Source organism: Peribacillus simplex (assembly GCF_001578185.1).
Classification (GTDB): domain Bacteria; phylum Bacillota; class Bacilli; order Bacillales; family DSM-1321; genus Peribacillus; species Peribacillus simplex_A.
On record NZ_CP011008.1, the window covers coordinates 5,104,819 to 5,162,489 of the forward strand.

Sequence of the window (57,671 nt, forward strand, 5' to 3'; positions counted from 1 at the left end):
GACATTTTCTTGATAGGGACGAAATAGCTGGGCTTTACCCATGATTGTTTTAATTTCTGATTCACTTCGTCGGTGGACATATTGAGGATTCCAGCGACCTTTTTAACCGTTTCGGATACGTTGGCCATTTTCTCTGGCACAATTCCTACTTCCGATACCGTTCCATTCATGGCAAGACCACGTTCATGTCGATCGACAATTTCCCCGCGTATGGCTGGATACGATTCGACCGATATCTTTTCACCGGCTTCCAACTGAGGGAATATATAGCTTTCATCCCACTTTATGTACCAATTCTCTTCCTCACCTTCCCCTTCCTTGACAAGGGTCGCTTTATGGTCAGAGCTGACAGCCCCCGCCATAGTGGACATATTTACGGTATAATCAAGGTTTACCTTTTCTCCATCTTTATGATCTTTTTCTTCTTTTGGCTGTTTATAATCCACCTTTAATTGGTTGACTTCTATGCCCTTATAGATTTTTTCATAACGCTTCGCAAATTCATCCGCACTGATTTCTTTCTTTGTCTCAGGTGACAGATACTCGTACATTTTCTTAAAATCCTGTTTATTCCAAAGCTTCGTATATGCCGCAAAGCGATCTTCTGGACTTGGCTCATCCGAGCATCCGGCCAGGAACAATACGCTAATCAACAATAAGCTGGAAACTAAAACTAGTTTCTTCATGATTTCCTCCCAATGAATAGTTAGAATGGTATACATATAGTTTATCAAAATATTAGGGGAATGGGGGAATTTGTATGACCAATTTCTTCATTTTGCTAATTTACCATGTTTTTTCTAAAGCAAAAGTCCTGTACATAGTGTACAGGACTCTTTACTAAAGCATTCTTTTTTTTCGGCTTTTCTTCTCTTGCAACCATTTTTTCAAAAAGAAAAAACCCATGACGCCCGAAATGATGAGACCGCTTGTCGTTACAATGACAGCTATCCATTCGTATAAGGTGTAATCCATATATGCTTTCCAAGGTAATTTCCCTTTCCAATCTTCAATATATAGATTCATTCCGAATATCCCGGAGATAACCGTATAAATCGTTAGTATTTGCAAAAGATAATTACTGCTTTTCCCAGCCAGTTTATCCTGATTTTGATAAAGGTAGGAAAGGGTCTCCTTCACTTCTTTGTAGAGTGGAGCTATCCTGAAGGTTTCATCCGTTTTTTTGAATAGCTCTTTACCGATAGCCGTACTATTGACTTCAGTAAATAAATATTTTGCAGAAAACTCAGTGATCATGAAAATCAGCATTTCCGTATCCGACTGATCTTTTTCTACATCTATCTGGGAATTCTCATGAGCCAATTTGAGCAGCACGATCTTATAATAGAAGAAAAGCAACACTGTATAAAAGTGCTGGCCATACATTTCGCTTGCCAGTTCCTGTTCCAGTTTACTTGCTGCTTTCGTGACACACGCAAAATGATACATGCTTGTTACATAATAGGTTTCCTTGCCCCACCTGTCATATACTCTTTCTTGATAATACTTTTCAATATAATCAGGGTTTAGTGCCCCTATATATGGGGCTCCATCATTGTCATATCCGTTCAGCTCGCTGATCCGGAATAAGTCATTTTTAGATATATCACGATTCTCAGGGAATGCAATATAACTGATTACGTACATTCTTTCATCGATGAAGAAGGGTAAACTGCCAAAATAGGTCGGGTCCGCCTGATCTTCATCCATATATTTTTCCATTGGCGGCAATAGTTCATTAAAGATGAAATCCTTCACCTGTTCATACTGATTTTCCCGACAGCCGACTTTCGTTTTCTCTTCGTCATCAGCAATCGGTTCGAGGATTCGGAATGTATCGCCAAAATAGAGCACATCATTATAGGAAAGTCCTTCAGGTAACGTAACACGAAGATTCATCATGCCAATATGAAATGGGCATATAAAAATATCTATAGAGTTAATAATAAATGGGGTATTTAGATAGGGAGATTCGAAGGTACATTCAATATCCAGTTTTTTCGTAAAACGGCGCAAGCCTTCCTTCTGTTGTGCGTTACCTGGAAATAATATCGGCTCGATGTAAGGCATAAAATACTTTTCCAATTTACGGTGTGAAACTTTATGGCCACCGTAAAATTGATTTTGTTGTTCCATATCTTTCAAGTTCAAAAAAACGAAATTGTCCTCAAACAACTTTTCGACAAACTTTTCAATCATATTTCCTTCAAGGGTAAACGGAAAGATGTATTGCTGGAAAGTTCGCTTCGTGGAATCATTCTTATTTACTTTCACATCCATAAAATATATTCCTCCGATTAAACTGGGATAAATCCAGGTTTAATTCATCTTGTTTCTTATATTTACCCATGTATATATAAACAAAACGAAACATATTATAGAAATAAAGTGGACATATTATCCAAGAAAAAAAGATCCCCCAAGCAAGCGCTTGGGGGCCATCGAAAAGAGTTCTCCAACTCTCTTCACTTTAGGGTACTAGAAACTGATGTTTCTAATGAAAAATCCGATATTCGGACCATTTTAGCATTTATTTTCAGTATGATAAAACACGGAATCCCTTCATATTTGGACTTTACGGCTTATTATTCACCTATTAATCCGGATATACAGTCGTTAACACATGAAAATATAACTATAGGAATAAACACAAGATCTCCTTACCGTTTAATCCATCCTTTTATCATGAAAATCACGTTTTAAATAATGGAAAAAGGGTAAATAAAAAAAAGAAAAGGGGAGACATCATGAAAATCGATAGCAATAAGCAACACTTTAAATTTTTCGAGAGAACAAATAACTCTAAACCAAGCGAAAGAAAACAAATGAGCGATTTCGTCAAAAAAATGAAAATGAATGCTCAAAACTCTCATTTAAATGGTAAAAACTCATGACATATGGGATGTCATGAGTTTTTATCGTTTAAAGTGCGATTTCATTTCCCTGAAGGTTATGCCTCACACATTTTTTGATACCGATTACATTCAAAAAATGTTGGATTTTCTTCATGGAGGTTGCCTGATATTCATCTAAAATGGCAAACTCTTTAATATAAGCGATTTTTTCTTGTACATCTGTATCTATATGATCATGGCTGTATTCTTTTTCATTCGATTTTTTGCATGTGTACACCACGGCTTCACCAATTTTCCTGGTTGCCTCATCAAAGTAAAAAGAAAACACAATGGCACATTCTTCATCGTAAAAAGAGGGTTGAACTTTCATATTAATATCAATCATTAACCTTACACCTCTCCCCGTTTTGTTATTTACACTATAACAAAATTAATAAAAGGAAATAGGCGTTCCAAACTACCCTCACGCTTCTTCCACACCTACCAAATGGACCTTACACTCCCAATGCATAGATAATTATAACTACAGGAATATGCGCAAAAGAATAATCCATTGATAAGAAAAAAAAAACATCTTCAAATGAAGATGCTGAATGAGTGATTGGAAGCTTCATTACTTATTTATATAAACCTGGAAGTTCTGCGTAAAGGCCTGGTAATTCGCTTGGGACAATAACGAAAGCAGCGATGATAAGAAAAGATACGACTAATGCTTTAGTACTTTTTTTCATAGGTCATTCCTCCTTTTCTTCAAAAAAATATTGGTTAAAATAGAAATTAATTCTATAGTTATATTTAACCACATTTCTTTTAACCATATATTTCTACTAAAGAATCTATTTAATCAGTTAAGGACATGTACATACAGCTTTCACCGATTTTTCATAACAAAATATAACTCTAGGCATATTTCAAGGAGAATCAAAATGGATTTTTTTGCAGTTGGACAAAAGATCAAAGAGCTACGTAAACAAATCGGACTTTCCCAGGAAGAGTTGGCATCCGGCATTTGTACACAAGCCCAGATCAGTAAGATCGAAAAAGGCGATGTCTATCCATATGCATCCACTCTCTACTTAATTTCTCAACGTTTAGGCGTTGATGTAAACTATTTTTTCGATATTGGAATGACCCCTAGGCTGGATTATGTGGAAGAAGTGATTTATCAATTAAAAATAGCCAGAAGAACCCGAAATTATGAGGAAATGCAGCAAATTGTAAAGGCTGAGGAGAACAGTCCTCTCTTTCTTCAGAATAAAAAGAATCATCAATTGATACTTTGGCACAAGGGGATATACGAATACGAAAAAAATAAAGATTTAGATAAAGCCATTGAATTTATTAATCAGGCCATCGCCATCACTCATACGACTGATAAAATTTATTCAGAACGGGAACTTGAAATCTTGAGTAGCCTAGGTGTAATGTATGTTGCCGAAGAACAATACGAAAATGCATTTGCCTTGTTAAGGAAAGCTTTAGATCACTTGAAAGCCCTGCCCTTTTTGACGGATAAAACGCTGAAGACACGTTTGTCCTATAATTTTGGCAGAGTGTTAACACGCCTGGTCCGATATGAGGAGTCCATTACCTGCTGCCAAGATGCCATAAAGTGGTGCCTCCAACATGATCAATTATATGCTTTAGCGGATTTACATTACCATTTAGGTTATAATCTTGAACTCGTAGGTAACTTTGATGAGGCAAAAGAGTACTTGGAAAAGTCAGCATTTCTCTTCACATTACAAAAAAATCATACCTTTGCTACATTCATCAACAAAAAGTTGGACAGTTGGAAGAATGAAATGAAAATAAACTAATTCCATATATTAAAGCCATTCCCCACGGGAATGGCTATTCCCATTCACAAGAATATGTAGAATCTATCACATATCAATTCCAAAACCTCTATTCTACATTTCAAATTCCAAGCCAAAATGAAGTATAATAAAGAGATGCTTCAAAAACCCACTTTTAAAAAAGGGTTCCGGCCCCTCATCACATGGTTTCGTGAGTGTGAAGAGGATGAAGGATTCGTGGCATCGTTATCTTGAAGGCCAGTTATTCCTGTTTGGAAGGCTATATATCCGAACTGCTTATATTCATGAGGGTTTTTGACGATATTGACTTTTACAGGGTTTAAATGAATATACGGCTTGTGGCATTGATGATTTGTTCGAATAAATGGATGAAGATGCAAAGTGAACGGCCATGAAATAAGTCCAGCATGATGCATATGATGGCTAAAAAAAGGCATTGCGGCAATTGCTCGGGATGTAATATACACGTCAAATCCTCGGTTAACCGAGGCAATAATATGGTTATTAAAGTACTGATAGTTCATGATATACAAAATATAATTTTGGTTAACAGGGATTGACCCTGAAGGAGGAGAGTATGGAGCGGGAGTTGTTGTTAGTTGGGGAAAGGCTGGCGGAATTTTTGGAGGTCGGGAATCCGGAAGATTCGGACGTGGTGAATCAAGGGCTCCAGTTATACCGTCAGGGGCTTGTTGATATTAAAGAAGAAGCGGTAGATACGATTGTGGCCGAGGTACAGGATGAGACTCGCTTTAAGTCCAGGTTGAATCTTCTCTTCCCTCAGGATGGAAGCTGTACATGTGATTCAAGGTTCATTTGCCGGCATCAAATGGCCGTTTTCTTTTCTGCGTATTCAGAAAACGCTAGTGTTTCCGATTGGCTGAGTGAATGGAAAGCACCAAAAGATACCTCAACCGCCCAAGCACTGCAGCAAGTAAAACGGGCGAGTGAATTACTTAAACAAGCGGGGGAGAAATCCCCCATCTTAGATAAAAACTATCCTTCATGGAAGCAATTCGTGAATGCAACCTTTGCGGAACATGTCGAGCCCCATATAGGCGAGCCTACTTATATAATTGAAAACCATATACAAACATACTTTAAACGCCTTAGCTCTAAAGCTCCAATGGAAAGGGAATGGAAACTGCTTTATCATTTTGTTACGCAATTTTGCACGATGCAGCTGACACTGAGAATGATTCAGTTACATAAAAGTCAGCCGCAAACGATTCGGGTCTTTTATGCACTTGCTGTCGACCTAGCGGAAGAGCTGCATGAAACGGTGCAGCCGCTTAGCCGGCAAGCCAGGCCCTTCGCCTTTGACCCCTTCGTTTTCAGCATCAAGGAAGATGTAGCTAAATTACTTGACGGAGTAGAAGGTCTAGAATATGAAAAGATCGATCTCTACAGGGAGATTTGGAGCTTCTTATTCTCCAGTTCCTCATGGCGTAAAGAGGAACTGGAACGAATCAAGAAAGAACTTCCCGAGAAGTATATGGGCACAACTGAGAGGACGTCATACTCCCTCGCAGCCATTCACCTTTCCCTTCTGGAGAATCAAGATAAACAAGCGATTGGACTTCTCCATGAATTGAAGAAGGAAGCCTGTCCATACATTTTTTATTGGCTGAATCTCCTGTCTGAATCAGACAATCGGTCACGGGCCATTCCTTTCATTGAATTCATCATCGCTAATGTCCAGGAGTTCCTTGCCGATTTATCCGATTATTATCAGCGGGTAGATTTCGTAAGGACCTTTACGACTTTAATCAGCAGTTGCTGTTATAAATTAAAACGGAACGATTTGCTAGAGAAATTCTACAGAGCCACCCTTCCGCACAGCTATTGGAACTATGCAAATTTCCTTTTTGAACAAGGACAATATAAAAAATGGGTGGAGATGCATATTTACTCAGAAATCAGCATTGACTTAATCAGCAGTGAATCCATCAAAGAAGTGGTCTCTAAAGAACCGGAACTAATCCTGCCCCTTTATTACCATGCGGTACAGGAAAAAGTTTCCTTGAAGAACCGGCCTGCCTATAAGCAAGCTGTCCGTTATTTAAAAAGGATGCGCACCATCTATAAAAAGAGCAAAAAGGAAGACGTATTCGAACGTTATATTCTGTATGTGGCCGATTCAACCAAACGGCTTCGCGCTTTCCAAGAAGAACTAAAAAGGGGTAAGCTTATCGATGTTTAATCCAGGGAAATTAAAAATCAAAATAGCGGCTCTCGAAAACGGATCCTACGCCCTTGGTGCCGTCAATGAAGAGAATGCCTTCCTCAACACGAATTATATACGCAGGTTGCTATTCAATTGGGATGACGCAAGCTTTTATGGAACTAAAATGACTTCGGATATCATTGATGGAAATCCTGTATTCATTCTTGACGCTTGGGGACTCCTCAACTTTTTTGCGAAGGAAAGTTTCAACTCCTTCATAGAATGGGAATGGTCGGAGATATCCTCCCTTTGCCTGTCTGCTGCGCCTGTTCTTCATGAATCCATTGAAGCGGGGATCCCCGTACCGGATTTCACTAATCTTCAGTTGGACTCCATCGGCTGGAAGCTGCCGGAAGAGGTAGAGGAGGAGTTCGTCCCTTCCTTTTGGGAGGAAGAAATATCTTTAGATCTCCCTTCACCAGAAGTTGAAACCAATCGGACTTTTATCGAGAAATGGTATAACGGTGCCGCTAATATGTATTTAAAAAACTACTCACCTATGCAGCATAAATGGAGTGAAGCAGTCGGGGCATTAAAGGATTCAAGACTTTCCCCCGAAGAATTGCAGGCCTTTTTTGACAAAGACAGCTGGCAGGAATGGCTTGGGACCCAGCCCGATCCCAAACCATTCACTATAGGCCTCCGTTTGACTGAGCCTCCGGATGGGAATGGGCCCTGGGTACTTGATGTTACCCTTCGTTCCAAAAGGGATGAGAATATCATCGAAACCTATACAGGAAAAAAACTGCCGCGCGGCTGGAATAAGTATGCAAGTGAAGTGGTGCGTGCTACGAAACGCTGGCAACTCGTCGTACCATGGCTTGGAGAGAATGGACGTCTAAAAAGGGAGATTTCGGAAACGGATGCATGGGAATTCTTGACCGACGCAAGCGAAAAACTCCTGTTTCTTGGCGTCGAAATTCTCCTTCCATCCTGGTGGCTTGCCTTGAAGGAGTCCTCTTTGAAGGTGAAGGCGAAAGTAAAGAGCCAATCGAACCGCGGCCCTTCTTATGTAGGGTTAAAAGCTTTAATGGACTTTGATTGGCGGTTCTCTTTAAATGGAAAAGAGCTCACTGAGGCGGAGTTCGAGGAGCTCGTCGATGAAAAAAGGCGGCTTGTTTTCATCCGCGGCCAATGGGTCAAGCTTGACCCCGCTTTCATTAAACAAATTCAGGAGCTGATGGAAACAGCTAATGAAAAAGGAATCCAACTGACTGACTTGCTGCAGCAGGAACTGTTGAACGGCGAAAATGAAGATGACGATAGTGATTCTGAAAACGACGAAATGCTCCGAATTCAATTTGAATTGAACCAGGAGCTTCGTAAAATGGTGGGAAGACTCAGGGAAACCAAAAACATCTCCATCCTGCCCGTCCCTAATGCACTTCAAGGCGATTTACGCCCCTATCAAAAACTGGGCATGAGCTGGCTCCTTTTTTTAAGGGAGCATGGCTTTGGTGCTTGTCTAGCTGACGATATGGGGCTTGGAAAAACAGTCCAGATGATAGCCTACCTCCTTCATGTAAAAGACAAAGAAGGAGCCAGTAAAGAGCTGCCCACTGCCCATATGGACGAACAAAAGAGTGAACCGATCATTGTTGATGAGGATAGTAACGAAGAGAGCTGCGAAGAGGCTGAGGTCAATACCGCTACATGCGAATCGGTCTCTGTACAATCGTCGCTCATCGTATGCCCAACATCCGTCCTAGGCAACTGGCAAAAGGAATTGGAGAAATTCGCACCAACACTAAAAGTTCACCTTCACTACGGGTCTAATCGGGCTAAAGGTGAAGCATTTGCTAAAATAGCAGTGGATCATGATATTGTCTTAACATCATATGGCCTTACCCACCAAGATGCAGCTGAACTATCCTCCATCCATTGGAGCAGCGTGATCCTTGATGAAGCACAAAACATCAAGAATGCCCAAACAAAGCAATCCAAAGCGGTCCGCAAGCTAAATGGCAGGCATCATATTGCCTTATCGGGTACGCCTATGGAAAACCGTTTAAGTGAGCTATGGGCGATTTTCGATTTCATAAATAAAGGGTATCTTGGAACGCTAGGACAGTTTCAGGAAAAATATGTGGCAACCATTGAACGTGATGAACAGAAGGATAAAATCAAAGAATTACAGCGTTTGATACAGCCATTTTTGCTCCGCCGTACAAAACGCGATAAAGAAGTCGCCCTTAATCTGCCGGATAAGCAAGAACAAAAGGAATTCGTACCGCTTACCACCGAGCAAGCATCGTTGTATGAACAACTGATCAAAGATACATTCACTGATATCGAACAACTGTCGGCCTTCGAAAGAAAAGGCATCATCCTGCAGATGCTGAATAAGCTAAAGCAACTTTGCAATCACCCGGCTCTTTACTTAAAAGAGATGGAAAAGGAAAACATCATGAAGGCGCCTAACCGTTCTGGCAAACTCGAGAAGCTGACTGAGCTTGTCGATGCTGTCCGCGAACAGGATGAAAGCTGTCTCATTTTCACTCAATATATTGGCATGGGCAATATGATGAAGGAATTGTTGGAAAAACGGTATGGCTTTGAAGTGCCATTCCTGAACGGGAGTGCGAACAAGAAGCAGCGTGATGATATGATCACTCGATTCCAAGATGGGGAATTCCCTGTCTTTATCCTGTCGTTGAAAGCAGGCGGCACGGGACTGAATCTAACAGAAGCAAACCACGTGATTCACTATGATCGCTGGTGGAACCCAGCTGTTGAAAATCAAGCAACCGACCGTGCATATCGAATTGGACAACAGCGTTTCGTTCATGTTCATAAGCTAATTTGCACAGGGACACTGGAAGAAAAAATTGACCAGATGCTTGACAAAAAGCAGGCCCTGAACGACGAGATCATCAGCAGTGACAACTGGATCACCGAACTTTCCACAGAGGAAATCAAGGACTTGGTTGCTCTTCAATAATGTTCTAACACTCAAAAATCCGCTCTCACGATACGAAGTTGAATGAGGGCATGCTAGCTTATCAAGACATAAGAAAATAAAGGAGAATACATATTCGATATGTATTCTCCTTTTTATTCAAAAAGCACCGGTTAATGCTGCAAAAATGACCTCAGTTACTTCATTTTTCAAACTCCGAAAACCTTTCATAGCTTTCTGGACTGGTATATAACTTTCCCTGCAATGAATGGAAAGAAGATGGCAAATTGGACATGGCAAGGTCCAAAAATGGCCTAACATAGTGGGCTCGTAGAGACCCAATTCCTTAATATTGAGCAAAATTCAAAGGAATTTTCAAAAGGGTTCGGAATGTTTTAATTCCGAACCCCTTTTGTCTATAAACTGAGATTACGCAAATGGGTAATCTATTCTTTTTCCGGAGTAGTCAAGTTCGAACTCAGATGTCATTTTCTGTTTCAAAAGATCGATTTCACCATATAGAGTGCCGTAATCCAAATGATGATTGCAGAGATTTTATTTAATATTCCAAGGAATTTGCCTGATGCATCAACCTTTTTCAACAATCTTCCCGCAAAACATAATCCATGGAACCAGCACCATGACACAACGATGCATGTTCCCGTGAAAATCACTTTATCCATTCCTGAATAAACAAGTGAGCTCGAACCGATTACACCTATCGTATCCAAGATTGCATGTGGATTCAGTAATGATACTGATAAGGCAAATACAATTTGTTTTTTGGTGGACATTTGCATAGTTTGAGCGTCCGACTGTGGGTTCGCTTTGGCAGACCAAATTTGAAAACCCATATACAATAAAAAAATGACTCCGAATATGATTAATGTAAGACGCAACCAATCATATTGCATGACAATCAACGAAACACCCAAAATAGCTAACAGGATGAGCACTGTATCACAAATGGCAGCTGTGATCGTTGCAGGCAATGCTTTTTTTAAGGTCGGTTGGATTGCACCTTGATTAAAAATAAATACATTTTGCACTCCTAATGGAAGTATCAGCCCCAATGCCAATAATAATCCATGAAAAAATGGTCCCATACGAATACTTCCCTCCATTCACATTCAGTATAATGAAAAAGACAAAGGAATTGACCCTCCATTTGGTTGGTATTCAACCCAACCAATTATAATGAATTTAGAACATGAAGGGGGTGGTTTTCGTATGTTTATCGAATGGAGGCCAAACCGGCCGTCGAGCATATCACTACACCAACAAATAGTAGATTGGATGAAACAACAAATTACACAAGGGGAATGGCCGGTTGCGACCAAGCTTCCCTCACAACGCTCATTAGCCGATTCTTTTGGCGTAAACCGAAGTACCATCATTACAGCTATGGATGAATTGATTGCGGACGGATTATTAGAAACTAGGGTTGGATCTGGTACATTCGTTTCGAATAACACATGGAATGTGCTCGTCTCTAGCAAACAGCCCGACTGGAAAAACTATGTCCGCAATGGCCTTCATGAACCTAATTTAAAAACGATTCAGGACATTAATCAGCATGAAACGGACTCTGCCATCATCAGATTGGGCACCGGCGAACTTTCTCCAACTCTATTGCCTATTAAAAAAATCGAAAAGTCTTTGCAATCCACTTCTTTTGACGCCCACTCATTAGGTTATTCTGAACCCAAGGGTGATAAGAGGCTACGCCAAAGTATAAGTGTTTATTTAGAAACAAAAGGAATCAACGCTAGCCCAGGCTCCCTCATGATCGTTTCTGGCGGGCTTCAAGCACTCCAGTTGATTTCAGTTGGTTTACTTCAAAAGGGCTCAATGGTTTTACATGAATCCCCTTCCTATTTAAATTCTGTTCATCCCTTTCAATCTGCAGGGATGCACTTAGTAGGTTTATCAAAACAAGGCCGGGAAAGTATTCCGACACAAATAAAGCGCATCAATGGAAGAAAGAAAGCGTCACTGTTTTATACTGTTCCAACGTTTAACAATCCAACCAATACTACATGGACTAAAGAAGAAAGACTAAACCTCTTATCCACATGTAAAAAAGAACAGATTCCGATTATTGAAGATGACGTATATAGTGACTTGTGGTTTGAAAAGAGACCACCGCTACCTATAAAATCCCTTGATACAGATGGCCTTGTATTGCACATTGGCAGTATGTCCAAAACATTGAGCCCCGGATTGCGCATCGGATGGATTGCTGGTCCAATAACTGTGATTGAACGTTTAGCAGATATTAAAATGCAAATGGATTACGGTTCCAGTGCACTGTCTCAACACCTTGTCGCAGAATGGTTAGAAAGTGGTCAATATACAAAACATTTAGAGTGGCTAAGGCATCAGTTGATAGTACGTAGAGATTTTACATTATCTCTTCTCAATCAGTATTTTAAGGGACTTGCAGAATGGCAAATACCTCAAGGCGGATTTTATATATGGGTAAAGATATGTAAACCAATTGTGAATCAAAACCTTTTCAAGCAAGCGATAAAGGAGAATCTTCTCCTTAATCCGGGGTACATATATGAACCAAATAACAATACGCATCTACGGCTTTCATATTCATACGCCACGGAGGAACAATTAGCTTATGGTATCCAAACCCTCTCAAAGATCATTCGGCGGTTGATTTGATACATGACATCATCGTGTTGAGACATTGATGGAGCTGCCTTGGCAGCCCCATTCTTATTGAACTGAACAATCTGAGTGGGTAAAGAAGTTGTCGAATTACGTTTCACTTAACGAAAGTCACCTGCCTAAGAAAGTTAAAGAGGATATCACGGGGTAGCGGCCTTCCTTTTTACATTCCACTCTTTCGGTTGGATGATGAAAAAAGAATGGTGATTTCCATGATTGATCATAATATGATCGAGGATTGCGGTAAGCGCCTCACCCTTATTCTGCTGATATTCATCTGAACTTTCCTCAATGGTGATTTTTTCTTGGTGGGGGTCATAATTAATGGATGTTTTAGCACCCTTTTCAAAAAAGGAAAGGGTAACCTCCTGACATAGGGGATAATCCTGATAGGGTGAATCCGAGCGGGGCTCCTTTTCAAATGGAGAATTGACGTGCTGAAGTGCATCAAAAAAACTCGGTTTTGTAAGATTTGACCTGTGGTTTCCTATTTCTTCTAATTTCACTGTAATCCCACGACTATATACCTTTTTGCTCGATTTCTTCTTATAAATCATAGACACCCTCCTTTTTTCTGATTCCTTATACCTAATTCCTTTATCTTTCACCAAATACCTGCTAGATAATATAAATAATTCCCCATTAATAGATTTCCATATTAGCACAGTGAAAACACAGGAAACTACACCTAAAGAATTATACTTCAAATCCATAATCCGAAAAAAAAAGCCCTCTTGGATAAGAGGGCTCATACTGAAGACAAATTTGAATAAAGCGAGTTTGCAATCAGTTTTTTCTTTAGGCTCTTTTCGTAAAGATTGTTGTTTTTAAAACGAAACTATTTAAGGTTGATTGGAGCGGAAGTGCGAGACTCCTGCGGGAGCAGCAGGACAGGTGAGACCCCACAGGCGTTTACGTCGAGGAGGCTAACCGCCCGCCCCACGGAAAGCGAGCATCTGGAGGGGAAATCGACCACAACTCACTACCTGGTAAATAGCAACAAAGTATGTGAAAACAGCCTTTCTTTAAAAAAGTTCCAATCAACGTTCGAATTACACAAACCCTAAAAAAACTATCGGTAAAATCAATTATGTCTACAAACTGCAGCCCTCTTGGATAAGAGGGCTGTTTTCGGTCATTTTTTTGCTTTATTGATGTTAAAGGATTTCTTCGATTCATTTCCTGCAAGATCGGTCACCTTAAATTCGAACTTGTTGTTGCCTGATTTAAGCGGCAGTTCCAAATCCTCTATCTTCTTCTTATAGGCACGCATTTTATATGGTTCCTTGAATTCATTATAGAAAACTTCGCTTCCGTTTAGATAAAGGCGGATTTCATCGAAATTATCTTCTACCGTAACATCCACTTTTGGATTTTTGCCTTTGACTCCCACAGTTGCCGGTACACCTTTTACTTTTAAACCTGGTTTTGTTGCATCGACCATAATCGTCCGTTTAAAGGAAACCGTGTTATCCCATTTGTCCGTTGCTTTAACCGTAAAGTTTTGGACGCCATCTTCAAACTTCTTTTCATAAGTGAATTCATATTTATTATTCGTTTTGTTATACGTTACAGGGACCGTTTTATCATCGATTTTAAATTCTTTGATTTCCGACGCTTCTTCAATATCTCCTGTTATTTTGATTTTATTTTTATTGTTCACGCTTAAGGCCTCAGGACTTTTGATCTTTACAGCTGGTGCATGATTATCGATTGGAGCTGAATCATTAGCTAATTCAGTTTCAGCCGTTTTTTCATTACCTGCATAGTCAATTGCCACTACCTGAACCTTTTCCCCTTTTACATCAGGTAGAGTGAATTGTTTCGCATTCGCTGGAAGCGGCTCTTCCATTATGGATGCTCCATCGACTTGTACATCGTAATAGGCAAGTCCTGAACCATTCAAATTATCCTTACCTTGGATGGTTAATACCTTACCTTTTTTCGAAATCTTGACTGTTGGCTTTACCGTATCGATTTTGATAGGCATTTTAAACGTCTGCCATTTTGCACCCTCGTAATCTATCATCGCTTTGATTTCAAAATAATAGACCCCATCCTTAGCGAGTGCATTATTGATTTTACCGTCCCATTTACGGGCTGGATTAATTGTGTATGCAGACCCTTTTCCACCATCATAATAGTCCTTTCGCACATTATTCTCCGTGCGAATTTTCCGGACTGATTTGTTCTCACCATTCAATATATTGAACTCTGCCTTTTTCGCATTCCTCAAGAATGATAGGACCGGCACGAAGTCATCCTGTGCTCCATCGCCATTGGGGGAAATCGCAATATTTTTGCCATTAAATGTTTTTCCTGCAGGGTCATAGCCAAGATAAGTGAAATCTTTCCCTGCTGTCGATACTCCTCCTGCCCTGCCATAGAAAGACTCTTTATCATATATAGTGCCATCCAGGATCGGCGCCTTGTCCCATTTCCCTTTAAACCCTACATACGGTACATGCAGTTCCGGATGAGTGTCAGCTGGATCCTTCAATGATATGAACCCTTCAACAAAATATCCATTTGGGAAGACCTTGTCAATGTCTACAAGAGTCTGAAGGTCATCTCCAAGCACCTTTGCATTGGATATGTCCACTTTCACTTCGAATGTAACCGATTTTTTTGCAGGTACGGTAATCTTATTTGTATTTCTATTATTGATTTTAATTGAAGCGTCCTTAATTTCCTGTGCTTCTAACTGGTTAGCGGAATAACCCAGTTGTCCCTGGATTGCATAGTCTGTTTGGATATTTCCTTTTACATCATATTTGACTGCTTTGTTGCTGAAGTTTTCAACCTTTAAAGTAAACGCGAACTTATTGCCGATCTCCTTCATTGCAACCTTCGCTTCTTTCGTGAATGCCTCCGTCACGACAGCTGGTGTGGACAATGCGGCTTGCAGCTGCATGACTCCAGCTCCTTGCCTGCGAGGCGAGTAAGGGTTATCCCAGTCAAGGGCCTTATTTACGACACCCTGATCCGTTAATGGTTTTGAAGTATTCATCATCAGGTTCTTAGCCAAATTTGCCCGGGCAAATCCATCTAATTTAAAGTCTTTATCCACTCTTTCAAGAACCAGTGCAGAGCCGCCGGAAACATGTGGTGCAGCCATCGAAGTACCGCTCATCATACCATATTCATCATTGTTCAACGTCGAATAAATTTGTCCGCCTGGAGCAGTGATTTCCGGTTTGAAGTCCAGGTTCGGTGCGACTCCCCATGAACTGAATGAGCTCATTTTTCCTGCTTCTGGATTTACAGCTTTTGTTTTATCACCATTAAAGGTAATCTTCACCTTTTCTCCATCCATTAAGGCCGTTTTCAGCTTTGCACCATCCGATTTCAACATAAACAGCTGCGGAATGGTGATGCTTGGATCTGTAGCCATGGAGATATATCCGTCAGCATTATTGAAAATAATCACGCCAGCCGCTCCTGCTGCCTGGGCATTTTGCGCTTTTTCTATAAAAGAAAGCGTGCCGCGCTCGATGAGGGCGAATTTTCCTTTTACATCCACTTTGGAAAGCTCCCCTGGCGTCCCAAGACCTGCAGCGACCAAGTCATATGTTTTATCCTTTAATGCATTGGGATGTACGCTTGAGGCCGACATGAACGGCGCTTTTCCTGCTTGCCCGTTTATATCATATGTCGCCGCATCCAAATCCATATAGTTATTCTCGACCGATGCAACTTGTACCGAATCATAAGCAAGTCCAGGTGAACCTGAAACTCCAATATCCGGGTTCGAGGCTGACGGGTTTGCAAATCCATTTCCAAAGTGAGCCGAGTTTCCTGCTGAAATCGACATGAGAATCCCATTATCAACAGCTCTAGATACCGCCTGCTGCTCAGGATCTTCTGCTGATACAAAACCTGCAGTGGAACCAAGGCTCATATTCAGCACATCTGCCCCAAGGATGATTGCATCGTCAATTGCCTTAATATATATATCGCCCCAAGTTGTTTGCATGGCGGGATCATTTCCGAAGACCTTCAATGCTAGCAGCTGGGCTTCAGGAGCAACCCCTTTAATGCCGCCATTCTCTTCATCCCCATTGGCGCCAGCGGTTCCTGCTACATGCATTCCATGCATGGAGGCCCCTTCACCAAGGTCAAGGATTTCTTCATTTTCATCCATGTAATTGTATCCATAAGGTACCTTCGCCGTATAATAGTTGCCTAATAGATGGCTAGATTCCTTTATTCCGCTAATTTCACTTTCAGTCAGTTCTGCCTTATTCTCATCGTTTAGGACCATATCACGGTGTGATGGGTCGATTCCAGTATCGATAATCCCGACGACCATCCCTTCGCCTTTATATCCATATTCCCGCCAAGCTTCCTGGGCTTGGACAAGTTCTTTACTATAAAGCATCTCGGGTTTTTCTACAGGACGTTCATATTCATTCGCTATATGTACCTCAGCAACTTCAGGCATGGCTTCCACCTTTTTGATTTCACCATACTGAAGTTCACCACTGAACCCATTGACGACTGTCGTAAAGCTTTCAAGTTCCTTGAAAGCTATTTTTTTCGCTTTCACCTTTTTTTTCAATTTCTTCTGGTTAGCCAGCTTTTCAGACTTTAATTGTTGTTTCTTACTTTTCGATAACTGTTTAAATAGCTTACCCTCTTTGGAAGCCATTTCTATCGCAGGCGCTTCCTTCATCTCTACGATGACCCTGACCTTCTCGTTACTTTTATAATTCTTTCCCATATCGTTTTTCTTCAACTTCAGGATATTCTGCTGATTTTTCTTCCCTTCACCAGAGCCGCTCGGTGAATTCGGAAGCTGGGCAGCGGAAACGCTTGCAGTAAACACTAATAGAAAGATTGCTAGAATGGACAAGCTACGTTTAATCAATGAACTTTTCCTCCTCTAAAATAATGAATATTTGGAATTTTCTTACTGAGTATAAAAGTATCACAACTTTTGGGGTGATTTTAAGAGATAATAGTCACTATTTTCCTATTTAGAACTAGGATATTGTCATTATTTTTCATATATTAATAGATTCACAAGATAATCGACAAAAAGATGGTGATGTTAAAAATAACATCACCCATTTACTTCTAGTTTTTCATTCTTGGATCCAAAGCATCGCGCAGTCCATCACCCATTAAGTTAAAGCCGAGGACAGTTAGCATAATCGCAAGACCAGGAAACAGCACCGTCCATGGTGCCTGAATGATAAATGACCTCGAATCGGCAAGCATTTTACCCCACTCTGGTGCCGGCGGTTGAGCACCGAGACCAAGGAACCCGAGTGCTGCACACTCAATGATGGCGGTGGCAATCGCCAAAGTACCTTGAACGATGATGGGTGCAAGGCTGTTCGGAAGGACGTGGTGAAGTAGAATCCTGCCATCCCCCATTCCTATTGCCTTGGCAGCTGTTACATATTCCTCTTCTTTCACCGTTAAAACTCTCGAACGTAAAAGCCTCCCGAATATCGGGATGTTGACAATGGCAATGGCAATGAGTGCATTGCGAAGAGAAGGCCCCAAAACGGCCACTACGGCAATGGCAAGCAATATACTTGGGAATGCCAGAATGATGTCAAAGACCCTCGATATGATTGTATCTATCCACTTACCGTAATACCCGGCAATGATTCCAAAAAAAGATCCAACCACGACAGACCCTGCCACAGATAAAAAGCCGACTCCTATTGATATGCGCGCGCCATAAATGACCCTGCTCAAAATATCACGGCCAAATTCATCCGTTCCAAACCAGTGTTCCGCAGACGGTGCCAAATGTTTGTCACTTAGCTTTTGCCCCTCAAATGAATAGGGTGCTATAAGCGGCGCGAAGATGGCGATTAAGATGAAAAATAAAACAATCCCCATACCAACAAGGGCTACCTTATTTTTCTTAAAGCTTTTCCATCCTTCCTTCCAGGGAGAGATGACTTTTTCCTCTGTTTCTTTAGGAGGAAGGATTGGCGATGTATTCGTTGCAATTTCAGGCATGAGTTTCCCTCCCTATTTATACTTAATCCTAGGATCGATCGCTGCATACAACAAGTCCACAACAAGATTAATCATGACAAACAAAAAGGCGATGACCAGAATTCCGGACTGTATGACCGGATAATCCCGGGATAGTATTGCATCATAAATATATGTACCGATACCTGGCCACCCAAAAATGTTTTCCGTTAAAATGGCGCCGCCTAAAAGTAATCCTGTCTGCAGACCGATAACCGTCACCACTGGAATTAATGCATTCTTGAAGGAGTGCTTGTAAACGACCCAAAACATTCTCATTCCCTTAGCACGGGCTGTACGGATGAAATCCGACCTCATAACCTCCAGCATGGACGAACGTGTCATCCTTGCAATGATGGCCATCGGAATGGTCGCAAGCGCAATTCCTGGCAAAATGAGATGTTTGATCACTTCAAAAAACTGATCCACCCTGCCAGCAATGAGTGTATCCATCAAATACAAGCCCGTTATGGCCGCAACGGGATCCCTGATATTATCCCGCCCTGTCGTCGGAAGTAAATCCCATTGAATTGAAATGATGTATTGCTCCATTAATCCCAGCCAGAATATAGGCATGGACAACCCAATCAATGCAATCACCATGGCTACATAATCAAACCATGAGTTTTGGAACCATGCTGATATTATCCCTGCATTTACACCAATGACCACTGCGATGATCATGGCGATCAATGCAAGCTCAATAGTGGCCATTAGGTATGGCCCGATTTCTTCGGAAACCGGACTATTCGTTTTTAACGATACACCCAGGTCACCCTTTAACAGGCCAGATAAATAATCCCAAAATTGAATGAACCAAGGTTTATCCAAACCGAGTTCCTTTGTCATTGCCGCAACTGCCTCTTTTGTTGCTTGCTGTCCTAAAATTACTTGTGCTGGATTTCCAGGGATCGCCCGAATCATCATGAATACAATAAATGCCATTCCGAGTAACACTGGAATGAGAGATCCTAAACGTCGTACGGTATAGGAAAACAAAACAATCACCCGCCTTTTAAATAAGGGTCCTTCGAAGCGCCCTCGATCATTTTGAAATGCATTCCATAACAAAACCGGGCAGCATGCATAAATCCATACTCCCCGATTCGTACGGTTAATTCTCTATAGACACGTTAACTAAAGATTGAGAACCGGTTGGATGCGGAACGAATCCTTTTATTGTCTTAGTTCCAGCAAGTTGTGGTAAAGAGTGTACAAGTGGAACCCATGGTGCTTCTTCATGAATGATTTCCTGAGCTTTTCCGTATAACTCATTACGCTTGGCTTCATCAGCAGTGGACTGAGCTTCGATCAATAGCTTATGGACTTCCTCGTTTGCATAACGGGCATAGTTGTTGGAGCCGATATTATCTTTATCCAATAATGTGTAAAGAAAGTTATCCGCATCTCCATTATCGCCTGTCCAGCCTAGCATGAAAGATTGAGCTTCACCAGCCTGCACTTTCTCTAAGTATGCAGCCCATTCATACGAAACGATATTTGCTTCAATGCCTACTTGTTTTAAGCTTGCTTGAATGGCTTCAGCCACTTTTTGACCATCTGGCATATATGGACGTGGTACCGGCATTGCCCAAAGGTCCATTTTGAACCCATCTTCTAGTCCAGCCTTTTTAAGTAATTCCTTAGCTTTTTCTACATCGTAGTCATAGTCTTCAATGTTGTCATTGTAGCCAGAAACAGATGGCGGCATTGGATTCTTGGCAGGCTCTGCTGTGCCTTCGTAAAAGTTATCAATGATTTCTTTTTTGTTGATTAGGTGAGAGATGGCTTGGCGTACCTCCTTTTTGTCGAATGGTGCTTTTTCAACATTGAATGCAAAGTAGCCGACATTCATGGATGGACGTTCGAATATTTGTAGTTTGTCATCCCCTGTTACTTTGCTTATATCACTTGGATTTAACCCGTCCATTAGATCAACTTCACCTTTGATTACAGCATTTAAACGAGCGGAGTTATCTTTAATGACTTTAAACGTGATTCCATCAAGCTTTGGCAGTCCATCTTGCCAATAATCATCATTTTTCACCACTTCAATCGTATCGCCTGGTTTCCATGATTTGAATTTGAATGGACCTGTTCCAGAAGGATTCTTACCGAAATTGTCTGCATCTTTTTCAAAGCCAGTTGGACTTGCTATGGCAAATGTAGGCATCGCAATGTTTTTCAAGAATGGTGCCTGCGGACGATTTAACGTGAATTCCACTGTATTATCATCAATGGCTTTTACCTCTTTGATAACATGACCTTCATCACCTTCAAAGCCGCCAAACATAGAGGCATAGTATGCAAATTTAGCTTCATCCTTACTTTGTGCCCAGCGCTGAAAGTTTTTAACAACTGCTTCTGCATTGAAATCCGAGCCATCATGGAACTTGATGCCGGTTTTCAATTTGAATGTATATGTCTTTGCGTCATCTGAAACTTTCCATGATTCTGCAAGACCTGGCTTTATTTCCGTATTATCTTCCCCGTATTTTACAAGTGTTTCAAAAACCTGCTGTGTGACGATAAATGATTCACCATCCGTTACTATAGCGGGATCTAGTGAAACTGCATCGCCGCCTTTACCGTAAATCAATACGCCCCCTTTTGCTTCATTTGATCCCCCTTTATCATCATCTTTCTCTTTTGATGTAGACGAGGAGCATCCTGCAAGTGCAAGTGAGAGCGCCAGGATAGTAGTCAACAATAAAGCCAATGTCTTCTTCATATTCTTCCCCCTTTATTTTTTTAAAAATTTATGTGTACGTTAAATGTCAATTGTATAAATGACAAGCAACGTAGTGACCGGGTTTATGCTCATGCAAGACAGGTTTTACTGATTTGCACTCTGCCATGGCCTGCGGGCATCTCGTATGGAAGGGACAACCGCTTGGCGGGTTAGATGGGCTTGGAACATCACCCTGCAGGATTACCCTATCCCCTTTGTATTCCACATCCGGGATGGGCACGGCTGATAGTAAAGCCTGCGTATATGGATGAAGCGGATCTTCATAAAGTCCTTCACTTTCCGTCAATTCAACGATATGTCCAAGATACATGACACCGACACGGTCGGAGATATGCCTCACCACTCCAAGATCATGGGCAATGAAAAGGTAAGTCAAATCAAAATCTTCCTGCAAATCCTGCAGGAGGTTCAAAACCTGGGCCTGAATCGACACATCCAGTGCAGATACCGGCTCATCGGCAATGATCAGCTTTGGGTTTACCGCAAGTGCCCTGGCGATGCCAATACGCTGCCGCTGGCCCCCACTGAATTGATGCGGATACCTTTTAGCATGGTAACTGCTTAAGCCAACAACCTTAAGAAGTTCCTGCACACGTGCCTTACGCGCCTTTTTATCTTTAACCCCATGAACGATGAGCGGTTCCTCCAATATTTTTTCAATAGTATGCCTGGGATTGAGGGAAGCGAATGGGTCCTGGAAGACCATCTGCATTTCACGGCGCATCTTTCTCATTTCACGGGAAGATAAAGCCGTCAGGTCCTTTCCTTCGAAATAAACATTCCCTTCACTCGGCTCAAGCAATCGAAGCAATAATCTTCCCGTCGTCGACTTTCCGCAACCGCTTTCACCGACAAGACCTAAGGTTTCCCCTTTATAAATGGAAAAAGACAAACCATCAACTGCCTTGACCTCTCCGATGGTCTTTCCGAGAACCCCTCCTTTGATTGGAAAATGCTTCTTTAGGTTTTCTACCTTAACCAATGTTTGATTCATGCAAGGCAGCTCCTTTCCCATCTTCATACAGCCAGCAGCGAACATGCCTGCCCTCATCAAATTTCAATAGAGACGGGGTCTCATTTATACATTGCTCCATGGCATGGGAGCACCGGGGGGCAAACTGGCACCCGAGGTTGCTTGTCCCAGGTTTTGGCACATTGCCCGGTATCGAGTAAAGGCGATCTTTCTTTATTCGCATATCGGGAATCGACTGAAGTAAACCGACCGTATAAGGATGTTTAGGGTTTTGGAAAATCGTTTGCACATTTCCTTCCTCTATCACCTTGCCGGCATACATGACAATGACACGTTCACACATTTGCGCCACAACGCCAAGATCATGGGTAATCATCATGATTGCCGTGTCTGTTTCTTTATTTAAATTCTTCATTAACTCTAGGATTTGTGCCTGGATCGTCACATCCAAAGCCGTTGTCGGTTCATCGGCTATAAGGAGTTTCGGCTCGCAAATCATGGCCATTGCTATCATGACCCTTTGTCTCATTCCACCCGAAAGCTGATGCGGATATTCTTTGAGCAATTCCTCGGCACGGCCAAGCCCAACCAGCTTCAACATTTCCACCGCTCTATGTCGGGCCTGTTTTTTGTTCCATTTTTTATGTATCCGAAGCGTCTCAACCAACTGCTCTCCAATAGTGAACACAGGATTCAAGCTTGTCATCGGTTCCTGAAATATCATCGCTATGTCATTCCCGCGAATCTTTCTCATTTTCGCTTCAGAGGCATTTGCGATATTCTCCCCTTTAAAGAGGATTTCTCCCTCCACCTTACCAGCAGGTGAAGAAACCAGACCCATGATGGATAAAGAAGTTACGCTTTTTCCGCATCCTGATTCTCCTACAATCCCTAAAACTTCACCAGGATTGACGTGAAAATCGATTGAATTTACGACAGGAATCACCCCATCGTCAGTACGAAAGCTGGTTCGCAGCCCATTCACCTTAATAATTGGTTCTTCCATCAAATCACTTCCTATATATAACTTTTTTCCCATTACATTATTTGGTTTATTATTGCATCAAAATTAAAATTTTACAATATATTTTCTAAAAATTCTAATTTAACAGAATAATTTTTTTATTTTTTATACACTCACATTTTGGCATAAAAAAAGACTGCTTATTTGCAGTCTATGAAAGAGGGGAATCAGAAAACTTGATTCCAAATGAGGGTAAATCGGAGTTTCCAGCGAGGAAAAAGCTATATTTGCTTTGGGGAAGTAAGGGATGAAAATGAACTAATACTACAGTCAAGCTTTAAGGAAGTTTTTTCGTCATCGGAATATTTTATGCTTTGTTCAAGTGCTGAAATTCGTTGCATTAATTTTTCATTATGTTCGTATAAATACTTGTTTTGTGTTTTCAGTTGAGTAAGCATCAAATTAATCTGTACTAATTCATATTCATTATTCGAAGTTTTCACATGGGTCTTCGCCACATGACGGATCAAATCACTTATGAGTTCTTCCATCCGCTTTTTCTCATGCATTGTCTAAAAGCGAGCTTGCTCCTGCCCGGAGGCAAGCTTTATATCCTTTACTCATGCTCGACCTCCACGTAAGACTATAAGCCAATATGTTCAAAATCCTTGGGTTTAATATCGTTTTGTTTAGATGCGATGAATTGAACCCTCTCGGCGACCACTTCAGTAACATATACATTTTTACCCTCTTGATTTTCGTATCTCCTTGTCTGTATTCTGCCTGTGATACCGATTAAGGCACCCTTTTTACAGTACTGAGCAGTATTTTCAGCAGACCTTTTCCATATGATGCACTGTACAAAGTCCGCCTCATATTCACCAACAGTATTACGGAAGTTCCGGTTGACTGCTAACGTTATATTGGAAACAGCCTTGCCGTCTGGTGTATATCTTAATTCGGGATCCTTCGTAAGCCTGCCGACGAGGGTAACTTGGTTAATCATTTTTTCACTCCTTCCTCTTTAATATGCTTTTATCATACTCGTTCTACCTTCGAATAAAAAATGAAGGAAATGGCATTATTCCACCCTTTTCCTTCTTAAAAAACCGTTTGAATTGATGTAAAATCAATTTTTTTCGATTAAAATCAAGTAATAAACGCATTGTTAACAAAATTTAATATTTTGCAAATTTTTATTCTATCCTGCATAATTTAGACAATTGCTGGGTTTTCATTTCATTAAGGGACTATCTTTTAGTATGATATAATTACCTTTAAAAGGATTAATCGACATGAACCATTCCAGATAAAATAAAATTCACGTTTAAGAAGGGGCTTTTATCACTCTTCTGGCAAGAAATGGAGGAATTAGATGAAATCATTTAAATTAATTTCGTTGCAAATTGTTACTGAGAATTTACAATTGATTGATATTGTATTAACAGATGGACTAATAATAAATAAAGAAAACGATGCTAGAACATGGTTACTGGAAGCCTTTGTAGAAGAAAAGCATTTCAAAGAGCTTGAACCCTCACTCCCCAATATAGACGGAGAGGTTTATATCCAGGCCGTCATTACCAAAAAGGACAATGAACCGGCATTGTTTCACACTGTTTTACGCACCATAAGAAAAGTAGGCAACCATTATAGCCTATTATTCCTTGGTCACATCCAAAAAACGCGTAGCAAATATGCTGAACTTCTTCTTGAAGATTTAGTCCAAAAAGGTCTCGTCGGCGATGAATTAATAAATGAGTACAAGCAAAAAATCCGTTCAAAGCCTAAATTAGCTACGAATAAATAACCCCCCCCTTTATTTCCCTAATCGAATATACACAAAAAAGACTGACTTAGACGAATAAGGATGATAATCCTCTTCTTAACTAAGCCAGTCTTTTTCAATCTGTGCTAATTACTTATTGTCGTCGTGTTTCTTGTCAATCAAGTCATTTGCATCATTATTGTCATTGTCATTGTCATTATCATTATCAATCACATCATTATTATCATCATTCATGTCGTTATTATCCGTGCCGTTGTTATCCTTTACACCATTTTTATCCTTATCTATGATGTTGTTATTATCTTCTGGTGCGGGTTTGTTGTCATTATCCTTATCATTCGTTCCACATCCAGCAAGGAACATAATAGATAATAAAGATCCCCCAATTAGTGCAAAAATTCTTTTCTTCATTTTTGGCAACCTCCTTTCCTTCTTTATCATTAGTTATTTTGCCCGAACGAGAAAATAACTTGCGTCCTATTTTTAATTTTAAAAAGGAAATACACTTACCTCATATTTATTGGAATTTAATAATTAAAAAATGCCGGACATATAAAAATGTCCGGCATTCAAAGGGAGAATGGAAAGGGTCTAATTAAAAAAGCCCATGCAGTGCTCTTTAATATATACACCGCTGCACGATTCCTTAAACCACTTTTAAAAATATAGTCATATTAGTCCATTTTCTTTCCCCGAAAATGAATGCACTTCTTATTTGTCACCAAAGGCAAACATGATTTCGGCTTCACATGCTACTTCTCCGTCTACCGTTGCCACTGCTTTCCCTTTACCCATTGACCCTCTCATACGCACTATTTCCACTTCCAGGCGCAGTTGATCACCTGGTTTTACTTGCTTTTTAAAGCGGCAATTATCAATTCCAGCAAAAAATGCAAGCCGTCCTTTATATTCTTCTTGTTTCAAAACCGCTACAGCGCCAACTTGCGCTAAAGCCTCTACAATTAAAACACCAGGCATAACTGGGTAATCCGGAAAATGACCATTAAAGAATTCTTCATTAGCTGAGACATTCTTCAAACCTACCGCTCTTTTCCCTTCATCTATTTCTATGATCCGGTCCACTAATAAGAATGGGTAACGATGCGGAATAATTTCCTTTATTTGTGTGATATCAAGCATTTTTGTTCCTCCTATGATTTAAATATTTCTAACATAACGTTAACTCGCCCCTGCCATAAAGACAGAGGCGTAGTTGCTATGTAATATAAATCCGTTAACGACAGCAACTACCTCAATGGAACTACGCATCCTTGTTCACTATATCAATAATATGGGTCCATGTGGATTTTTGGAAAACATCCATTGCATGTCCTCCACCGATCACACTGTATCCTATAAGTGCCCCGGATAACACAGCAATGAAAATCAATCCGATAACAATGAGTAAACGAAGCCAAATTGGCAAAAGACGGACCTTGATTCTACGATTCGGTTTCGTCTCAACTTCCTTTATCTCTTCTTCAATTTGTTGTCTCATTACACGATTTTGTTCCATATAGAATGTGAAAGCTCCTTTTTCTAAGAAAACTCGCCGACTGATTCCCCCCATACTCCAGAAAATAGGCAGCTATGGACAAACGATTCTCTTTGATATGAATTCATTATAACCGATTTGCTATAATTCCGCAGGGAGACATTTTATTTTCCCCGATAACTTAACGGATTCCATTGATTAATCCGCTCATTTGATCAGCCATCGTTACAGCCCGGGATTGAAATTGATAAGACCGCTGAACATTGATAAGATCCGTCATTTCTTCGGAAAGATCGACATTTGAGGACTCCAGAGTTCCTTGACGGATAGCTATCTGGTTGCGGGAATCCCCTGTTAATGCGGTCATGATATCGTCATCAGTTACACCCAATTCATTGATGTTTTCGGGCAGGCCAAGTAAATTTCCGCCTAGCCGCTCAAGAAATTGCGGCTTCTTTATCGAGACGATGCCGAGCCCAAAACTCTTTTTTCCGTATTCTTCCGTATCGACCGTCAAAAAACCATTTTTCGAAATTTTAATGTCTCTAACATTTCCGTCAATAAGGATCGGGTCACCATTTTCATCAAGCACCTGATGTCCAGCAGAGGTAACGAGCACCATTTGGTCCTGATCATTCGCATTTGGAGATAAATAAAAGGCGCCATCCCTTGTAAGCCTTGTATTAACCCCTTTACCGTCCTGAACGCTTACGGTGAAGAATTGGTCTTCACTAGTGAATGCAGCATCAAGATTACGGTCCGTAGTCTTTAAGGACCCCTGTGAAAGCACCAATTGAGACTGGCTTATCTTAGCACCTGTTCCCTGCCTTATGCCAGGTGCGGTCAACCTTCCTTTTTCCTTGGTCTCACTTGGTTGATTATTGAAACTCTGGGTCAGTAAGTCATTAAAGCTCGTTTGGGTCTTTTTGTAGGCAGTCGAGTCCACATTAGAGATATTATTACTTATTTGATCGATTTTACTTTGAAGCTGGTTCAGCGTATTTGTCGCTGTCATCATGGTACGATTCATGTATATTCCCCTTACATGTCCAAATTTCCAAAGGCGGTTTTCTGCTAATGTTCAATTAAAGCCTGCCAACTTCATTGACCGCTTTATCCAAACTTTTATCATAGGCTTGGAGAACCTTCTGACTCGCTTCAAAAGAGCGGTATGCCGACATCATTTCTGTCATCGTTCTCGATTGGTCGACATTAGAGCCTTCAAGGAACCCTTGCTTAGTAGAAAAACCGACCCCTTCAGACGTGTATGCGCTAGGTAACTTCCCATCATTCACAGCCTTATAAAGGCCTTCCCCATCCTTAATGAGCTGTGATGATGGATCATCTGAATAACCGATGCCGAGACGTGCCGTTTGAACATTCCCTTCTAAAATAACACCGTTTTCCGTTACGGTGAACTGATCGCTATCAAGCTGGATTCGATTATTATTTTCATTCAATACATAATGACCGGCAGGTGAAGTCAGATAACCTTGTCCATCTAGAGTGAAACTGCCGTTGCGCGTATAACGGATGCCACCATCACCATCCTGAACAGTAAAAAACACCGACCCTCGCAGACCGGTTTCTTCATTGATCGGAAGGCTTTCATCGGCCAAGGAAATATCTGTATTAAGCTCGGTTTCCTCCAATGTACCCTGGGTAAATAAAGGATTTGCCTCCTGTACGTAAACCCCAGTACTGAGCCCCCCGACCTGGGATAATTCAGGCAAGTTCAATTTATTCTCCGCAGGAACCGTTTTGCCTTCTATGTTGCTGATAAGCATTTCCGGAAAAGACCTTACACTCATTTGATCTGCTTTATACCCTGTTGTATTCGCATTGGACATATTGTTTGTGAGCAATTCTGTGCGCCTTTGCTGTGTAAGCATCCCGGAAGCAGCTGTATAAAAACCTCTTAACATCCTCTTCACTCCTCATTCTACATAACTTATCCCGTTCAATTTCTCATATTTATCTTATCGGTCATGAACGTCAGTATCTTAAGGAAAGGACTAGCATTAGGCAGAAGAATTTATATGTATCGTAGGCTAGGTCAGATTTAAAGGAATGGTGTTAAATTCTCGACTAAAAGAAGAGGGCCTATTGCTCATCAGTACTAGAACTGCACGCACTTTCACTATGCCTCATGTTTGTCTGAACCTTAGACCCCTATCTTATGATGCAGATTTCCATCCGCTTTTTAGTTGAATTTGTGCCGTGGCAATTTATCCATATTATCAAGCATGATTCCAGTTCCAATCGCTACACAATCCATCGGGTGTTCGGCAACGAGTACTGGGACCTTAAGCTCTTCAGCGAGGAGTAAATCAATCCCGTGAAGCAACGCTCCCCCGCCTGTTAAAATGACGCCGCGATCGATGATATCAGCAGAAAGTTCAGGCGGTGTCCGCTCAAGTACGCTTTTTGCAGCTTGTACAATGATTGAAACCTGCTCACGAAGAGCTTCCTCAATTTCTTCCGAATTGACCGAAATGGTTCTAGGTAATCCTGATACCATATCTCGTCCACGAATATCGATGACTTCATTACGGGAACCAGGGAAGACTGTTGCAACCTGAATTTTAATGTTTTCCGCTGTACGTTCACCAATCAGAAGCTTATACTTCCGCTTGATATAATGTAAAATTTCATTATCGAATTTGTCACCGGCCATTTTAATGGAAGAAGATGTAACGATATCCCCCATTGAAAGGACGGCAATATCCGTTGTACCCCCGCCAATGTCCACGACCATATTGCCGCTAGGTTGAAAAATATCCATGCCGGCACCGATTGCAGCCACTTTTGGTTCTTCTTCAAGGAATACTTTCTTCCCTCCGCTTTTTTCAGCAGCTTCTTTAATCGCCTTTTGTTCGACACTTGTTATGTTCGTCGGGCAGCAGATCAAAATTCTAGGCTTTGAAAGGAAGCCTTTCACATTCAATGTATTGATAAAATGCTTAAGCATCGATTCTGTTACATCAAAATCCGCAATGACCCCGTCTTTTAATGGACGAATTGCGATGATGTTTCCTGGAGTACGGCCTACCATTTTACGAGCTTCTTCCCCGACAGCAAGAACACGGTTCGTATTCTTATCAATCGCTACTACCGAAGGCTCATTTAACACAATTCCTTTACCTTTGACATGTATAAGAACATTGGCTGTTCCAAGATCTATCCCAATATCTCTAGCAAACATTTCTTAAATCCTCCTTGAATATCCTCACATATAACCTACTTCTGTCCTAATTGTTTATTTTACCATATTGCATTGGCACAAGTAAGTATGAATTATAAATAAACACTAATACTGACTATTTTTACCTCTTTTTCCAATATGTAAAAAAATCCGATGCCTTATGTACTATCTTCGGTCTTTCCCCACAAAAAAATTCCGGCAAGGAACCGCAGTCAAGGTTAAGAAAAAAGCTGACACAATTCCATGTCTCTTTATTCATCCCCTGATTGCTGGATTCGCTTCCAAATGCCGGAATGATATCACAAAGATTATTTGACGATTTCTTCTTCTCTTTCCGATCGTTTATATTTTAACTTTGTCGCTTCTCCACCTCGAAGGTGACGAATGGATTTGTGATAATCCAATATATCCTTCACTTCGTTAGCCAAATCAGGATTAATTTCTGGCAGCCTCTCAGTTAAGTCTTTATGAACTGTGCTTTTAGAGACTCCGAACTCTTTTGCAATGACGCGGACTGTTTTTCTAGTTTCCACGATATACTTTCCTATCTTGATAGTTCTTTCTTTGATGTAATCGTGCACACCACTCGACCTCCCCAAATTGGATGTGAGAAGTGTGAAATGAGATTCGTATTTTTCGAATCGAATACCGCTGCCCTATAAACAATGAAAGATAGAATTATTCACCTATTAGATAATTTGTAATAAACGATTCCTCACCTCAAACACTCTCTTTGCATGGTTTATAACATCTTATTAGCTTGGTTAAGAATATATGCCTAATGGGACAGGAGGTTTGGATTTATTTCTGATTTTTAACTGTTTATTTTCCTTAAGAACAAATTATTTCCCGAGAAATTTGTCGCAAATTCAAATGTTTCAGCATATCGGCCAATATTTCCTCGAAAGAAAAAAAGGAAGCCGTTCAAAATGAACGGCTTCCTTTTACCAAATTTTCAGTTGTTGTCATTCGTAACGCTCAAGGTTTTTTGTTTTGATATTATTAAAAATCTTGATCTTAATTAGATTGTTTTAACGAATCTTTTAAGGAATCGCTTTCCTCAGTTGTATCTTCACCTGGGACAGAGCCTTCTTCATCTGTGCCACTCTCTAAATCAGTGCTCTCGTCAGTTTCATCAACGGCAGGCGATTCATCCGTGCCAGTTTCAGATTCTTCGATTGCAGGTGATTCTTTCTTATCCGTTTTAGGTCCTTCGACTGCAGGTGCTTCTTCTTTATCAGTCTCAGTTTCGTCAACCGCAGGTGTTTCTTCTTTTTTAGCTGAATCGTCAAGTTCGCTGCCTTCAGCTTCAGTTGCCGATTGAATGGCAGAAGCTTGTTTATCAACAAAATCAAGTGGATTTAACGCAATGTTATCTTTTCTGATTTCGAAGTGGACATGCACGCCCGCCTCTTCGTTGATTTGGCTTTTTCCAGCTGTAGCAATTGCTTGCCCTTGTTTCACTTTGTCACCGACTGCAACTTTAATGTCTTTAACAGATTGATAACGAGTAACTACACCATCTTCATGCTGTACTTCAACTAAATTTCCAAGTAACGCATCGTCTTGGACTTTCGATACATTTCCACTTAGTGAAGCTTTTACATCGAAAGATTTTCCATCTTTCATTGCAATGTCTATACCTTTGTTTTGCTCATATCTATTGTTGTAGAATACCAACGCTTCTTCTTGTGCCTTTTCATCCGCATTCACATCATAAAACTGTTTCTTAATAACCGTTTTGTCTGCATCGGCTACAGGCATCTTGATTGTCTCAAGATTACTATTAACCTCGACAGAAGGCTGACCATAGTTTTTTCCTGTTTCAGCTGATTCCTCTTTGCCATCCTTAGCTGAATCATTAAAACTATTTTGTAATAAGAAGGCCGCGGCTAAGATTATGGCTGCACTTGCGATATAGATTGCTGATAATGCCCAACGTTGTTTTAGTATACGTCGGATTGTGGAAGTTGGTTTCTTTTCTTCCTCTCTCATATTAATCACCTCAGCAATCATTCTGAACATTTTGGTAAGATTATATACATTCAGATAAAAAAATTTTTAGATTTATTTTGTGGAAATGAAACCGATTTTATTCGTAGAATGGTAAAATGTTTGGTATCTAACTATTGAAGGGTGTTTAATTCATGAAAAAAGCCTTTAAAATCGTGTTAACGTTATTGCCTTTTCTATATATGATTGCCATTTGGATAATGTCGAGCAACCCCGATGATATGATTCTTGATCTTCCATCATCCTCAATTGACCGATTTATCAAAGAGGCACTTCATCTAGTCGAATTTGCCCTTTTGTATATATTATTGGTTTCTGCTCTTGCTGCAAACCAAAAACTGAAACCTGGATTAAGCTTGTTGGCGGCCATAGCAGCATGCTTTTACGGAGTTATAGATGAATATCACCAATCATTCATCCCATACCGCTCCGCTACCTTAATAGATGTCATTAAAGATATCATTGGAGTAGCTGCTGTGTATTTTCATGTCCAATATCATTATTTCAAGCATGAACGAGGCTTTTTGACCATTATAGAAAAAATAAGCACAAAAAAATGAGAGATGGGATTCCCCATCTCTCATTTTTTTGCCGTCATCGTATTCAGCCACTTACTTGAAGACTGAACTTTAACTCCTTTATAATAATATTTTACGATGTCTTCATAGGTTTTCCCTTCCCTTGCCATTCCATTAGCACCGTATTGGCTCATTCCAACTCCGTGCCCAGATCCTTTTGTCGTGATGACAATCTGGTTGCCTTGACGCTCCCAGTTAAAATCGGATGATGTCAGACCCAGCTTTTCACGGATTTGTTTTCCTGTCATTTTCTTTCCTCCGATTTTCACCACACCTACGCGATTGCCTGATGTTCTTTCAATGACAGTTCCTATTGTTGTTCCCGATGATAGACTTACACCCAGTTTGCTTTCAAAATCTGCAGTGTTCACAACAACTTTATTATAAAACTTTGGTGATTCCTGTTTATCCCAAGGACTGGATACGCTTTTTAAATAGGGGAAATCCGCTTGCCAATAGTCCTCGGAATTCTCAGTGTAGCCATTGCTGGTCGAAAAAAAAGTCGCAGTAATCGGTTTTCCTTCATAGGTTAGAATTTGACCCGCTGTTTCCTTTATTGCTTTGTTAATTTTCTTCATCTTCCATTTATAATCAGAGCCCCACTGTTTTTTCAGCTCATCATTATTCTTATAAACTTGGTGCATGACCGTATCGCTTACATCGGCACCATCAGGCAAGCCTAATCGACTTTCGCTTAGGAGCTGATTGACAATGTAGGTTCTCGCTGTCAATGCTTGTGCCTTAAGTGCTTCTTCCTCGAAATCCGCTGGCATTTCAGCCGCTACTACACCAGCTAAATATGTTTCAATCGGCAGTTTTTCAATCTTTCTTGCAGATGTACGGTAAACAGCAACTTCAACGGAACTCATTTCATTTGCACTTACCTCTTTACCTTCATTCTTCACTTTTTTTTCTAATTGTTCGGCTAACTCTCCACTTGTCTTATCATTTGAAAATGGAAGCACAAGCACTGCTGGAATCATGATAATTACGAATGCTACTGCTATGAATAGTACAATCATCGGTTTGATTGCTTTCAAATTCCTGAGCCTCCCTACACTTGTTTTCTCTGCCGTAAATCACTATCCGGCAGGTATCTTTACATAACAAATGTATGTCGAAGGACAAGCTTTTATGAATAGAAAAACGACAACCATTTAGCTGGAGGCCATGAATGCCTGATACAAGACAAAAAAACCATTCACGTTTCAATGACTCGAACGTGAATGGTTTTATAAGCTATCTTATGCGTTTAAATCGGCAATTTTTTTTGTTTCTGCAGGTACATCTTCGTTAATACGTTCCACATCGGCACCTAGAGAAGCCAATTTACCATGGAAATTCACGTATCCTCTGTCAAGATGCTTTAATTCTGTAACACGAGTAATGCCATCTGCAACCAATCCAGTCAGGATGAGCGCTGCCGCGGCACGTAAATCTGTTGCAGCTACTTCAGCACCTTGTATGTTAGTTGGTCCATTAACGATAACAGAACGACCTTCAATTTTAATATTGGCATTCATGCGACGGAATTCCTCAACATGCATAAAACGGTTTTCGAAAACGGTCTCCGTAATCATACTTGTTCCTTCAGCACGCAATAATAATGCCATCATTTGCGATTGCATATCAGTCGGGAAACCAGGATGCGGCATTGTTTTGATATCAATGGCCTTCAAGGTTTTTGGACCGATAACGCGTAATCCATCTTCTTCTTCAAGAATTTCAACACCCATTTCTGCCATTTTAGCAATAAGGGAAGTAAGGTGTTCAGGTACAGCGCCTTGAACAAGAACATTGCCGCCAGTAAGAGCAGCAGCCGTCATAAATGTACCGGCTTCGATACGGTCAGGTATAATCGCATGTTCAGTGCCATATAATTTATCGACACCCTCGATTCTCATCGTACCAGTACCAGCACCTCTGACTTTGGCACCCATTTTATTAAGGAAATTCGCAAGATCTACAATTTCAGGCTCTTTGGCCACATTTTCAAGAACAGTTATACCTTCTGCAAGTGTTGCTGCCATCATGATGTTTTCAGTGGCACCCACACTTGGGAAGTCAAGATACACTCTTGCACCCTTAAGTCTGCCTTCTACCTCGGCATCAATGAAACCATTGCCGACCTTCACTTTTGCTCCCATCGCTTCAAAGCCCTTTAAATGCTGGTCGATAGGACGTGATCCGATGGCACAGCCACCAGGAAGAGCAACGCGGGCCCGGCCATTCCTTGCTAGTAATGAGCCCATCACTAAAACGGAAGCTCTCATTTTTCGTACATATTCAAATGGTGCTTCTTCTAATAACTCTCTTGATGCATCTACAGTTACTTGATTGTCATGAAAGGCAACATCTGCATTTAAGTTGCGCAATACTTCATTGATTGTATATACATCGGAGAGCGTAGGAACATCTTTAATGATACTTTTCCCATCACTTGCTAATAATGTTGCAGCGATAACTGGCAAAACGGCGTTTTTAGCACCTTCTACTTTAACTGTCCCGCTAAGCCTTTTTCCGCCGCGGACGATGATTTTTTCCAAAAGTATTCCCCTCCGCGTCCATTTTCTCTATATTAATATTCAAACGTTATGATTGGTGTGCCAACTACAAAGTTCGTTCGGTCACCCAATCCTTCTGTCCGTAGCCCAAACTGCAAATTTAATTTTTCTTTTGTCAAAGGTTGTTTAAACAATGTTGAATGTGCAGATATAGATGTAAAGTTTGTTTCATGCACACTCTCAATTTCCCTTGCTTGGAACATATCTAACAGGTCTTCAGTTTTAGAGTTTAAAACCGAATCCATATTATCATTGATAGACCCTTTAATACAAGAAAAAATTGAAGGAGTCCCTATAAATAGTTCATTCACCCTGTTCTGGAACGTAGTTGTAAAAAATGCCGAATTAGCTTTTTCCCACTCTTTTCCCTTCACTTCGTAAATGACATAGGTAACTTTATCAAATTTCTCTTCCGTTGTCATTATTTTGATGGACTCGGTTAGACCTGAATCGACATTGTAAGTTAACGCCTCAGCCTTCCAGCCGGAAGCATCATCTTTCCGGTGCCATTGAAATTGAGGGTATTTTCGTTTTAAAGCCGTAACTTCTCTTTCAAACTCTTGTTTAGTTGTAATCTCTTTATTTATTTCTCTAGCGAGTACAGACCAATCCCCTATGTTCAAATCCTTATCCTTTTGTAACAGTCCCACCAATTTAACTATATCTGGTTTACTTTCTGCCACAATCGTACTATTCCCAATTAAAATCACCATCAAACCAAGAAATACTATGTATGTTAACATTTTTTTGTTTAAATTATACATGTTAAATCCCTCCCCTTTTATCATTCTTTCCATAAGGAGAGAGATCATACTTCGAGTTTTCCGACAATTGGTGACACCTTCCACCTCAAATGGCAGGAAGCAAAAGCGAATACAAGAGTAGAATCATATTTTGCTATAAGAAGAGCCTTACAGCTTATCAGTCATCACTAAACATATACGGGAGTTGGTTTGCAAATCCCAGGTAGTCAAGGAAGAAATTACTCACAACTGAACCGATGGCAACCGTTAATAAAATATATAAAACCCTGGCCTTGATGACCGAATTGGATCTTAAGATTTTATCAAAGTGTAATGCCTGTAAAGCCCACCAGGTAACTGCAATGAAAAACAAGTGTGCAATTATTCCTGTTAAAGCCTGCTGTCCCATTGCTGAAAACATGTACATACCTCCTAAAAGACACCCGTCTTCTATTCTAACACAAAACCCCTTCGTATTTGGAATATAAAAGGAAGAATTGCAAAATTTCTTTTTAAAACTGTAAATAGAGGCTTGATCCAATGGAGCAAGCCTCTGATACAGGCATTATATCATTTACTCGAAATAAAGTCTGTAAATTCACCGAATTGATCATGAATAAAATCTAAGGCAATATTTGGCGCCACCCCGAAAAGTATGGTGCCTATTACGCAAATGATCAACACGGCGGATAGACCCGAACGAATTTTAATGACCTTCTCTGAATGAATGGGCCGGAAAAAGACTTGAACCAATATTCCGAAATAATACACATAGGACACAACAGTACCGGCAATCATGATTCCCGCAAGGACAAAATGTCCAGGTTCCGTAATGAATGTTCCAAGGAATATATTGAGTTTGCCAATGAATCCTGTCGTCCCGGGAATTCCTGCAAGCGATAGGATAAATACAGTAAATCCTATGGCAAGAAACGGTGATTTCCTCCCAAGTCCTGCAAGAATGCTAATGTCTTCTGATCCACTTTGGCTGGCGAGCAGCTGAATGACTGCAAATGCACCGATATTCATTAATACATAAGCCATTAGGTAAAACCAGACTGTATCGATCAGGAAATATCCCCCGCCCAATGTAGCCACCGCTACAAGGAGGTAACCCGCATGGGCAATGCTTGAATAAGCGAACAATCGTTTTAGATTATGCTGCCTTAACGCAACCACATTTCCAATGATGATTGTCAGACCTGCCAATGAAGCTATATAGATATTATTTTTTTCCAAAAAGTCGAGTGCTCCGAAGGTATCGCCGGAAGCTGTTAGGAACAACGAAAGAAAAATGCGCAGGATGATGACGAAACCCGCTATTTTCGAAATTACACTTAAGAAGGCTACAACTGGTGTCGGTGCCCCCTCATATATATCAGGTGCCCACATATGAAATGGGGCAGCAGCTATCTTGAAGGATAAACCGACAAATACCATGAAGAAAGCGAGGCCCATAATATATTGCAGCTGACCATCCGTCATCGCAGCCATCGTCCGGCTCATCTCGCCTAGATTGACAGAACCAGTCACTCCATATAAATAGCTCATCCCGAATAAAGTGATCGCCGTGGAAATACCTCCGTTTATCACATACTTCATGGACGCTTCGTTAGACTTCCGATCATGTTTACGCATTCCGACTAATATATAGGATGAAAGTGAAAGAAGTTCCAATCCAACGAACAGTGTTATCAAATCCCCGCTTGAGGACATGACCATCGCTCCAAGCAAAGCGGTCAGGAACAGATAATAAAATTCCCCCCGATGCTCTCGCAGCCCCTCTTGCGGTTCATAGCCTTCAGCCAGAAGGATGATTAGGCCCGCCCCGAATAATAGGAGTAGCTTAAATGCTTTTGCAAAAGAATCTAAACGAAACGTATCGGATAAGATACTGACTGTCTCAAAGGATAGTAAGCTAATCAGTGACAAACATGCCAAAATGATTCCGGTTAGCGCGAGCCATGCCAGTTTTCTCCGATTAAAGTGCTTCGGCCAGAATAAATCCAATATCGAAAGGATCATGGCCGTTCCAAGGATGATGAATTCCGGCATCATCGCTCCCCAATCATAAGAAAGCATCGTGTTCCACTCCATCCTTCATCGCCCCCCTAGAGCTAGCATCATGGCTTTAATCGTTCCTTGAAGAGGCCCGCCTAACAAATTTGGGTATACCCCAACGGATATTATCAAACCGAGAAGAACCGTTGCTGGTACAAGCTCCCAGCCTCTAAGGTCCCGTTTCTCTTTCTCTACCAATCTATCATTTTTCCCGAACGTCATCAACATGACCGCCCTCAGTATATAGACAGCGGTTAATACCAGCCCGATCACACCAATTGCTGCAAGCAATGGCTGACTCTTGAACAAGCCAAGAAATACCATGAATTCACTGATGAAGCCCGACATGCCAGGCAAACCGAGTGAGGCCAGCCCGCATGCTAACATGAAGCCTGAAAAAATCGGCATCGACTTGGCCAATCCCCCAAGCTTAGGAAGCATGGTGGTTCCCGTCCGCTCATACAACACAGCCACCAAGAAAAATAACAAAGCAGCAATAAGACCATGTGAGATGACTTGAAAAATTGCTCCCTGAATGCCCGCTTCATTCAAGGCTCCCAGCCCCATCATGACGATTCCCATATGTGAGATTGACGAGTATGCTAAAACAAGTTTAAAATCCGTTTGTACCAATGCTAAAAATGCACCATATAAAAAACTGAGGACCCCAAATAGGACAACGGTAAAGGCCAAGCTTTTATATTGTTCAGGAAATATCCCCATTCCAAACCGGATCATTCCATATGCCCCTATTTTCAATAGTACACCTGCATGAATCATCACTATGGATGGAGGTGCTTCTGCATGGACTCGCACCATCCAGCTGTGAAAGGGAAATACGGGCAGCTTTATCGCAAATGCAACGAGAAAGGCCAGACATAAACCAAACTTCATCGAACCGGATATTGGTGCAAAAAGAGAAACACCGCCCATTGTCATAATCTGTGTCAAAGCCGCAATATTGGTCGTACCTGTCCTGGCAAACAAAACCAAAATAGCCACCAATAAAACCGCCGAACCAATGCCATTATAAATCAGAAAACTATAAGACGCTTTCTCCCTCTCCAGAAAGCCCCATCTACCAATTAAAAAGAAAGCGGGAATCAGCGTCATTTCAAAAAATATGAAAAAAAGGATCAAATTTTCTGCCGTGAAGACACCAAGCATCCCAATCTCCAAGATTAAAAATAACAAATAATAACCTTTCCATCCTTGTTTTATATAAATGGAGGCGATTGCGGCCAATGAAGAAATGATTGTCGTCAGTAATATGAAGATAAGACTTAATCCATCCAGCCCCAACTCAAAGTCAACCGTGAAGAGCTTGGGATCATACATCTCCAAATTCCCAAATCTTATCCAATTCAACTTAATGTCAAATAAGGATAGGGCCACACCCGAATAATATTGGCTGCATAGAAAGAACGATAGGAAAAGGGGAGGCAGTGTTCCGAAAAATCCAAATTGTTTAATCGTCCTTTCCTCTTTTTTCGGCATAAGGGCAACCATCACTATGCCCAGCAGAGGTGAAAACACTAAAAGCGAGAGCAAATGGACATTCATCTTAGATACCCCCCAGTTACTGCAAAAATCACCAACAGTACCGCAAGTCCCAGAAAGGCTATCATTCCATATTGCTGTACCTGCCCCGTTTGCAATTTAGATCCTATTTTCCCCAATCCTTCTATTGAACTTGTAACAGTGGATACCAAGCCACCGACAATGAATCTTTCGAAATAAGATAGGAATATACTGAAGCCTTTGATTGCATGGCCTACAGTGAAATGATAAATCTCATCAATATAATACTTATTTTCCAAAATTCTATATAACTCGGAGTTATCCTTAACAAGCCAGTCCGGATGTAACCTCTTTTTAGCGTAAATCGTATAAGCAAGGAATATCCCGGCCAGCGATACAAGAACGGCCATGAACATGATCCAAACAGGTCCTTCACTATGGCTGGCGCCTAGAAGATTTTCATTTCCCTCCACAAGCCACTCTCCCAGGAAATCTCCAAACCAAGGTGTTTGGAGATATCCACTGATTACAGCAAGCAATCCCAATACGAGCATGGGAAGTAGCATGATGGAAGGTGATTCCTTGACCTGTTTTACTTGACTGCGTGAAGCTCCTGCAAAGATCATGAAAAACAGCCGGAACATATAAAACGCAGTTAAAAAGGAGGTAATAGCCGCTAGTCCAAACAAAACATAATTTCCATTCTCCCAGGCTGCCATTAGAATTTCATCTTTACTGAAAAAACCCGAGAGCAAGGGGAATCCTGATATCGCCAAAGTGCCAGTCAAGAACAGCGGCCCAGTCCAATTCAATTTACCCCATAATCCCCCCATCTTTTCCAAATCCTGTGTATGTATAGCGTGAATAACACTGCCTGCTGCCAAAAACAGCAATGCTTTAAAAAAGGCATGGGTCATTAAATGAAACACCCCCGCCACATATCCAGCAGTACCCAAAGCAAGCATCATAAAACCAAGCTGAGAGATTGTCGAATAGGCCAATACGCGCTTAACATCCTTTTGCACTATAGCAATGCTTGCGGCAAAGATGGCTGTAAATCCACCTGTTATTGCTACGACCTGCATCGCAGCAAAACTAGCCAGGAATAACGGAAACATGGTCGCCACCAGGTAAACCCCTGCAGCAACCATAGTTGCTGCGTGAATCAATGCGGAAACCGGAGTCGGTCCCTCCATTGCATCCGGAAGCCATGTGTGTAGTGGAAATTGTCCCGACTTCCCAACCGCACCGATAAAAATCAAAATAGCGATCAAAGTCAACCTTCCATTTGATATAACGTCCGATTGAACGGCTTGAAAGATCTCCCCATATTCAAAGCTGCCTGTTTCCCAGAATAGTAGAATAATACCGATTAAGAGCCCTACATCCCCAATCCTTGTCATGATGAATGCCTTCTTTGCTGCATTCTTAGCTTCCTCTTTATAAAAGTAAAACCCAATAAGCAGGAAAGACCCCACCCCGACCAATTCCCAAAAGAGATATAGTTGTAATAAATTAGGTGCCATGACAAGCCCAAGCATGGCAAAGGTGAAGAAGCCCAGATAAGCATAAAAAATGGAGAATCGCACTTCACCCTTCATATACCCCTTCGAATATATCTGAACAAGCAGGCTGACAAGGGAAACGATCACAAGCATCAAGGCATTAAGCTGATTGATTTCAAATCCCGCTGTTAGTTGCGTCCTTCCGAAGGAAAGCCAATCAATCGATATTTTATAAGTAGGTTCTTTAAACCGTTCTATCAAGGCAAGCAAAGATAAAACAAACGAAGCCAAAGTACATATAATTCCTATATGAGCCCCTCGTTCCCTCAACCGCCCACCTGATAGAAGCAGAACCAGAAACGTGACGAGTGGAAAGATCGGTATGAGCCAAGCGTTCTCCATCATCGTATCAAATCCCCTTCTTCATTTATATAAACCTTCAATGCTTCATGATATCCATTTCATCGACATTGACCGTCTTCCGGTTGCGATAAAGGGACATTAAAATAGCGAGCCCTACAGCTGCCTCGGCTGCAGCGATTGTAATCGTGAATAATGAAAACACTTGACCCGTAATGGATGGCGTTACCCCGAATTTACTGAAGGCAATTAAGTTAATATTCGCAGCGTTCAGCATCAGTTCGATTGAAATCAATACAATGACCGCATTTCTTTTCGTCAAAGCGCCATATAGCCCTATACAAAATAAAACGAGTGCCAATACAAGATAGGCCGACAAAGGAACTCCCGTCATGATTGATCTCCCTCCTCATCATCCTTTTTAGCCAATACGATGGCGCCGACTAAAGCAACAAGCAGGAGTACCGACATTACTTCAAATGGAATCACATATTTTGAAAAAAGTTCGATTCCTATTTGTTTTGTATTTTCCTCATGCAAGGCGGTAGGCTGTACGGGTATATCCAGATTATAAATCCCTAGATAAACCGCCACGGCAAATCCAGCAATCGCTGCCAGCAAGGAGAATTTCCCCCACCCCCCTTTAGCGGGTTCATCACTTTCTTGGTGTTTCGTGAGCATAATTCCAAATAACATCACGATCGTAATTGCCCCTGAATAAATAAGGATTTGGACAATGGCGACGAACTCGGCCGAAAGTACCATATAAATGCCAGCAATGCTCAAGAAAGTAAAAACGAGTGCAATTACCATGTGCACTACTTTAGTTAAGGTAATTAGCAGTACCCCGCCTAAAATGGCGACGAGTGCCAATCCAAAAAAGGCAATTAATTCACCGGACAAACTCATACTTTATTCACCTTCCGGATATTCTCATCATTTTCATCCAGCCACTCCAGATTTTTAAATAAATGTTCACGGCTATACTCCGCCAGCTCAAATTGGTTCGTCATCACGATTGCTTCTGTAGGGCAGACCTCCGTACATAAATCACACAAAATGCAAATTTCGAAATTAATGTCATACGTATCAATGATTTTACCTTTTTTCGACTGGTCCGGATGTTTTTTACCAGTTAATTGAATACAATCGGTTGGACAAATCGTCACGCATTGATTACATACAATACACTTTTCAGGATAAAATTTTTGGATTCCTCGGAATCGGTCAGGGAGCGGCAGCGGCTCATTCGGGTAGTCATAGGTCACTTTTTTCCTCGTCAAGTTCTTTAATGTATAGGTCAAACCTTTTGCTAAACCAAGCATATAAATCCCTCGCTTTCTGACCAGCTCAAGTTTTTAAAAAAGCTTAATTAATTCTTTTATAATTGCCGTCAAAAATATATTTGCTAATGCAACCGGAAGCAGCACTTTCCATCCGAATTCCATCAATTGATCTGCCCTTATACGAGGAAAAGTTACACGGATCCAGACCAACACATAGAAAACAGCACTGAACTTCAGACCGAACCAGATGGCTGCCGGAATAAAATCCAAAAACGGAATAGAATTCCATCCCCCTAAAAATAATACAGTGGTTAGTGTAGCCATTGCAAACATATACACATATTCGGATAACATAAAGAAGGCCCAGCGAAATCCAGAGTATTCAACATGATAGCCTGCAACAAGCTCGGACTCCGCTTCCGGAAGGTCAAAAGGAACCCTGTTCAGTTCGGCAACCGATGCAATAAAAAACACGATGAAAGCAAGCGGCTGAAGAAAAATGAACCAAACCTTCTCCTGGGCTGCGACTATTTCATTCAAATTTAAACTCCCTGTTAAGAGGACTATTCCCACTAGCGACATCACCAACGGAATCTCATAAGATATCATTTGAGCGGCTGCCCTCATTCCGCCAATCAAAGAATATTTATTATTGGATGCCCAACCCGCAGTGACGATGCCGATTGTCGATATGCCGGAAATAGCGATATAATAAAGCAGTCCGACACCTATATCAGCAAATTGGAAGGCATCGGTGAACGGCAAGGTTGCCAGGACCATGAAAGCCGGAGCAAAAGCAATCACTGGAGCTAATATATATAGCGGCTTATCGGCTTTTTTTGGTATAGTATCCTCCTTGATCAGAAGTTTCAAAACATCTGCAACGGTCTGCAAGAGCCCCCATTTACCACCAATTTGATTGGGGCCGACACGCAGCTGCATGAACCCCATGATTTTCCGCTCTGATAGGATTCCATATGTTACAAACCCTAATACAACGAATAACAGCAGGACTGCCAAACCAAAAAATATGCCAAAGTTCAGTAGGCTTGGAGTGGAGTGGAGCAAATCCTTGATCATTTATCCATCCACCTCCCCTAAAACGATATCGATAGCCCCTAATATCGTTATCAAGTTCGCCATATTTTCCCCTTCCAATAATTTCGGAAGAATTTGCAGATTATAAAATGAAGGTCTTCGAAATTTCAAACGATATGGCTCCTTTTTGCCTTCACTCGCGATATAACAGCCGATTTCCCCTCTTGGTGATTCAATCCGGACAAACGCTTCACCCTTAGGAACCTTTATTATTTTCGGGACCTTAGCAAGGACCGGCCCTTCTGGAAATTGCTCAACCGCCTGCTCGATGATTTTCAGTGATTCTTCGATTTCTTCCATTCTACAGTGATAGCGTGAAAAGGCATCACCCTCTTCCCGTGTAGGAACATCAAAGGTGAACCTGTCGTAAATGGAATATGGTTCATTCTTTCGCAAATCCCATTTCACACCCGTACACCTTAAGTTAGCACCGCTAAGTGAATACTGCAGCGCTTCTTCTTTCGTATAGATGCCCACCCCTTTAACTCGATTCACAAAGATTTCATTCCCTGTTACAAGCTCATGGTAACCGATAAGCTGCTCCCTCATATAAGGTACAAACTCGGCCACCTTCACAATCCAGTCGTCAGGAGCATCCCATTTCACACCTCCAACACGCATATAATTGAATGTGAGTCGTGCCCCTGACAATTCAGTCAATAAGTTAACGATCATTTCACGTTCTCGAAAAGCGTATAAGAAAGGGCTCGTCGCACCTATATCAAGCAGGTATGTACCCCACCAGACAAGGTGGCTTGCAACTCTGCCCAATTCCATCGCGATAACACGCAAATATTCTGCCCTTTCGGGGATATCCACTCCCATCATTGTTTCAACAGCATGGCAAAGTACATAATTATTTGTCATTGCGGCTAGATAATCGAGCCGGTCGGTATATGGAATTATTTGTGTATATTGCAGATTTTCCGCTAGTTTCTCCGTACCTCGATGCAAATACCCAATGACCGGGGTAGCCTCTTTTATAATTTCACCGTCAATCTTGATGACAAGCCTAAAAACACCATGTGTACTCGGATGTTGCGGCCCGACATTGAGAAGCATTTCTTCCGTCCTTAACATTGGGCTTACACCTCCACATCATAAGGCTGATAATCTTTTCTAAGGGGATACCCTTTCCAATCATCACCAAGTAAAATTCGCTTTAAATCAGGGTGTTCCTGAAAATTAATACCTAATAAATCATACGCCTCACATTCCGGCCAATTTGCTCCTGACCATAATGGAACCAATGATGGAATAATGGGAGAATCCCTATCCAGTTTCACCTTTAAGGCAACCGATTGGTTCATATTGAATGAATGTAAATGCACATAGATTTCCATATGAGATTCAAAATCCGTACCATGAAGTTCCGATAAATACGAAAAGTTAAGCTGCTCATCATTTCGCAGAAATTTTGCTATTGAGAAATATGTATCCGGATTAGCCACTAAAGTGGGTACATCTTTTGATAGTCTATTAATATAGTGGTCTATTAATGCCTCTTGTCCTACATGCCTTTCAATAGCATGAACAATTCGATCAAGTTTAGCCTGATTTGGGGAAGGTTCGTCTGGGGTGTTATCTTCCGTGCTTTCCTTTACAGTGGTCCTGGTCTTCGCAGCAGCAGCAGCTTTCGCTTTGGCAGCTGCAATAGCCTTTGCCTTGGCCGCTGCCGCCGCCTTTTGCTTCGCTATATCCGTTTCGCCCTCCGGCTTTTCCGCACTTTCAGCTTTCGCCTTTTTCCGAGCCAATGCTGCAGCCTTCGCCTTGGCTGCTGCCGCCGCCTTTTGCTTCGCTATATCCGTTTCGCCCTCCGGCTTTTCCGCACTTTCAGCTTTCGCCTTTTTCCGAGTCAATGCTGCAGCCTTTGCCTTGGCTGCTGCCGCCGCCTTTTGCTTCGCTATATCCGTTTCGCCCTCCGGCTTTTCCGCACTTTCAGCTTTCGCCTTTTTCCGAGCCAATGCTGCAGCCTTCGCCTTGGCCGCTGCCGCCGCCTTTTGCTTAGCTATATCTTTTTCGCCTTCCGGCTTTTCTGCCGCTTCCCCTTTCGCCTGTTTTCTGGCTAACGCTACAGCCTTCGCCTTGGCCGCTGCCGCTGCCTTTTGTTTCACTAAGTCTTCCTTCTCACTCATCTATATCACCCGCTTTCCGGTTTTTGCCTCGTAACGGATTTTTTCTTTTAATTTATTGATTCCATAAATAAGTGCAGCTGGGTTTGGGGGACACCCCGGTATATATACATCAACAGGTACAATTTGATCTACTCCTTTGACCACAGAGTATGAGTTCACATAGGGCCCTCCCGCAGTTGCACAGGATCCCATTGCAATGACCCATTTCGGTTCTGGCATTTGGTCGTATAATCTACTTATTATTGGAGCCATTTTTTTCGTTACCGTTCCTGAGACAATCATGACATCCGATTGTCTCGGTGATGTCCGAAAAAATGAACCAAAACGGTCCAAATCATAATGAGAGGAACCTACACCCATCATTTCAATTGCACAGCAAGCTAAACCAAAAGTCATTGGCCAGAGCGAGTTACTTCTAGCCCATCCTTTTATTTGTTCAAGTGTGGATAAAAAAATACTGTGACGCATTTCTTCCATTTCTTTAGCGGTAAGTTCATCTAACTTCAATTCCACTTTAACACCTTCTTTTTCCAAGCGTAGATTAGCCCTAGCATAAGGATAAGGACAAAAAATAGCATTTCAATCAGCGCAAACAGCCCGAGTTCATCGTAGGCAACCGCCCATGGATAGAGAAAAACCGTTTCTACGTCAAATATGACGAACATCAATCCGAATAGATAATACCTGACATTGAATTGAACCCTTGAATCATGAAAAGGCTCGATTCCACTTTCATAAGTCGTATGCTTCATATCTGTAGGTTTATAAGGTCTTAGCAGTCTACCAAGAAATAATGCGATTACAGGTAATAGAATCCCAAGACAAAGAAAAACAAATACAATTAAATAGTTATTTTGGTAAATATGCAGCTGTCCCATGTTCATCTCCCTTTATGGATAAATCATGATAAATGTGCATTAAAAATTTGCTTGTCTTCTTTTTTGTTGGATACCATTTTTAAATATTATGCAGGGCAACATTCTTTTAGAAGCAAAGTGACAAGGAGGGGTATGAAGCAATTGATGTAAGCGTATACATTATATCATCAAGACAATCTAATGTCGACGATCGTAAGGATTAATATGGTAAAAAAACTATATTCTAAAATTCGATTTTTATGTCGAATGATCAACAGTTTTTTCCTAATTACGACGTTCAATGACAAAAATCCTCAAAACCATTTGGGTAAATAAAAAAACACCTGATTTTACCACGAATGGTTCAATCAGATGTTTTCATCATTTAAAGTTATCGCATTTCTGCAATTTGGATCCGGTTGATGGCACGTTTAAGCGCTAAATCAGCTCTTTTGGCATCATTTGATCCATCATTGTTCTGCAATCTTTGTTCAGCACGAGCTTTTGCTTCTTGAGCACGTGCAAGATCGATAGTTTCAGCTCTTTCAGCAGATTGAGCTAAAATGGTTACCACATCAGGGCGAACTTCTAAGAAGCCACCATTTACAGCTACATAGTCTGTGTTGCTTCCATTTTTAAGACGGACAGCACCAATGGTAAGTGGGGCTACAGTTGGAATGTGTCCAGCCATAATTCCCAGCTCACCGCTTTTAGCTTTAGTGCTTACCATTTCAACTTCTGCATCATATACTGGGCCATCGGGAGTAACAACATTGACTTTAATGGTCTTCATTTCATTCCCTCCTAGGTCCCTTTAATTAAGCCATTTCTTTTGCTTTAGCAATAACTTCTTCGATGCGGCCAACTAGACGGAAAGCATCTTCAGGAAGTTCGTCATATTTTCCAGCTAGGATATCTTTGAATCCTTGGACTGTTTCTTTAACTGGTACATAAGATCCTTTTTGACCAGTGAATTGTTCAGCCACGTGGAAGTTTTGTGACAAGAAGTTTTGAATTCTACGAGCACGGGCAACGATTACTTTTTCGTCTTCGCTTAATTCGTCCATACCCAAGATGGCAATGATATCTTGTAATTCTTTATACTTCTGTAAAGTCGATTGCACTTGACGAGCCACTTTATAGTGCTCAGCTCCAACGATTTCTGGGCTAAGAGCACGAGAAGATGACGCCAATGGATCAACTGCAGGGTAAATACCCATCTCAGAAAGTTTACGCTCAAGGTTTGTTGTTGCATCTAAGTGAGCGAAAGTTGTAGCTGGAGCCGGATCCGTATAGTCATCGGCAGGTACATAGATCGCTTGAATGGATGTAACTGAACCTTTATTAGTTGAAGTGATACGTTCTTGTAATTGACCCATTTCTGTAGCAAGCGTTGGTTGGTAACCTACCGCTGAAGGCATACGGCCTAGTAGGGCAGAAACCTCAGAACCTGCTTGTGTGAAACGGAAAATGTTATCGATGAAGAAAAGAACGTCTTGTCCTTGTTCATCACGGAAATATTCAGCCATTGTCAAACCGCTTAGAGCTACACGCATACGTGCGCCTGGTGGCTCGTTCATTTGTCCGAATACCATCGCTGTTTTCTTAATAACACCAGAATCAGTCATCTCGTAGAATAGGTCATTACCTTCACGAGTACGCTCACCTACACCAGCGAATACCGAGATACCGCCGTGCTCTTGTGCGATGTTATTAATAAGTTCTTGGATAAGTACAGTTTTACCAACACCGGCACCACCGAAAAGACCGATTTTACCACCTTTGATGTAAGGTGCAAGTAAATCTACTACTTTAATACCCGTTTCAAGAATTTCAACGGATGTTGATAATTCTTCGAATGTTGGTGCTTGTCTATGAATTGGATCACGACGCACCTCTGCTGTAAGTGGTTCAAATAAGTCAATGTTTTCCCCTAATACGTTGAAAACACGACCTAGAGTAACTTCACCTACAGGAACGGAAATTGGAGCTCCTGTATCAACAGTCTCTGCACCACGGGTTAAACCATCAGTGGAAGACATTGCTACAGTACGAACTGTATTATCACCTAGTTGAAGGGCTACTTCAAGAGTTAGTCCTGTACCAGACGCTGTATTTTCGATTCTTAACGCGTTATAGATCTTAGGAAGTTGTCCGTCTTCGAATTTCACGTCAACAACCGGACCCATAACTTGAGTAACGCGTCCTATATTCATCGTTTTCCCTCCTAACGTTGCTTATAACGACTATCGAGTTTATGGAACGGCCAAGCTTCGTCCGGGCCGACCGTCCCCTTTAATGATTTTATTCTAAAGCTGCTGCACCGCCGACAATCTCTGTAATTTCTTGAGTAATAGCTGCCTGACGTGCACGGTTATATTGTAATGAAAGTGAATCGATCAATTCTTTTGCATTATCGGTTGCATTTTTCATTGCAGTCATACGTGCAGAGTGCTCACTTGCTTTTCCATCTAACAAAGCACCATAAATCAAACTTTCTGCGTACTGAGGTAATAATACCTCAAGAATTTCTTCTGCATTCGGTTCAAATTCATAAGAAGTCAATGTAGCATTGGAAGTATTGAAGTCAGCTAACGGAAGGACTTGCTTTTCCGTTACATCCTGCTGGATTGGACTGACATAATGGTTATAGTACATATAAAGCTCATCACACAGTTCATTCAGATATAAATTCACTGTAGATTTAGCAAGGGAGCTGATGTCAGCGAAAGACGGCTGATCAGGAATCCCAGTTACCTCAAGCTCTACGTGCATATTACGGCTGACAAAGAAATCACGGCCAACCCTTCCGATTGCGATAATGACGAACTCATCATTGGATTTATGGCGTTCAAGAATAGTTTTATGAACGTGGCGAAGGATACTACTATTGTAAGCCCCAGCCAATCCACGGTCAGATGTGATTACCAAGTAACCAGTTTTCTTAACTGGACGTGAAGTAAGCATTGGATGAGATGCATCCGTGCTTCCGTTCGCAATACTAGAAACCACTTCTTGAATTTTTTCCATATATGGAACATATGCTTTAGCATTAGCTTCTGCACGGTTCATTTTAGAAGCAGATACCATCTGCATCGCTTTTGTAATTTGACTCGTCTTTTTCGTTGAAGTAATCCGAGACTTAATATCGCGTAAAGAGGCCATTCATTCTCACCACCCTTTATAAATTAGTTAGACCTTATTATTCGGAAATAACGAAGTTCTTTTTGAATTCGTTAATTGCAGCAACGATAGCAGCGTCTTCAGGAAGACCTTTAGTTGTGCGAATGTGATCTAATAATTCTGGATGAGAACGATCTAGGAACACATAGTATTCTTCTTCAAAACGAAGGATATCCGATACAGGAATATCATCTAAATGACCTTTCGTCAATGCATAGAAAATCATGACTTGTTTTTCAACTTTGATCGGTTTGTTTAGATCTTGCTTAAGTACTTCAACTGTACGAGCACCACGGTTAAGTTTTGCTTGTGTTGCAGCATCAAGATCAGAACCGAATTGAGCGAATGCTTCCAATTCACGGTATGAAGCCAAGTCAAGACGTAATGTACCAGCAACTTTTTTCATCGCTTTAATTTGTGCAGATCCACCAACACGTGATACGGAAAGACCAGCGTTAATCGCAGGACGTACACCTGAGAAGAACAAATCGGATTGCAAGAAGATTTGTCCATCAGTGATGGAAATAACGTTTGTTGGAATGTAAGCAGAGATGTCTCCTGCTTGTGTTTCAACAAATGGAAGCGCAGTGATTGAACCGGCACCTAAAGTGTCATTCAATTTTGCTGCACGCTCAAGTAAACGGGAGTGCAAGTAGAATACATCCCCTGGGAATGCTTCACGGCCTGGAGGACGGCGAAGTAGCAAGGAAAGTTCACGGTATGCAGATGCTTGTTTAGAAAGATCATCATAAACCACAAGAACGTGCTTGCCAGCGAACATGAACTCTTCACCCATAGTCACACCAGCATATGGAGCTAGGTATAAAAGTGGTGCTGGTTGAGAAGCTGATGCAGATACAACGATTGTGTAATCCAATGCACCATTTTTACGTAGTGTTTCAACTGTTCCACGAACCGTTGATTCTTTTTGACCGATAGCAACATAGATACAGATCATATCTTGGTCAGCTTGGTTAAGGATTGTATCGATCGCAACTGATGTTTTACCAGTTTGACGGTCACCAATGATTAACTCACGTTGCCCACGACCGATTGGAACTAATGCATCGATTGCTTTAATACCTGTTTGTAAAGGTTCATGAACAGATTTACGGTCCATTACACCTGTTGCAGGGCTTTCGATTGGACGAGTTTTTGTCGTAGCGATCGGGCCAAGACCATCTAATGGTTGTCCAAGCGGATTCACGACACGTCCGATTAATTCTTCTCCAACTGGCACTTCCATGATTCTGCCAGTACGGCGAACTTCACTGCCTTCTTGAATGTCTCTGAATGGTCCAAGAATAACAACACCCACGTTATTTTGCTCAAGGTTTTGTGCTAATCCCATTGAACCATTGGAAAATTCTAAGAGCTCCCCAGACATTGCATTATCTAAACCATGAACGCGTGCGATACCATCACCAACAGTGATAACCGTACCTACATCGCTTACTTTAATTTCCGACTGATAGTTTTCAATCTGCTTTTTAATCAGCGCACTGATTTCTTCAGCTTTGATGCTCATGAATTTCACCCCTATCTGTGAATATTAACCTAATAGTTGTTTGCTAAGGCGATCTAACTTACCGCTAATCGTACCGTCATAAATGCGGTTACCGATTTGAAGTTTGATGCCGCCAATGATATTGCTATCCGTAATATTAGTAATCCGTAAATTCCGTTTGCCGATTTTTGCAGCGAAAGCTGAAGACACAGCTTTTGCTTCAGCTTCAGTTAAAGGATTAACTGTATATACAGTCGCATCCGCAACTGAATTTTCTTCATTCGCAAGTTCAATGAACTCTTGTGCCATAGCAGTCACTTCATCTGTACGATGACGCTCCACCATTAACATTAAAGTGTTTTGAACGGAAGATGATAGACCTGTAAATGCATTTGCCAACACTTCGCGTTTTGCACCGCTTGTCATTTTAGGATGAGCCAAAAAACCTAAAAGCTCTTTATCTTTTGTAAAAACTTCATTCACTATGCGAAGCTCTTCTTCAAGTTGGTTAATGAGATTTTGCTCTTTCGCAATTTGGAAAAGAGCTACAGCATAACGTCCTGCTACAGTTATATCGCTCATTTACCTTCTCCTGCCTCTTGAATATATTCGTTTATTAGTTTTTCTTGATCAGCTGATGAAAGTTCTTTCTCAATCACCTTAGATGCGATCATGACAGATAGAGAAGCTACTTGCTCACGCAAGGCGGCAACTGCTTTTTCTCTCTCTTGAACGATTTCACGTTTTGCTGATTCTTTAACACGTTCAGCCTCTGCACGCGCTTGATTGATAATATCTTCACGTTGTGCTTCGCCTTGTTGCTTAGCATTCTCTATAAGTTGTCCCGCTTCAGTACGAGATTGTTTTACGATTTCACGCTGTTCTTCTAAATACTTCAGTGCTTCTTTTCTACTAACTTCAGCTGCTTCAATTTCATTTGCAACATGCTCTTCACGTTCTTTCATGATGCCCATTAGCGGACCCCATGCAAACTTCTTAAGCAACGCTAACAAAATGATAAAGATTAAAAGCTGGTATATGATATCCCCACCATTAAAGTGGATTGCTTGACCAAGAACAAAATTGCTTGTTAACACGCTCGGTTCACTCCCTTCATGAGATTCACTATTGAAGTTCTGTATTTTCAATTGACACTATCAGTGCCATAAATGTTCACTTTAACACAGAGCAATGGCGAAGGGTCTCCTTGGATCATCTTCGCCATTATTGAACTTTTTCAAGTTATCTTATTTACCTAAAACAATAAACGCGATAACTACCGCGATGATTGGTAGTGCCTCAACTAACGCAATACCGACGAACATTGTAGTTTGAAGCATACCACGAGCTTCTGGCTGACGAGCCATTCCTTCAATTGTACGCCCAACGATAAGACCATTACCAATACCCGCACCAAGTGCACCTAATCCAACTGCGATAGCAGCAGCTATAAGACCTAAAGAACCTGTCATGATAAATTTCCTCCTTGAAATGTTGTTTTATTTTTTTCATCAATATAATGTTCGAAATGAACAATTTTATAATTAATGGTCGTCACTTACTTTATGGGAAAGATAAACCATCGTTAACATAGTAAAAATAAATGCTTGAATCGAGCCAACAAAGACACTAAATCCTTCCCAAGCCATCATTGGAATAAAAGCAGTAACTGCACCTAAAGCGCTACTTGTTCCTAAACCAGCCAGTAAGGTTAGAAGTAATTCACCTGCATAGATATTTCCGTAAAGCCGCAATCCAAGGGTTAACGTATTGGAAAGCTCTTCAATAATCTTTAACGGAAACAAGAAACCCATTGGTTGGACATAAGTTTTGGCATAATTTTTCATACCTCTCATCTTGATACCATAATAATGAGTTAATCCCATTACCATAACTGCCAAGGTTAGAGTTATTGCCGGATCAGATGTAGGTGATTTCCACCAAAGTTCATGTCCTATTACAATCGAGAACGGCAATCCTAACATATTTGAAACAAATACGTACAAAATTAATGTCATTCCCAACATTAGGAACTGACCACCAGTACGCCAATCCATATTGCTGTTTATGATGTTTTTCACAAAATCCATGACCCATTCGATAAAGTTTTGGATTCCTGTTGGCTTCATCGCAAGTTTACGAGTTGCTGTAACAGCAATTATGAAGACAATGAGACTTGCGATAGTCATCATAAGCACATTAGCCAAATTGAAATATATTCCAGTCTCCATAAATTCCCACATAGGAGCTTCATGATTCAACAGTATTCACCTCTCTTCTTTACTTCCTACGTATGTTTTGCATAAAATAATCTATCATAATGACAAAATAAACTGTCATTAATCCCACAACCACACAGACCACTTGAAACTCATATGGATATCTCAATGCAATAATTGCAGCTAAACCCGCTACAGACATTCTAGTTAAACTACCAAGGGAACGCGTTTTCTTACCTTCCGCAACCTCTTGAGAGAACTTTTTGTTTTTTTTGACCATTGACCAGAATATAAATAGGCTGAAGGCAGTACCAAGCAATAATCCTTGGAAGACTGAATCATATGGAGTGAATCCCACACCAAGTACATAAATACCCATTAAATACAACATGTATTTTAGTTGCCTATTGAACATTTTTTCCAATTCTAGCATTTTGTCATGTAATCTCCCTAGAAATATTGTAGAATCTGTGGTTAGCTAGTGAAGTTTCCCGTAACAAGTCCAATTAAAAAGTCAATAATAAACTTCTTTTTGACACGTTATTTACGTATGAAACCCCTCTCATTCTATATCCTTTGTTAGCATACAATAGGCAAGAATCATTGTCAATGAGTGGTTAGTGAAATTTGTCACAGGTTTGTAATTATTAACGAATTGTTCACAAATTATCTTTTTTATACTATTGACAAGCATTTTATTTTACTTATTGTCCCGTGTTCACTCAATAAGTAACGTCTTTTCTATCCGATCTTCCCTTCCGCCCTTCCTGGCAAAGATTATTGCTTTATACACTCCTTTAGGCGGCAAGTTCTTTTTCAACACTTCTTTTTTGATCAAACCGGAAGGTGCCGGTCTCGACCAATCCAAATATCCCACGAATTTCAAGCTATCTTCTTCATATAGGGCAACCCCGAATTCATCAGCCCCCCGGGGAAGGTACATTTCGTATCGATATGTGCCTTTCTGGTCTCCTTGGCCAAAATCAAAACCCATTACCCTTGGATAATCAGGTTCTTCTTTTACATATAAATAAGGAAGGGATATTCTTTTGGTTCCTTCCATTATAATAAGGTATCCATCAAAGACTCCTTTCCTCAGCTTGGCTGGGTTGACCTGCAGTCCCACTTTAATCGTTTTCTTTTCCTTTGGATTCAAAGTAAGGGATTTCGGCAATTCCCAAGTGAGTCCCGTCTCTTTTAATGGGACCATAAAAGAGTACTTCATCACGTTCTTTCCGGTATTTTCAATGACTATCGTTTCATGATGCTCTTCAATTCCATCTTTTTTTGTATACATCCCGAATGACAATGAACTTGGATTCAAGAGCGTGTCCGCTTTTAGAGCCTCGTCGATCTGGATGCGTCCAGCCCCCTGTTCGTATGTGTGATACAATTGTTTTCCAGATTTCCTCAATGGCTTGGAAGTACTCATCAACGCAGATTTCACTTGATCAGGAGTCCATTCCGGGTGTTTTTGCAGGATTAAAGCGCATGCTCCTGCAACATGCGGTGCGGACATACTTGTTCCATCCAGGGACATATATCCTTTAGGAATGGTGCTTTCAATTTCCACTCCTGGTGCCAATACGTCAGGCTTTATTTCCCATGATACGGTTACCGGTCCCCTAGAGCTAAAATCAGCGAGCCTATCTTGTTCATTCTTATAAACAAATTGAACGGTTTTACTGTGATCCTGCTCCATAACTTGCTTAAGTTGCAACCCATCTCTTCTATTAATAGAAGCAGCCGGTATATTCATTTCTTTTTCCAAGGTTCCAGCAAAGGTCCCGCCCGTATTATTATAAACAATTACCCCTTTTGCACCTGCCTTTTCCGCATTGGATACTTTTTGCTGAAAAGTAAGTGTGCCTCGCTCCAACAACACAATCTTATCCTGAACATGCTTCAGGTCTCTTTCATTTCCCAATCCCCCATATATGACATCCTCAGAAAATGTCAGGTTCCACTTTTTGGAGCCTTGAAACAAGGTTAAGTGAGATTGATACTTTTTCGAGCCAAGTCCGTAAACCATATATGGAACCCTTAAGGGGGGAGTCGATGCCCCAACGGAAATCGCTTTTTCTGCTGTTCCGGGTGATCCGACGGTCCAAACAGCCGGACCGGAATTCCCGTTTGATGTCACGGCAACGATCCCGCTTTCCACAACCTTATTCAAAGCAAGAGAAATAGGTAAATCAGGGCCATTGACGTTATTCCCCAGAGAGAGGTTCAATACATCCACATTATCCTTCATGGCCGACTCAATAGCAGTCAAGACTTGCTCTGTATCTCCTGCACCACCTGGTCCCAAAGCCCGATATGCATATATCTCCGCTTCTGGCGCGACTCCTTTCATTTTTCCATTGGCCGCAATGATACCTGCCACATGAGTTCCATGTAATGTATCCAGATGACCTTGATTTTTGGTTTCCATCGGGTCCTCATCACCATCAACTAGATCCTTCCCTCCTTTGTAAGCACGGTCTAAATCTGGGTGTGTATAATCAATTCCAGTATCGATGATTCCTACTTTTACCCCTTTCCCGGTGATTCGATGATTCTCCTTATCGAAGAACCCCCTCACCCTGCCTCCTCCTATGTATGGCACACTTTTATCCAACACGGCATGATACATGGATACTTCCGTTACAGTCTGAATTTCATTCTCCTTTTTGAGTTGTTCTATTTCATTCAGTTTCCCATGTAAAGAAAAACCATTCAGGGCAACCGAATAAACATTCCGCAATTGAAGGGAAGGATATTTTTCAATCAGTTTATTGATCTTTTTTTGCTGAAGTTCCCTATCCAAAGTGACAACTACCGTTACTTCCTTAGCTTCAGATATTTTTGGTAAAGGCGGCAGAGTGACGGACGCCAATCCCTTTTCATTTGAATAAATACATATAAAAACGAAAACAAACACTATGAACGTTTTCTTTCCCAACATAAGCACCCCCCTTAGCAGTTATCTTTTCTCAACAACCTTGGAGTATGCAAATAAAAAAGGAAAAGCCACGTGGCTTTTCCTTTTTTATGAATCAAATCTAGTTGGCGGTATATTTATTTGCTTAAAATAGTATCGGATGGCTTCAGCAATACGGGCCGAAGCATTTCCATCCCCATATGGATTTGAAGCCTTGGACATTTTTTCGTGTTCCCCTCGATTGGTGAGCAATTCATGTGCCATATTGAATATGGTTTGTTCATCAGTACCCGACAACCTTAAGGTTCCAGCTGCAATTCCCTCTGGGCGTTCAGTCGTATCCCTCAAAACAAGAACAGGTACACCTAGTGACGGTGCCTCTTCTTGGATTCCTCCAGAATCGGTCAAAATCAGATAAGCTCTTGAAGCGAAGTTATGGAAATCCAATACATCCAGCGGCTCGATTAAATGTACCCGTGGATCGTCCCCGAGAATTTCGTTTGCTAATTCTTGAACAAGAGGATTCAAATGGACTGGATAAACCACTTGAACGTCCTCATGCTCAGCAATGATTCTCTTGACGGCCCTAAAGATATTCCTCATGGGTTCCCCTAGATTTTCTCTGCGGTGGGCGGTAAGTAAAATGAGCCTGTCTTCTCCAAGTCCATTTAAAACCGGATGGGAATATGTGGACCGCACAGTCGTTTTTAAAGCATCTGTTGCCGTATTTCCCGTCACGAAGATATTGTCTTTCTTGTTTTCGTTCAGCAGATTCTCCTCCGCTTTTGAAGTCGGTGCAAAATGCAAATCCGCCATCGTACCGGTAAGCTGCCGATTCATCTCTTCCGGATATGGGGAATACTTATTCCATGTGCGCAGCCCCGCTTCTACATGACCAATGACGATCTGATTATAAAAAGCAGCCAGACTTGCGACAAACGTTGTGGTTGTATCACCGTGGACAAGAACAATATCGGGTTTAGCTTCCTTCATTACGGAATCAAGACCATTTAATGCTCTTGTTGTAATGTCAGCAAGCGTTTGCCTTTCCTTCATTATGTTCAAGTCATAATCCGGCTGAATGGAAAATAATTCGAGAACTTGATCTAACATTTGGCGATGCTGAGCCGTAACAGCAACGATCGGCTTGAAATATTCTGGGTGTTTTTGAAATTCGAGTACTAAGGGAGCCATTTTGACAGCTTCTGGTCTCGTCCCGAAAATTGTCATGACCTTTATCGGTTTGTTCATTCGTGACACCTCAGTTTCTTTCTTATTTTGTGCCGAATAAACGATCTCCTGCATCTCCAAGACCCGGAACGATATAACCATGTTCATTCAGTTTTTCGTCAAGTCCCGCAATATAAATATCAACATCAGGATGGGCTTCTTTTAGTGCTTCTACACCCTCTGGCGCTGCGATCAAACACATGAATTTAATGTTGACTGCACCGCGC

The 57,671-nt window shown here is 41.1% G+C and carries 55 protein-coding genes (2 of these 55 only partly in view); 7 read left to right on the forward strand and 48 right to left on the reverse strand.

Translation table 11 applies throughout. The features are described 5' to 3' along the window. Both UP17_RS23945 and UP17_RS23950 read right to left on the reverse strand, forming a co-directional pair. Nucleotides 1–686: the start of a penicillin-binding transpeptidase domain-containing protein gene (locus UP17_RS23945; protein WP_061465633.1), read on the reverse strand. 1,321 nt of this gene lie to the left of the window's left edge; only the first 686 of its 2,007 coding nucleotides appear in the window; the start codon lies at nt 684–686; the stop codon falls past the left edge of the window. Between the two features lie 154 nt (nt 687–840). Beyond that, nucleotides 841–2,280: a hypothetical protein gene (locus tag UP17_RS23950; protein ID WP_061465634.1), complete on the reverse strand. Its 1,440-nt coding sequence runs from the start codon at nt 2,278–2,280 to the stop codon at nt 841–843. A gap of 467 nt (nt 2,281–2,747) precedes the next feature. Between UP17_RS23950 and UP17_RS28065 the strand changes: the two genes are divergently transcribed. Beyond that, nucleotides 2,748–2,894, forward strand: a complete 147-nt coding sequence (locus UP17_RS28065; protein WP_155727484.1) for a hypothetical protein — start codon at nt 2,748–2,750, stop codon at nt 2,892–2,894. A gap of 28 nt (nt 2,895–2,922) precedes the next feature. Here UP17_RS28065 and UP17_RS23955 read toward each other — a convergent pair whose 3' ends face one another. After that, nucleotides 2,923–3,240 carry a hypothetical protein gene (locus tag UP17_RS23955; protein WP_061465635.1) on the reverse strand — a complete coding sequence of 106 codons (318 nt, stop codon included), beginning with the start codon at nt 3,238–3,240 and terminating at the stop codon, nt 2,923–2,925. Between the two features lie 541 nt (nt 3,241–3,781). Between UP17_RS23955 and UP17_RS23960 the strand changes: the two genes are divergently transcribed. From UP17_RS23960 to UP17_RS23970, 3 genes are all read left to right on the forward strand, one after another. After that, nucleotides 3,782–4,675, forward strand: coding sequence for a helix-turn-helix domain-containing protein (locus tag UP17_RS23960; protein WP_061465637.1), 894 nt, complete (start codon nt 3,782–3,784; stop codon nt 4,673–4,675). 577 nt (nt 4,676–5,252) lie between these two features. Further along, nucleotides 5,253–6,878, forward strand: coding sequence for a hypothetical protein (locus tag UP17_RS23965; RefSeq protein ID WP_061465639.1), 1,626 nt, complete (start codon nt 5,253–5,255; stop codon nt 6,876–6,878). Beyond that, nucleotides 6,871–9,843 carry a DEAD/DEAH box helicase gene (locus tag UP17_RS23970; RefSeq protein WP_061465641.1) on the forward strand — a complete coding sequence of 991 codons (2,973 nt, stop codon included), beginning with the start codon at nt 6,871–6,873 and terminating at the stop codon, nt 9,841–9,843. Before UP17_RS23965 ends, UP17_RS23970 begins: the two co-directional genes overlap by 8 nt. A 455-nt stretch (nt 9,844–10,298) precedes the next feature. Here UP17_RS23970 and UP17_RS23975 read toward each other — a convergent pair whose 3' ends face one another. After that, on the reverse strand, nt 10,299–10,907 hold the full coding sequence (locus UP17_RS23975; RefSeq protein WP_061465643.1) for a LysE/ArgO family amino acid transporter: 609 nt from the start codon (nt 10,905–10,907) through the stop codon (nt 10,299–10,301). Between the two features lie 124 nt (nt 10,908–11,031). Here UP17_RS23975 and UP17_RS23980 point away from each other — a divergent pair, with 124 nt between their 5' ends. Next, the gene (locus UP17_RS23980; protein WP_061465646.1) at nt 11,032–12,477 is read left to right on the forward strand and encodes an aminotransferase-like domain-containing protein; all 1,446 of its coding nucleotides are present in this window, start codon (nt 11,032–11,034) and stop codon (nt 12,475–12,477) included. Nucleotides 12,478–12,623: 146 nt separating this feature from the next. On the opposite strand, the gene UP17_RS23985 is transcribed toward UP17_RS23980, so the two are convergent. The 9 genes from UP17_RS23985 to ssb form a co-directional block, all read right to left on the reverse strand. Continuing rightward, a complete protein-coding gene (locus tag UP17_RS23985; protein WP_061465648.1) occupies nt 12,624–13,040 on the reverse strand; it encodes a hypothetical protein in 417 nt (138 codons plus the stop codon). Between the two features lie 578 nt (nt 13,041–13,618). Beyond that, entirely contained in the window at nt 13,619–17,353 is a 3,735-nt protein-coding gene (locus tag UP17_RS29380) for a S8 family serine peptidase (RefSeq protein WP_155727486.1), read from the reverse strand. Between the two features lie 209 nt (nt 17,354–17,562). Continuing rightward, nucleotides 17,563–18,465, reverse strand: a complete 903-nt coding sequence (locus tag UP17_RS23995; RefSeq protein ID WP_061465649.1) for an ABC transporter permease — start codon at nt 18,463–18,465, stop codon at nt 17,563–17,565. 12 nt (nt 18,466–18,477) lie between these two features. Continuing rightward, nucleotides 18,478–19,482: an ABC transporter permease gene (locus tag UP17_RS24000; RefSeq protein WP_061465651.1), complete on the reverse strand. Its 1,005-nt coding sequence runs from the start codon at nt 19,480–19,482 to the stop codon at nt 18,478–18,480. Nucleotides 19,483–19,597: 115 nt separating this feature from the next. Further along, the gene (locus UP17_RS24005) at nt 19,598–21,214 is read right to left on the reverse strand and encodes an ABC transporter substrate-binding protein (RefSeq protein WP_061465653.1); all 1,617 of its coding nucleotides are present in this window, start codon (nt 21,212–21,214) and stop codon (nt 19,598–19,600) included. Nucleotides 21,215–21,260: 46 nt separating this feature from the next. Next, entirely contained in the window at nt 21,261–22,229 is a 969-nt protein-coding gene (locus UP17_RS24010; RefSeq protein ID WP_061465654.1) for an ABC transporter ATP-binding protein, read from the reverse strand. Beyond that, nucleotides 22,210–23,214 carry an ABC transporter ATP-binding protein gene (locus tag UP17_RS24015; protein WP_155727488.1) on the reverse strand — a complete coding sequence of 335 codons (1,005 nt, stop codon included), beginning with the start codon at nt 23,212–23,214 and terminating at the stop codon, nt 22,210–22,212. The genes UP17_RS24010 and UP17_RS24015 overlap by 20 nt, the downstream gene beginning before the upstream one ends. Before the next feature lie 239 nt (nt 23,215–23,453). Continuing rightward, nucleotides 23,454–23,723 carry a hypothetical protein gene (locus UP17_RS24020; RefSeq protein WP_155727490.1) on the reverse strand — a complete coding sequence of 90 codons (270 nt, stop codon included), beginning with the start codon at nt 23,721–23,723 and terminating at the stop codon, nt 23,454–23,456. A gap of 92 nt (nt 23,724–23,815) precedes the next feature. Beyond that, a complete protein-coding gene (gene ssb / locus UP17_RS24025) occupies nt 23,816–24,178 on the reverse strand; it encodes a single-stranded DNA-binding protein (RefSeq protein WP_061465657.1) in 363 nt (120 codons plus the stop codon). Between the two features lie 369 nt (nt 24,179–24,547). Between ssb and UP17_RS24030 the strand changes: the two genes are divergently transcribed. Beyond that, nucleotides 24,548–24,982, forward strand: a complete 435-nt coding sequence (locus tag UP17_RS24030; RefSeq protein WP_061465658.1) for a YwpF family protein — start codon at nt 24,548–24,550, stop codon at nt 24,980–24,982. Nucleotides 24,983–25,090: 108 nt separating this feature from the next. Here UP17_RS24030 and UP17_RS24035 read toward each other — a convergent pair whose 3' ends face one another. The 8 genes from UP17_RS24035 to UP17_RS24070 all read right to left on the reverse strand — a co-directional run bounded on the left by UP17_RS24035 (nt 25,091) and on the right by UP17_RS24070 (nt 31,656). Beyond that, complete coding sequence (locus UP17_RS24035) at nt 25,091–25,372, reverse strand: hypothetical protein (RefSeq protein WP_061465659.1); 282 nt, start codon at nt 25,370–25,372, stop codon at nt 25,091–25,093. 300 nt (nt 25,373–25,672) lie between these two features. Further along, complete coding sequence (gene fabZ / locus UP17_RS24040) at nt 25,673–26,101, reverse strand: 3-hydroxyacyl-ACP dehydratase FabZ (protein WP_061465660.1); 429 nt, start codon at nt 26,099–26,101, stop codon at nt 25,673–25,675. 121 nt (nt 26,102–26,222) lie between these two features. Then, on the reverse strand, nt 26,223–26,477 hold the full coding sequence (locus UP17_RS24045) for a DNA-directed RNA polymerase subunit beta (RefSeq protein ID WP_061466309.1): 255 nt from the start codon (nt 26,475–26,477) through the stop codon (nt 26,223–26,225). A 160-nt stretch (nt 26,478–26,637) separates the two neighbouring features. Next, nucleotides 26,638–27,486 (reverse strand): flagellar hook-basal body protein, encoded by an 849-nt coding sequence (locus tag UP17_RS24050; RefSeq protein ID WP_061465661.1) that lies wholly within the window; start codon nt 27,484–27,486, stop codon nt 26,638–26,640. 55 nt (nt 27,487–27,541) lie between these two features. After that, complete coding sequence (locus tag UP17_RS24055; RefSeq protein WP_061465663.1) at nt 27,542–28,381, reverse strand: flagellar hook-basal body protein; 840 nt, start codon at nt 28,379–28,381, stop codon at nt 27,542–27,544. Nucleotides 28,382–28,659: 278 nt separating this feature from the next. Then, a complete protein-coding gene (locus UP17_RS24060) occupies nt 28,660–29,661 on the reverse strand; it encodes a rod shape-determining protein (RefSeq protein ID WP_057911932.1) in 1,002 nt (333 codons plus the stop codon). Nucleotides 29,662–29,969: 308 nt separating this feature from the next. Next, nucleotides 29,970–30,242, reverse strand: a complete 273-nt coding sequence (gene spoIIID / locus UP17_RS24065; RefSeq protein ID WP_034315767.1) for a sporulation transcriptional regulator SpoIIID — start codon at nt 30,240–30,242, stop codon at nt 29,970–29,972. A 436-nt stretch (nt 30,243–30,678) separates the two neighbouring features. Further along, nucleotides 30,679–31,656, reverse strand: coding sequence for a stage II sporulation protein SpoIIQ (locus UP17_RS24070; protein WP_081108956.1), 978 nt, complete (start codon nt 31,654–31,656; stop codon nt 30,679–30,681). Nucleotides 31,657–31,808: 152 nt separating this feature from the next. On the opposite strand from UP17_RS24070, the gene UP17_RS24075 reads away from it, so the two are divergent. Beyond that, nucleotides 31,809–32,234 (forward strand): VanZ family protein, encoded by a 426-nt coding sequence (locus UP17_RS24075; protein WP_061465665.1) that lies wholly within the window; start codon nt 31,809–31,811, stop codon nt 32,232–32,234. Between the two features lie 20 nt (nt 32,235–32,254). Here the strand turns inward: UP17_RS24075 and spoIID are convergent, their stop codons facing one another. From spoIID to upp, 27 genes are all read right to left on the reverse strand, one after another. After that, a complete protein-coding gene (spoIID, locus tag UP17_RS24080) occupies nt 32,255–33,292 on the reverse strand; it encodes a stage II sporulation protein D (RefSeq protein ID WP_250211729.1) in 1,038 nt (345 codons plus the stop codon). Between the two features lie 204 nt (nt 33,293–33,496). Beyond that, on the reverse strand, nt 33,497–34,798 hold the full coding sequence (gene murA, locus UP17_RS24085) for a UDP-N-acetylglucosamine 1-carboxyvinyltransferase (protein WP_061465667.1): 1,302 nt from the start codon (nt 34,796–34,798) through the stop codon (nt 33,497–33,499). A gap of 32 nt (nt 34,799–34,830) precedes the next feature. After that, on the reverse strand, nt 34,831–35,580 hold the full coding sequence (locus UP17_RS24090; RefSeq protein WP_061465669.1) for a YwmB family TATA-box binding protein: 750 nt from the start codon (nt 35,578–35,580) through the stop codon (nt 34,831–34,833). Nucleotides 35,581–35,737: 157 nt separating this feature from the next. Then, a complete protein-coding gene (locus tag UP17_RS24095; protein ID WP_061465671.1) occupies nt 35,738–35,980 on the reverse strand; it encodes a DUF1146 family protein in 243 nt (80 codons plus the stop codon). 149 nt (nt 35,981–36,129) lie between these two features. After that, nucleotides 36,130–37,656 carry an NADH-quinone oxidoreductase subunit NuoN gene (nuoN, locus tag UP17_RS24100; RefSeq protein WP_061465673.1) on the reverse strand — a complete coding sequence of 509 codons (1,527 nt, stop codon included), beginning with the start codon at nt 37,654–37,656 and terminating at the stop codon, nt 36,130–36,132. 3 nt (nt 37,657–37,659) lie between these two features. Further along, the gene (locus UP17_RS24105; RefSeq protein ID WP_061465675.1) at nt 37,660–39,183 is read right to left on the reverse strand and encodes a complex I subunit 4 family protein; all 1,524 of its coding nucleotides are present in this window, start codon (nt 39,181–39,183) and stop codon (nt 37,660–37,662) included. Further along, the gene (gene nuoL, locus UP17_RS24110) at nt 39,180–41,051 is read right to left on the reverse strand and encodes an NADH-quinone oxidoreductase subunit L (protein ID WP_061465677.1); all 1,872 of its coding nucleotides are present in this window, start codon (nt 41,049–41,051) and stop codon (nt 39,180–39,182) included. The genes UP17_RS24105 and nuoL overlap by 4 nt, the downstream gene beginning before the upstream one ends. Before the next feature lie 34 nt (nt 41,052–41,085). After that, the gene (nuoK, locus tag UP17_RS24115; protein WP_061465679.1) at nt 41,086–41,400 is read right to left on the reverse strand and encodes an NADH-quinone oxidoreductase subunit NuoK; all 315 of its coding nucleotides are present in this window, start codon (nt 41,398–41,400) and stop codon (nt 41,086–41,088) included. Beyond that, a complete protein-coding gene (locus tag UP17_RS24120; RefSeq protein ID WP_061465681.1) occupies nt 41,397–41,915 on the reverse strand; it encodes an NADH-quinone oxidoreductase subunit J in 519 nt (172 codons plus the stop codon). The genes nuoK and UP17_RS24120 overlap by 4 nt, the downstream gene beginning before the upstream one ends. Next, the gene (nuoI, locus tag UP17_RS24125; RefSeq protein ID WP_061465683.1) at nt 41,912–42,331 is read right to left on the reverse strand and encodes an NADH-quinone oxidoreductase subunit NuoI; all 420 of its coding nucleotides are present in this window, start codon (nt 42,329–42,331) and stop codon (nt 41,912–41,914) included. The genes UP17_RS24120 and nuoI overlap by 4 nt, the downstream gene beginning before the upstream one ends. Before the next feature lie 33 nt (nt 42,332–42,364). Next, entirely contained in the window at nt 42,365–43,372 is a 1,008-nt protein-coding gene (nuoH, locus tag UP17_RS24130; RefSeq protein WP_061465685.1) for an NADH-quinone oxidoreductase subunit NuoH, read from the reverse strand. Next, nucleotides 43,373–44,470 carry an NADH-quinone oxidoreductase subunit D gene (locus tag UP17_RS24135; RefSeq protein ID WP_061465687.1) on the reverse strand — a complete coding sequence of 366 codons (1,098 nt, stop codon included), beginning with the start codon at nt 44,468–44,470 and terminating at the stop codon, nt 43,373–43,375. Nucleotides 44,471–44,475: 5 nt separating this feature from the next. Next, nucleotides 44,476–45,525: an NADH-quinone oxidoreductase subunit C gene (locus tag UP17_RS24140; protein WP_061465688.1), complete on the reverse strand. Its 1,050-nt coding sequence runs from the start codon at nt 45,523–45,525 to the stop codon at nt 44,476–44,478. Then, nucleotides 45,526–46,002, reverse strand: a complete 477-nt coding sequence (locus UP17_RS24145) for a NuoB/complex I 20 kDa subunit family protein (RefSeq protein WP_176431826.1) — start codon at nt 46,000–46,002, stop codon at nt 45,526–45,528. 26 nt (nt 46,003–46,028) lie between these two features. Continuing rightward, nucleotides 46,029–46,403 (reverse strand): NADH-quinone oxidoreductase subunit A, encoded by a 375-nt coding sequence (locus UP17_RS24150; RefSeq protein ID WP_061465692.1) that lies wholly within the window; start codon nt 46,401–46,403, stop codon nt 46,029–46,031. Nucleotides 46,404–46,773: 370 nt separating this feature from the next. Further along, the gene (locus tag UP17_RS24155; RefSeq protein ID WP_061465694.1) at nt 46,774–47,175 is read right to left on the reverse strand and encodes a F0F1 ATP synthase subunit epsilon; all 402 of its coding nucleotides are present in this window, start codon (nt 47,173–47,175) and stop codon (nt 46,774–46,776) included. A 25-nt stretch (nt 47,176–47,200) separates the two neighbouring features. After that, nucleotides 47,201–48,598: a F0F1 ATP synthase subunit beta gene (gene atpD / locus UP17_RS24160; RefSeq protein ID WP_061465696.1), complete on the reverse strand. Its 1,398-nt coding sequence runs from the start codon at nt 48,596–48,598 to the stop codon at nt 47,201–47,203. Between the two features lie 88 nt (nt 48,599–48,686). Then, nucleotides 48,687–49,547, reverse strand: a complete 861-nt coding sequence (locus UP17_RS24165) for a F0F1 ATP synthase subunit gamma (protein ID WP_061465697.1) — start codon at nt 49,545–49,547, stop codon at nt 48,687–48,689. A 37-nt stretch (nt 49,548–49,584) separates the two neighbouring features. Next, a complete protein-coding gene (gene atpA, locus UP17_RS24170; RefSeq protein WP_061465699.1) occupies nt 49,585–51,093 on the reverse strand; it encodes a F0F1 ATP synthase subunit alpha in 1,509 nt (502 codons plus the stop codon). 24 nt (nt 51,094–51,117) lie between these two features. Beyond that, on the reverse strand, nt 51,118–51,654 hold the full coding sequence (locus UP17_RS24175; protein ID WP_061465701.1) for a F0F1 ATP synthase subunit delta: 537 nt from the start codon (nt 51,652–51,654) through the stop codon (nt 51,118–51,120). Beyond that, nucleotides 51,651–52,169: a F0F1 ATP synthase subunit B gene (atpF, locus tag UP17_RS24180; RefSeq protein WP_061465704.1), complete on the reverse strand. Its 519-nt coding sequence runs from the start codon at nt 52,167–52,169 to the stop codon at nt 51,651–51,653. Before atpF ends, UP17_RS24175 begins: the two co-directional genes overlap by 4 nt. Nucleotides 52,170–52,319: 150 nt before the next feature. Continuing rightward, on the reverse strand, nt 52,320–52,544 hold the full coding sequence (atpE, locus tag UP17_RS24185; protein ID WP_061141280.1) for a F0F1 ATP synthase subunit C: 225 nt from the start codon (nt 52,542–52,544) through the stop codon (nt 52,320–52,322). A gap of 72 nt (nt 52,545–52,616) precedes the next feature. Then, a complete protein-coding gene (gene atpB, locus UP17_RS24190) occupies nt 52,617–53,333 on the reverse strand; it encodes a F0F1 ATP synthase subunit A (RefSeq protein ID WP_061465706.1) in 717 nt (238 codons plus the stop codon). Between the two features lie 19 nt (nt 53,334–53,352). Beyond that, nucleotides 53,353–53,724: an ATP synthase subunit I gene (locus tag UP17_RS24195; protein WP_061465708.1), complete on the reverse strand. Its 372-nt coding sequence runs from the start codon at nt 53,722–53,724 to the stop codon at nt 53,353–53,355. Nucleotides 53,725–54,009: 285 nt separating this feature from the next. Further along, complete coding sequence (locus UP17_RS29385) at nt 54,010–56,238, reverse strand: S8 family serine peptidase (RefSeq protein ID WP_061465709.1); 2,229 nt, start codon at nt 56,236–56,238, stop codon at nt 54,010–54,012. 84 nt (nt 56,239–56,322) lie between these two features. Beyond that, a complete protein-coding gene (gene wecB, locus UP17_RS24205; RefSeq protein ID WP_061465711.1) occupies nt 56,323–57,465 on the reverse strand; it encodes a non-hydrolyzing UDP-N-acetylglucosamine 2-epimerase in 1,143 nt (380 codons plus the stop codon). A 22-nt stretch (nt 57,466–57,487) separates the two neighbouring features. Next, nucleotides 57,488–57,671: the end of a uracil phosphoribosyltransferase gene (gene upp / locus UP17_RS24210; RefSeq protein ID WP_034315825.1), read on the reverse strand. Its footprint extends 446 nt past the window's final position; 184 of the gene's 630 nt are visible here — the last part of the coding sequence; its start codon lies beyond the right edge, outside the window; the stop codon is at nt 57,488–57,490.

What these genes read in the sequence shown, in the direction of transcription:
- UP17_RS23950 (WP_061465634.1), bottom strand. Translation starts at nt 2,280, where the DNA reads ATGGATGTGAAAGTAAATAAGAATGATTCCACGAAGCGAACTTTCCAG.
- UP17_RS28065 (WP_155727484.1), top strand. Translation starts at nt 2,748, where the DNA reads ATGAAAATCGATAGCAATAAGCAACACTTTAAATTTTTCGAGAGAACA.
- UP17_RS23955 (WP_061465635.1), bottom strand. Translation starts at nt 3,240, where the DNA reads ATGATTGATATTAATATGAAAGTTCAACCCTCTTTTTACGATGAAGAA.
- UP17_RS23960 (WP_061465637.1), top strand. Translation starts at nt 3,782, where the DNA reads ATGGATTTTTTTGCAGTTGGACAAAAGATCAAAGAGCTACGTAAACAA.
- UP17_RS23965 (WP_061465639.1), top strand. Translation starts at nt 5,253, where the DNA reads ATGGAGCGGGAGTTGTTGTTAGTTGGGGAAAGGCTGGCGGAATTTTTG.
- UP17_RS23970 (WP_061465641.1), top strand. Translation starts at nt 6,871, where the DNA reads ATGTTTAATCCAGGGAAATTAAAAATCAAAATAGCGGCTCTCGAAAAC.
- UP17_RS23975 (WP_061465643.1), bottom strand. Translation starts at nt 10,907, where the DNA reads ATGGGACCATTTTTTCATGGATTATTATTGGCATTGGGGCTGATACTT.
- UP17_RS23980 (WP_061465646.1), top strand. Translation starts at nt 11,032, where the DNA reads ATGTTTATCGAATGGAGGCCAAACCGGCCGTCGAGCATATCACTACAC.
- UP17_RS23985 (WP_061465648.1), bottom strand. Translation starts at nt 13,040, where the DNA reads ATGATTTATAAGAAGAAATCGAGCAAAAAGGTATATAGTCGTGGGATT.
- UP17_RS23995 (WP_061465649.1), bottom strand. Translation starts at nt 18,465, where the DNA reads ATGCCTGAAATTGCAACGAATACATCGCCAATCCTTCCTCCTAAAGAA.
- UP17_RS24005 (WP_061465653.1), bottom strand. Translation starts at nt 21,214, where the DNA reads ATGAAGAAGACATTGGCTTTATTGTTGACTACTATCCTGGCGCTCTCA.
- UP17_RS24010 (WP_061465654.1), bottom strand. Translation starts at nt 22,229, where the DNA reads ATGAATCAAACATTGGTTAAGGTAGAAAACCTAAAGAAGCATTTTCCA.
- UP17_RS24015 (WP_155727488.1), bottom strand. Translation starts at nt 23,214, where the DNA reads ATGGAAGAACCAATTATTAAGGTGAATGGGCTGCGAACCAGCTTTCGT.
- UP17_RS24020 (WP_155727490.1), bottom strand. Translation starts at nt 23,723, where the DNA reads ATGGAAGAACTCATAAGTGATTTGATCCGTCATGTGGCGAAGACCCAT.
- ssb (WP_061465657.1), bottom strand. Translation starts at nt 24,178, where the DNA reads ATGATTAACCAAGTTACCCTCGTCGGCAGGCTTACGAAGGATCCCGAA.
- UP17_RS24030 (WP_061465658.1), top strand. Translation starts at nt 24,548, where the DNA reads ATGAAATCATTTAAATTAATTTCGTTGCAAATTGTTACTGAGAATTTA.
- UP17_RS24035 (WP_061465659.1), bottom strand. Translation starts at nt 25,372, where the DNA reads ATGAAGAAAAGAATTTTTGCACTAATTGGGGGATCTTTATTATCTATT.
- fabZ (WP_061465660.1), bottom strand. Translation starts at nt 26,101, where the DNA reads ATGCTTGATATCACACAAATAAAGGAAATTATTCCGCATCGTTACCCA.
- UP17_RS24045 (WP_061466309.1), bottom strand. Translation starts at nt 26,477, where the DNA reads ATGGAACAAAATCGTGTAATGAGACAACAAATTGAAGAAGAGATAAAG.
- UP17_RS24050 (WP_061465661.1), bottom strand. Translation starts at nt 27,486, where the DNA reads ATGAATCGTACCATGATGACAGCGACAAATACGCTGAACCAGCTTCAA.
- UP17_RS24055 (WP_061465663.1), bottom strand. Translation starts at nt 28,381, where the DNA reads ATGTTAAGAGGTTTTTATACAGCTGCTTCCGGGATGCTTACACAGCAA.
- UP17_RS24060 (WP_057911932.1), bottom strand. Translation starts at nt 29,661, where the DNA reads ATGTTTGCTAGAGATATTGGGATAGATCTTGGAACAGCCAATGTTCTT.
- UP17_RS24070 (WP_081108956.1), bottom strand. Translation starts at nt 31,656, where the DNA reads ATGAGAGAGGAAGAAAAGAAACCAACTTCCACAATCCGACGTATACTA.
- UP17_RS24075 (WP_061465665.1), top strand. Translation starts at nt 31,809, where the DNA reads ATGAAAAAAGCCTTTAAAATCGTGTTAACGTTATTGCCTTTTCTATAT.
- UP17_RS24090 (WP_061465669.1), bottom strand. Translation starts at nt 35,580, where the DNA reads ATGTATAATTTAAACAAAAAAATGTTAACATACATAGTATTTCTTGGT.
- UP17_RS24095 (WP_061465671.1), bottom strand. Translation starts at nt 35,980, where the DNA reads ATGTTTTCAGCAATGGGACAGCAGGCTTTAACAGGAATAATTGCACAC.
- nuoN (WP_061465673.1), bottom strand. Translation starts at nt 37,656, where the DNA reads ATGGAGTGGAACACGATGCTTTCTTATGATTGGGGAGCGATGATGCCG.
- UP17_RS24105 (WP_061465675.1), bottom strand. Translation starts at nt 39,183, where the DNA reads ATGAATGTCCATTTGCTCTCGCTTTTAGTGTTTTCACCTCTGCTGGGC.
- nuoL (WP_061465677.1), bottom strand. Translation starts at nt 41,051, where the DNA reads ATGATGGAGAACGCTTGGCTCATACCGATCTTTCCACTCGTCACGTTT.
- nuoK (WP_061465679.1), bottom strand. Translation starts at nt 41,400, where the DNA reads ATGACGGGAGTTCCTTTGTCGGCCTATCTTGTATTGGCACTCGTTTTA.
- UP17_RS24120 (WP_061465681.1), bottom strand. Translation starts at nt 41,915, where the DNA reads ATGAGTTTGTCCGGTGAATTAATTGCCTTTTTTGGATTGGCACTCGTC.
- nuoI (WP_061465683.1), bottom strand. Translation starts at nt 42,331, where the DNA reads ATGCTTGGTTTAGCAAAAGGTTTGACCTATACATTAAAGAACTTGACG.
- nuoH (WP_061465685.1), bottom strand. Translation starts at nt 43,372, where the DNA reads ATGATCAAGGATTTGCTCCACTCCACTCCAAGCCTACTGAACTTTGGC.
- UP17_RS24135 (WP_061465687.1), bottom strand. Translation starts at nt 44,470, where the DNA reads ATGTTAAGGACGGAAGAAATGCTTCTCAATGTCGGGCCGCAACATCCG.
- UP17_RS24140 (WP_061465688.1), bottom strand. Translation starts at nt 45,525, where the DNA reads ATGAGTGAGAAGGAAGACTTAGTGAAACAAAAGGCAGCGGCAGCGGCC.
- UP17_RS24145 (WP_176431826.1), bottom strand. Translation starts at nt 46,002, where the DNA reads ATGGAAGAAATGCGTCACAGTATTTTTTTATCCACACTTGAACAAATA.
- UP17_RS24150 (WP_061465692.1), bottom strand. Translation starts at nt 46,403, where the DNA reads ATGGGACAGCTGCATATTTACCAAAATAACTATTTAATTGTATTTGTT.
- UP17_RS24155 (WP_061465694.1), bottom strand. Translation starts at nt 47,175, where the DNA reads ATGAAGACCATTAAAGTCAATGTTGTTACTCCCGATGGCCCAGTATAT.
- atpD (WP_061465696.1), bottom strand. Translation starts at nt 48,598, where the DNA reads ATGAATATAGGACGCGTTACTCAAGTTATGGGTCCGGTTGTTGACGTG.
- UP17_RS24165 (WP_061465697.1), bottom strand. Translation starts at nt 49,547, where the DNA reads ATGGCCTCTTTACGCGATATTAAGTCTCGGATTACTTCAACGAAAAAG.
- atpA (WP_061465699.1), bottom strand. Translation starts at nt 51,093, where the DNA reads ATGAGCATCAAAGCTGAAGAAATCAGTGCGCTGATTAAAAAGCAGATT.
- UP17_RS24175 (WP_061465701.1), bottom strand. Translation starts at nt 51,654, where the DNA reads ATGAGCGATATAACTGTAGCAGGACGTTATGCTGTAGCTCTTTTCCAA.
- atpE (WP_061141280.1), bottom strand. Translation starts at nt 52,544, where the DNA reads ATGACAGGTTCTTTAGGTCTTATAGCTGCTGCTATCGCAGTTGGATTA.
- UP17_RS24195 (WP_061465708.1), bottom strand. Translation starts at nt 53,724, where the DNA reads ATGCTAGAATTGGAAAAAATGTTCAATAGGCAACTAAAATACATGTTG.
- UP17_RS29385 (WP_061465709.1), bottom strand. Translation starts at nt 56,238, where the DNA reads ATGTTGGGAAAGAAAACGTTCATAGTGTTTGTTTTCGTTTTTATATGT.
- wecB (WP_061465711.1), bottom strand. Translation starts at nt 57,465, where the DNA reads ATGAACAAACCGATAAAGGTCATGACAATTTTCGGGACGAGACCAGAA.